This window comes from Bacillus cereus group sp. N12 (genome assembly GCF_016483575.1).
GTDB classification, from domain to species: Bacteria; Bacillota; Bacilli; order Bacillales; family Bacillaceae_G; genus Bacillus_A; species Bacillus_A toyonensis.
In genome coordinates this window covers 1-45,315 of sequence record NZ_JAEHBO010000042.1, presented here as the reverse complement: position 1 = coordinate 45,315, position 45,315 = coordinate 1, and the positions used below count along the sequence as shown (strand labels likewise).

Genomic DNA, 45,315 nt, shown 5'->3' with positions numbered 1-45,315 from the left:
TTTATATTGTTTTCATTTACTAAAATTAAAAAGGATTGCAGAATGTTGGGAACCCTAAAGGGTTTCCCAACACTCTGGAAAGAAGTGGTGCGATAAGCACCACTTCTTTCTTAACGAGGAAAAAATGTATACGGGTATTTGTTAGAATCGGGCTAATAATCGGTGTGGGGTGTACGAAACCCATACGGATTTAAGTTGCACTTTATTGTGAAAAAGTATATTAAAAATTTAGAGAAAATTGACGAAAAATGTCTACCGAAAAATCTTTGCAGGAATGTATGGATTGTCTAAAATGAAAATAAGTTTCTGAATATTTATAAAATTTAACCTTTGTGTATACGAAGGGGAAGTGTATTTCGAGTTGGAGAGGGGAGTAGGGGATGAAACGAGATGATACGTCAGCACGTAAGTTGCAAAATGAAGTGAATTATACAGAGGTTGTTCAGTCAAAAGAATTTCAATTGTTATTAAATACGAAGAAGAAGTTTATCGTTCCAATGAGTATTTTCTTTTTCAGTTTTTTTATTGCGCTACCTATTTTAACATCGTATTCGAAAGTGCTTAATACACCAGCATTCGGTGATGTGACATGGGCATGGGTATTTGCTTTTGCGCAATTTATTATGACATGGTCATTATGTATGATTTATAGTAAGAAAGCTCAATCCTTTGATGAAATTTCGCGGAAAATTCTACAAGATATGCAAAAAGGGAGGAGTTGAATTTGAATACTACTGCGTTTGCACTATTTTTAATTATTGTTCTTGGTACGCTCGTCATAACCTATTTTGCATCGAAAAAAACGAAAAATGCGAGTGAGTTTTATACGGCTGGAGGGGGATTAACGGGTTGGCAAAATGGTCTGGCCATCGCTGGGGATTATATGTCTGCTGCGTCATTCCTCGGTATTGCTGGAGCGATAGCGTTAACTGGATTTGATGGATTTTTTTATAGTATTGGATTTTTAGTTGCGTATTTAGTCGTATTATACCTAGTTGCAGAACCGCTTAGAAATTTAGGGAAGTACACATTGGCGGATATGATTGCAGCGCGTTTTGATGCGAAAAAAGTTCGCGGTATTGCTGCCCTGAATACGATGACAATTTCAATTTTTTATATGATTGCCCAATTAGTCGGTGCGGGTGCACTTATTAAATTATTATTAGGAATAGAATATACGACAGCAGTTTTAATCGTTGGCACATTAATGACAGTGTACGTTATTTTTGGTGGTATGACTGCTACGAGTTGGGTACAGATTGTTAAAGCTGTATTACTAATGGCTGGTACATTTATTATTTCTGTTATCGTTTTTGCAAAATTTAATTTTAGTGTGACTGAAATGTTTGCTCAAATGAAAACAGCTACGCCATTAAAAGATTCGTTTTTAAATCCAGGAGTAAAGTATAAAGATGGTCTTGATACACTTTCTTTAAATTTAGGACTAGTACTTGGTACAGCTGGATTACCACATATTCTTGTGCGCTTTTTTACAGTGCGAGATGCAAAAACGGCACGTCAATCTGTTGTGTATGCGACATGGCTAATTGGCGCATTTTATATTATGACAATTTTCTTAGGGTTTGGAGCAGCAGCGTTTGTAGGAAATGAGGCGATTATTAAAGCAAATCCTGCTGGTAATATGGCAGCACCTTTATTAGCTAAAGCATTAGGGGGGGACTTCTTATTTGCTTTCGTATCAGCCATTGCCTTTGCAACCATTTTAGCTGTAGTAGCAGGACTTGTATTAACAGCAGCATCAGCATTTGCGCATGATTTTTATAACGAGATTATCCGTAAAGGAAAGTCTACGGAAAAAGAGCAAGTGTCAATGGCTCGTTATGCTTCGATTGGAGTAGCTGTAGTATCTATTATACTTGCGTTATTTGCGCAAACCTTAAACGTAGCATTTTTAGTTTCATTAGCATTTGCAGTCGCGGCTAGTGCAAACTTACCAGTTATATTATTTACAATCTATTGGAAGCGTTTTAATACAACGGGTGCCATTTCTGGTATGGTCGTTGGACTCGTATCAGCAATTGTTCTTGTAGCGTTAAGTCCAAACGTCTGGAACCCTGTAGCTGGAAAAGCTATTTTTGTTGGAGAAGCCTTATTCCCATATACGACACCTGGCATTATTTCGATTCCGCTTGGTTTCCTAGCAGCATATTTAGGAACTATTTTCTCTAGTAAGAAAGAAGATGTAGCGAAGTTTGATGAAATTCTTGTGAAATCGAATACTGGTCATGGTATTAGCGACGCATCTTCACATTAAAAAAGAGGAGCTTTTCGTATTAAAAGAAAAGCTCTTTTTCTTTTGTCATTTTCTTATAAAGTGAAACTTTAATCAGTAGGGGGGCATACTCACTGATTATTAGCCCGCACCAATCGGGCTTTTACGGGCAGTTAATCTCCCACCTAACTTCTTTGCTCCAGCTGAATTTTGGGGTGGGAGTTTTACTACCCGTTAATGCGGGATAAATATTACTGTGTTGTAAGTAGGATTTGTCATAATTTTGTGGAATGAAAATAAGCAAGAAGAAATTTAAATCATCATGGCACCAGCGCAGCTTTTGTGAAAAATAAGTTGTTATGGAAGGTGGAAGAAATGATGAAAACGAAACAAACTGACGAATTATTAGCAAAAGATGAGCAATATGTTTGGCACGGCATGCGTCCATTTAGTCCAAGTAGTACAATGGTAGGGGCAAAAGCAGAAGGGTGCTGGGTTGAAGATATACATGGAAAAAGATATTTAGATGGTATGAGTGGTCTTTGGTGTGTGAATAGTGGGTACGGAAGAAAAGAACTCGCAGAAGCGGCTTATGAACAATTACAAACATTATCGTACTTTCCGATGTCGCAGTCACATGAGCCAGCAATAAAGCTTGCTGAAAAGTTAAATGAGTGGCTTGGAGGAGAATATGTTATTTTCTTCTCAAATAGTGGGTCAGAAGCGAATGAAACAGCTTTTAAAATAGTAAGGCAATACTATGCACATAAAGGTGAACCACATCGTTATAAATTTATGTCACGTTACCGAGGATATCATGGAAATACAATGGCGACAATGGCAGCGACGGGACAAGCGCAGCGTAGATATCAATATGAGCCTTTTGCCTCAGGATTTTTACACGTAACACCGCCAGATTGTTATCGTATGCCAGAAATGGAATCACAAAATATTTATGATGTAGAGTGTGTGAAAGAAGTAGATCGTGTTATGACATGGGAATTAAGTGAAACGATAGCCGCATTTATTATGGAGCCGATCATTACAGGCGGAGGTATTTTAATGCCACCACAAGACTATATGAAAGCTGTTCATGAAACATGTCAAAAACACGGTGCGCTACTCATTAGTGATGAAGTGATTTGTGGTTTCGGGCGTACAGGAAAAGCATTTGGATTTATGAACTATGATGTTAAGCCTGATATCATTACGATGGCGAAAGGTATTACGAGTGCATACTTACCATTATCAGCAACAGCTGTGAAAAAAGAAATTTATGAAGCATTTAAAGGAACTGGGGAATATGAATTTTTCCGCCATATTAATACATTTGGTGGAAACCCGGCGGCTTGTGCATTAGCACTTAAAAACTTAGAGATTATGGAAAATGAAGATTTAATTGGACGCTCTGCACAAATGGGCTCACTTTTATTAGAGCAATTAAAAGAAGAAATCGGGGAACATCCGCTAGTTGGAAATATTAGAGGGAAAGGTCTATTAGTAGGAATTGAACTTGTAAATGATAAAGAGACGAAAGAACCGATTGATAACGACAAAATCGCGACTGTTGTAAATGCTTGTAAAGAAAAAGGTTTAATTATAGGACGAAACGGTATGACAACAGCAGGGTATAATAATGTTTTAACATTAGCGCCGCCTCTTGTTATTTCAAATGAAGAAATTGCTTTCGTTGTTGGTACGTTGAAGACAGCGATGGAGCGTATTTAATCAAATAAAAGAACAAAAGTGAGCTGTAATATAAGGCTCGCTTTTGTTTATTACGTGAAATATGGTAGTTTTTTAAAGGGAGGGGATATGAATGGAGAAATATGACCCTAGTCAACATTATCACATCGGATATTATGAAGATGGATATGATTTAGAAGTGACAGCGTACAAAAGAATAAAGGAACCAGTTTGGGATGCTTATATTCCGCACTATGAGGTAGACGATTTTTATAAGAAAGTGGAGGAAATGAAGCTAGGACTATTTTTGAAAAATGGTTAAAGACGAATGAGATTGTTTAAAGGGAAAATGAAAAAGGAGATTACTATTTTATAAAATAGTAATCTCCTTTTATTATAGTAAACTTATTTACTTGCTTTCATTGCTTTATCTTTGGCACCAAAAGTGTATTTTAACATTGGTGGTGTAATCATTGTAGTTAAAATAACGACAATAACGATAGCTGTAAAGTAATCTTGTGCTAATAATCCAGAAGAAAGACCTGTTCCTGCGATGATAAGTGCAACTTCACCACGTGAAACCATTCCAGCACCGATAATTGCAGAAGACTTTGCATCAAATCCAGTCATGCGTGCACCAAATCCACAACCGATTAGTTTTGTGAAGACAGCGATAACTGTTAATGCTAAGATGAACCAAATTTGATTACCAATACCATCAAATGTAATATTCATACCGATACTAACAAAGAATACTGGAACGAACATTGCGTAAGCAATCGGTTCTACTTTCTTTTCTACTTCATGTTTGTAGTTCGTTTGAGAAATTGCGATACCAGCTGCGAAAGCACCGATAATACCAGCAATTCCTAATAATTCGCCGAAATATGCGAATGAGAAACAGATAATAAGAGCCGCGCTCACGATAGACTCAGATACGCGTAGTGGTGATAACCAACGCATAATCGCTGGAACACCTTTCCATCCGATTAAAATAATAGAAGCGAAGAATACGACCTTCTTCAAGATAACCATTGTTAAGTTAACATCGTCTGTACCTAAGAAGCTCATTGCGAATGCTAATAAAATAACAACAAGAATGTCATCAAATACAGCTGCTCCAAGCATCGTTGTACTTTCACGTGTTTTCATCTTACCTAAATCGCGAAGTGTTTGAACGGAAATACTAACACTTGTCGCACATAGAAGTAATCCTAAAAATACAGCGTTCCCTTGTTCCATTCCCATAACAAGACCGGAAACATAACCACCTATGAATGGAAGAATGATACCTCCGAGTGCAACTGCTAAAGAAGAGTTACGATTTGCATTTAATTCTTCTAAGTCTGTTTCAAGTCCAGCCATAAACATTAAAAGAATAACACCAACATTACTTAATTGTGTTAGAAGTTCTGAGTTTTCAATCCAACCTAATACAGCTGGACCGATAACGATACCGACAATTAATTTACCGAGTACAGAAGGTTGACCTAATCTAACACTAAGGTCACCAGCAAGCTTTGTACTTAATAAAATAAGTGCAATTTGAAAGAAAAATTCGAATTCCATTTGATCCTCTCCTTATCACTTTGTATTTTTATTAAACGATTTCTCGGAATTTGCCTAATGAAAATATGTAAAACCCATTAAACAAAGGGTCTGATTACAAGTTCTTTTGAACTTGTAATTTGAACCTGTAATCAATATATAATAAAATTTATAAAAAATCAATGAAAAAATAGCAGATTTTCATGATGAGATTCGATTTAGGTATGGAGGGAATCAATATATAATAAGAAGAAATAAGGAAACATTTTTAATGAATTGGAGAATGGAATATGTTAATAAACAAACGCTTTACAATTGGAGAAATGGCAAAAATGCATAATATCGCAGAATCTACATTAAGGTATTATGATGAAAAAGGAATTTTTCACCCGTCTATTGTCGATCCGCAAACGAATTATCGTTATTACACAATTGATCAGTTTTCACTGTTAGATACGATTAAATTTTTACGACAGTTAAATATTCCGTTAAAGGAAATTAAGAAATATATTGATGAGCGGAACCCATCTTATGCGCTTAATTTACTTGAAAAGCAACAAGAAATGATGTTAAAGAAGCAAAGAGAAATTGAGTATGCTTTAGCAAAAATGGAACATAGAATTTATGTAATTAAGGAAGCGACGAAAGTAAAAGGTGAAAAAATCATAGTTAAAGAAATCCCGCAGCGAAAGATTACAGCGATTGCGGTTGCACCAAATACAACAGATGATATGTTTGAGTATTATATCCATTCGTTGCAGAAAAATATGAAACAAATAGATAATAGCTTATTCTCTGGAGATATCGGTGTAACGGTTGCCAAAAAAGCATTAATTCAAAATGAATTTCAATCATACAATAGTGTTTTTATTCTTTTGGATTATATGCCTTTTCAAGTACATAGTTCGGATGAAATTAAAGCAGGTATATTTGCGTGTGCTTATCATCATGGACCATATGAAGAAACAGATGAAACATACAAGGAGTTAATGAAATACATCTCTCAAGAGGGATATGAAGTGAGCGGAGATTCGATTGAGATTGCATTAATTGATTGGTCTGTAACAGAAAATCCAGAGGAGCAAGTAACGGAAATTCAAATCCCTATAATGAAAAAACAATGAAATAAGGTGTAAGACTCGTACTAATTACAAATCGGCATCAATGACGATAATTAAGTTACCTATTTTTAAATTCTCTCTTGACCTTCAAGTTACTTGAAGGTTTAAACTGTGAACAGAGCGTTGAAAAAAGGAGCATATTAGTATGGAAGCAACAGAAAAATTAAGAGAAAAACCGATAAAAAGTTTATTTATTTCATATTTAATACCGGCAGTTCTCGGAATGGTATTAATGTCAGTTAATATTGTGATTGACGCGGTCATGATTAGTAGGGGAGTTGGAGCGAACGGTTTAGCGGGAGTAAACGTCGCTATTCCAGCATTTTCGATTTTCTTCTCCATTTCATTATGGATTGGAATGGGCGGAGCAACATTATATTCGATTGCACTAGGCGAAAATAAACTTGAAAGAGCAAGGTCTATTTTTACGCAATCTATGACTGTAGCAGTTATTATCGTAGGCGTTTTAGCGGCTATTTGCGTATGGAGAATAGAAGATTTAGCATACTTATTCGGTGCAAATGAAGTGATTTTACCGTATGCGTTAGACTATTTACACGTGTTATTAACATTTGGAATGATATACGTGTTAGAAAATATTTTAAGTACATTTATACGAAATGATGGAAATCCTAATTTAGCAATGGCAGGTCTTGTTGTAACGGCTGTATTAAACATAGTGTTTGACTATATCTTTATTTTCATCTTTGGATGGGGTGTAACAGGTGCTGCTTCAGCTACTATTCTTTCGGCAGCAATTGGTTTCCTTGTATTATTAACTCACTTCTTTAGAAAGAGTAGTATTTTAAAGTGGACGAAATTCCATTTTGAATGGGATACGGTTAAACAAATAATGGTGATTGGTTTCCCAAGTTTTACAGCAGAAAGTACAGTAGCAATCGTAACGATTGGTTTTAACATCGCATTCGTTCAATATGCAGGAGAAGTAGGAGTCGCTTCCTATGCAATGGTGAATAGTATTCATGCGATGGCATTATTATTATTCTTTGGTGTTGGAGCAGCATTACAACCAATCGCAAGTTTCCATTACGGTGCAAATTTATCAGAAAGATTGCGTGAAGGATTACAGTTTGCTGTGAAGATTGCGGTTGTACTCGGAGGCATTGCGATAATTGTCGGATTATTCTTCGGGAAATATATCATTGGTCTATTTGATGTCCAATCGCCAGAACTATTGGAGTTAACGTTAACAGGTATTAGCTTGTTCTTTATCCAATACGTATTTTTAGGCTACAACATTGTGTATGGAGAGTACTTCCAATCAGTGCGACAAACGAAGAAATCAGTACTTATTATAATGAGCCGAGGGTTACTATTTATTATTCCGTTGTTATGGATTATGCCAAATTTATTTGGAATAAACGGAATTTGGCTCGTTATGCCGGTTGCGGAAGTATTGACAGCAATTATCGTATTTACGATGAATCGTATGAAACATCCTGTTCCGTTACATATGGCAGGAAAGAAAGAAGCAATATAATGAAGAAAATCCCCTTGAGCAAGTAAGGGGATTTTTTCATTCTTTTAAACTAATCGCAAAAGACCCATCCGTTTCTTGAACAGACGCAAAAGCCACATTTTTAATATTTGTGATGCCTTTTTCTTTTAACTCTTTATATAACCACTTTTCGTCTTTATGGATCAACTTTAAGTTATCGTATTGAATTTGAGAATCGACAATAAGGGCGATTGGTAATCCGGCATACTTAACATGTATATTCATATCCTTTGGAGTCAATGGTACAAGTTCTCGCTTTGGTAAAATGCTAATGGCTCCATTCGCTTCTAAAATAGCGTATTCAATTTCATGAACACTTGGATATCCGGCGACGCGAAGGTTAGAAAGCAATTCGGGTATGGGATATCTACTTTTTTGTAAGTTCTCAAAAATAATATCACCATGTTTAATTAAAATAATGGGGTGTCCGAGAATGAAACGATTTAGTTTGTTGAGTAAGCTTAATTTTGTAAGAAGTAAGTGCAAACATGTAATAACGACCATACCGAGAAATGCTTGTAAAGCACCAGCGACTGGTATGGCTTGAAAAGCTAAATAAGATAAAAAAATAATAGCCCCAAAATCATGAGGAGTTAGTTGTGCTAATGCGGATTTACCGAGTAACTTAAGCGATAGTAAAAATAAAATAAAAAAGAATGATACGTTACATAAAAAGAGAAGCAATAGGGACACTCCTTCGTGCGAAGTTGTACTTACTATTCCCAAAAATAATAGAAATATTACCTTTTAGAGGATAAATAAGGGTTATTTGGAATTTGTCTGTATACAAACGAATAAATGGATATTATGATGAAAGAAGCAAAGAACATAGGAGTATATGGATATGAGAAAGAAGAAAATAATTAAGTATATTATAGCAATTATAACGGTTTGCGCTGTGTACGCGGTTTTTTTACAATATAACATTTATAAGCATGGGCATATGAAAGCTACCGACGATGCTGATTATATCATTGTATTAGGCTCGAAAGTAAATGGGACGAAACCATCGTACTCATTACAATATCGTATTGATAAAGCAGCTGAATATTTAAAATCACATGAGAAAACAATCGCTATCGTATCTGGCGGACAAGGAAAAGGTGAAGATATTTCAGAAGCATTAGCGATGAAACAAGGATTAATGAAACAAAATATTGCAGAAGACCGTATTATAATGGAGGATAAATCAACGAGTACAGATGAGAATATTACATTCTCAAAACCGTTAATTCCAGCCAATATGAAAAAAGGTATGATCGTAACGAACGATTTCCATATGTTTAGAGCGAAAAAAATAGCAGCAAAACAAGGTTTGCAATTAGAAGGGCTTCCTGCCAAAACACCGAAGCCCATTATCATTTCATCAAATGTCCGAGAATATTTAGCGATTACGCAATATTGGTTTATGAATCGAATATAGTGAAAGTGATCCCGCCCGAAATTCGAGGCGGGATTTATTTTGAGGAAAATCTTACAAAACTGTCATCTTAGTGAAAGGTAAAGCGATAGTTTCTAGAATGGATTCCTGACATAATAAAGATAACAAAAACTATTTAGAGGTGAATCGGATGAACGGAAATAATATTCTATCTTCACTATGTTACTTTAGTATCTTTTTTGCGCCATTTTTACTACCAATTATCGTGTACTTCGTTGCGGAAGATGAAGTGAAATATCACGCGAAAAAAGCATTTTGGTCACATGTTTTTCCGTACGCAATCTTATTTGCTGGATTAGCAGTATCAGGTGTATACGGTTTAGGCTTCGATCAATCTGATGGCGCGGGAATTGGGATGACTATCACATATGCAGTATTCATTCTTGTAGGAATTTACTACTTCATTTGGAATATTGTAAAAGGTATTAAAGTTTTGAAAGCAGCATAATAAGACAAGAAATAAATTGGTGTAATCCTGTCGTTATTTGTCGGTAAATCGATATCTCTTGTCGAATCGTTGATATATTCGAAAAATCGTTGATATAGTGCAAGGAATCGTTGGTATAATTTCATTTACCGTATTGATAGACATTTTAAAAAGAGCAATTCAAAAAGAATTGCTCTTTTTGTGCTTATAAGTTGTGAATATTGAAAAAGATATGTTAATTTTTCATTATGAAGAGAAAAAAGGAGTGTTTTTCATGAATGAGATCATACATAAAATGGAGCAACACGTTTCAGTTCGTAAATATAAAGAAGAATCCATTCCGAAAGATGTAGTAGACAGAATGGTTCAAGCTGCGCAGCATGCCGCTTCCTCGCATTTTGTACAGGCCTATTCTGTTGTATATGTAACCGATCAAGACCTAAAGGCTAAACTAGCAGAACTATCCGGAAATCGTCACGTGAAAGAGTGTGCAGCATTCTTTGTTTGTTGTGCAGACTTAAAGCGACTTGAAATGGCGTGTGAAAAGCATGGTACAGAGATAAAGCATGAAGGAGTGGAAGATTTTATCGTTGCGACGGTAGATGCTTCACTTTTTGCGCAAAACTTAGCACTAGCAGCGGAATCATTAGGATACGGTATTTGTTATATTGGTGGTATTCGTAATAACCCGAAAGAAGTGAGTGAATTGCTTCATTTACCGGATAAAGTATATCCTGTGTTTGGAATGACAGTCGGTGTGCCAAATGAAGAACATGGAGTTAAACCACGTTTACCGGTAGCAGCAATTCTTCATGAAAATGGATATGATGAAAAGAAATATGATGAATTATTAAACAAATATGATGAAACGATGAGCGCATATTACAAAGAAAGATCATCAAATCAAAAAAACATAACATGGACGGAATCAATGAGCTCATTTATGTCCAAAGAGAAAAGAATGCATATGAAAGAGTTTTTAAGTGAGAAAGGGTTAAATAAAAAATGAGTAAAAAGACAAACCTGAGATGCGGGTTTGTCTTTTTTAAAAGGAGAAATGAGATAGTTTTCGAATAGCTATAGAGGGAGGAGATAAAATGAAGAAAGCTTTAATATTTCTATTTGATGGATTTGCAGAATTTGAAGTGAATATAGCGAGCTTGTTTTTGAAAAGTAAGGAATTTGAAATAACAACGGCAACTGTAGACGGAAAAACAGTTACAGGAGAAGGCGGTTTTTTGTGTCAACCACATGCCTCTATTGAGCAAATTAAAATAGAGAACTATGAAGTGTTTATCGTACCAGGCGGACATATTTTTGATCATTTAGAAAATGAACAATTGTTATCTATTGTGAACAAATTACATAAGCAAAATAAATGGATAGCGGGTATTTGTGCCGGAACATCTTTATTACATGCAGCAGGAGTGCTGAATAAGAAGAGATTCTCAACATCATTAACATCAGATGAAAAACAATTAGCACATTTACATGAATGGGAATATAAACAAAACAAAGATGTAACTGTTGATGGAAAAATAATAACAGCGGTAGGATCTGCGTACGTTGAATTTGCTACTGAAATAATGAAGCAACTCAATTTATTTAATGAAGCTGAAGCGAAGGAGAACTTGCAATACTTTAAAAATGTAACAGAGCTTTGTGATGAAACGTTAGTATAAGTGAATAAATTAATTGTTAATACCTAAGTTCAGATTGTAGATACTACTTTCTGAACTTAGGTATTTTATTTGTTATCATATACATAGAAATAAAAAATTGATGAATTTTTACAAAAGTGATAGAAAATGAGAATGAAATGCCAATAGTAAGTAAAAGCAGCTGCTAAAGGGGAACTGAGGAAGGATGATGTTTATGATTTTCGATTCTGAAGAGGATTTAATTATAGCAATGAAAAAACGTGATCAAGATGCTTTGAAAGAAGTGATTGATCAATATGGAAAATTAATTTTGTACATTATTCATAAATCATTAAGTACCCCTATTGAAAAACAATATGTGGATGATTGTTATAATGATGTATTTACTATCATTTGGTTTCAAATCGAACAATTTGATATAGAAAAGGGCAACTTAAAATCTTGGATGATTGGTATTACTAAATTAAAGGCATTGGAATATAAAAAGAAAGTATATAAAGAGAATAAAATTGATAAAGACGTAGAAATAGATGCAGGTATCCATGATAAGTATGAAATAGAACAAGAAGAAGAGATTATGGAAATCGTACAAGATTTAAATACAAAGGATCGATATATCTTTTTAAAGAGGTATATTGATGGATGTTCCATTGACGATATTGCAAAAGAATTAAAAGTAACGGCTGACTATATATACAATCGAATCTCTCGTGGAAAGAAAAAACTTCAAAAACTGTGGAAAGGGAGTGTGTAATATGGATAAAAGATTATTATCGATGTTAAATGAGCTCCAATATTCAGAAGAAGAAATTACACGTTTAGAGAAAGAAGCGAATGAGTCTATAAATATAGATAAGTATTATGTAAGAAATGGAGAACTATTAAAAAAATTAACTGTACAAATGTTAGAAGAATCAATTCGCAACGAATTACAAGCTGATGAAGAAATTCAGAAGGAACTGTTAGTAGACGAAGGATGTATGGTAAATAGTAAAGTCATACCAAATATATTATACGCAGGAGCTACCTTTTATTATTATATCGTTTTAACGAATAAAAGGGTGATAATGAAAGGGTTAGATTGTTATTTTAAAAAGACAAATGAACATAGCGTGCCAATAGAGGATATACAATCTATTTCGCAACATAAAAAATGAAAAACGTTTTTGAGATTAAATATAATAACAATTATATACAGTTTGGAAGTATTGCGTATGCACATGAAGTTGCGATGATTATTATGGAGTTGAAAAAAAGCGGAGTAAAAGTAGAAAAGTATACAGATTTCGAAAAAGGTTTTTTCTTATTCTTTAATATACTCGTGATAGTAAGTTCAGGTCTTTGCTTTATAAAATATTTAATGTAAAAGGCGGCATAATAGCCGCTTTTTATCGGATGATTTTGTAGCTTAAAAATACAACAATAATTTCATTTAAACCAAGCTGTTATTGCGCAATCTAAAGCATTTTCTATAACAAATGCAAACTATCAATAAGAAGATAAATACCTGTACAGCTCAAAAGGATATATGTAAATATTTTAAAAACTTGTTGATTAAGCCATTTGAAAATAATTTGACCTATAAACAAACCTAAAAATACAATTGGAATTGCATAAAAACTTGATTTCCAAATTGTTATGTCCGTTCCAGTAAAGAGTATTTGAGTTAGTAGACTAATGAAATATATAAACAGATAAAAAGCCAAAGTAGTTGCTCTCAACTTCTCTTTTTCAGTATCAGTTCCTGTAAAGTAAAGTAACAAAGGAGGTCCGGGCATACCGATACTCGTCGTTAAAAGTCCTGATAATCCACCAACTACGAAATCTCTAAACGGTGTTGATCTAACTTTAACATTGCATATTAGCAATAATGTTAATAGTAAGAGTAGGATGCTAATTGTTAATTTAAAAGTGTTTATGTTAACGGAAATGAAGATTAAAATTCCAAAAGGTACACCGGCTATACTTCCAAAAATAAACCGTTTCAGTAAAATAAAATCAACGTCCATTCTTATTTTCCAAATGAGTGATATGGAAATAATTAATGATAAAATAATGTTTATTTGTATAGCTTCTTGCGGTAGAAATAACATGAGTAAGAAAGGTGTTGCCATTATAGAAAAGCCAAAACCTGTACTGGCTTGCAAAACAGAAGCCACCAATATTATACATATGAAAATTAATATAATCTCCAAAATAGCCCTCCTATTTAATCAAATTCAATACATATTTTATTACTACGAAAATCGAATGTAGCTGTTTGGAGCCTATAGAATAAGTGCAATCTTTCACAATCTTACTTTTATTTTAACATAAATATTTGATTTCCTCTCAAATGGTGTTCAAGTAAAGGGCCTTTTCATGAAATGACTTGTATTTTATTTAATTTGATTGTTATATAACGATAACAAATGAGAGTAAATAAAAATTAGCAGTGAGCTATATAGTATCGGTAGGATCTTCACTAAGCTTCCCGCGATAAAATAAGAAAAGCCATATAAAACTAACAAAAATACAACATATAGCTAACAGGCAACCAATTACTTGCGGAGAAAGGGTTTCTAAAAGCCAGCCTGTAATAAACATAGATAGCTGAATGAGAGAACCATATATGGAATAATGAAAGGAAAAAACTTTACCAATCATGTTTTCTTCGGTATACATTTGTAATAAGGTTGTGTCTAAAGGGACGATAATGCCCCCTACGATACGCATGCAGAGTAAAGTAATAATACCGATAATAAGCTGGTTGGATAGAACGAATCCGAGAAAGAAAAATCCTTGTAGTAAGTACGCCAAGCCAAATGCTTTTTTCATTGTCTCCTTATTTTTACATACATATAGATTAACGAATAGACTACCAATAATAAGACCTAATCCTTGAACAGTATATAAAATTCCAATATTAGCATGGAAGATCCTTTCGGCATAAATTGTTAAAAGAAGTTGATAAGCACCACCAATAATCCCCCATGAAACTCCGACAAGAATTAATGCTAATATAATTTTTTCTGTAATATGTACGTGTATCCATCTTTTATATCCACAAAAAATGACTTTTTTATGTTAAATTTTTTGTGAGAAGGGATATTCAACTTATAAATGATTAAAGCGGAAACAAAGTATGATAGGCTATTAATGATAAAAGCGATTTCTATACTTAAAGCCTGGGCGATAATCCCACCTAATGAGGCGCCCATAATTGACATAAAGCCATTAACTGTACTAGAAAGTGTATTTGCAGTTACTAAATGTTTTTGCCTAATAATCATTTTTAAAGTTGATTGTTTAGCAGGCTCAAATAAGCAAGAGAGGACCGACAAACATATATTAGCTACGAAAATAATTTCAATCTTATAGGTTGCTAATAAGTAAGTGAGTACAATAACTCCTCTTAAAACATCGGTGGAAATCATAATCTTCTTTGTTGGAAATCGATCCACAAACCCTCCAATAAAAGGACTAAGAAGAAGTTGAGGTAACCCTTTACTCATAAAAGTTAGTGCGATAATAAACGGAGATTCTGTTACGCTATAAACGAATGTTAATAAAGCTACAGTATGAAACCAATCTCCCAGTACACTTAATGTTTGGCCATAAAACAGCTTTCTAAAGTTTGTATTTGTTTTAAGCAGTGTGGAATAAGAAACTGACATAAAAGATTAATCCTTATGTATTAATGATGCTTGAACTTGTCTTTTCCATTCACTTAAATACATGTTCTCTGCTGCAGAAAGTTCAACAGGTAATTGTGCAATCAATTCTAAACTATTTCCATCAGGATCGTTAAAGTATACGGAGGCGTGTGCCAATTCTGGAAAAACGATCGGTTCAATTGGCTCCATTCCAAAGTCTTTTCTTGCTGAAATTCCTTTTTGACTTAGCCAATGTATTGCATTTTCTAAATCAAGCAAGCTTACTTGGAAGGCAATATGTCGCAAAGATGGGTGATAAGTAACTTTGTATTCTGTTCCTTCCCAAAGTCCGAGCCAACTCTCATTTTCTTTAATCCAAAAGAAAGCAATATCGTCACCTCTTGTATATAATTTTAGCCCTAGTGATTCATAAAAAGGTATTGATACTTCTAAGTTACGGACGGGTAAATGTGCCTCATAAAGACCTTTAATCATTGTAATCCCCCTTAGTAAAAATGTTTCTTATTTCATAGTAAACGATATTTTGTTAGATCAAATCAGAAATAAGAGGGATATAAATTCATACGAAAGTATGAAAAAACAGCTCAAATATGAGCTGTTTTCGTATAGTTTTTAGTTCATTTAGTAAGGATAGGATGATTAATATCCGTATCCGCCGCCACCCCAGCAGCTACATCCGATAATGATTAGAAGGATGAATAGTACGATAAGCAAAGCAAATCCACCGCCGAAACCAGCACAACTACCACCATAGCTCATGTGTTTTCCTCCTTTTTGTAAATTAATCTATATAATTCATGGACTACTATATACAATATGTTTTTCATGTGGAAAAGGAGCCAGTCTGTATTTGAATTAGACAAATGTCTGTGTGATTCAGGTTTTTCTATATTACATGTGCGGGAAATCTTACTAAATAAAGCGTTTACGGATTAAGAGTATGTTAAAAACGTAAAAATTGTAAAAAAAACCATTTTTATATTTTTTTATGAGGGAATATGTACTATAATTTTACAAGTAATATTATGGGAAAAGGGAGTTTTAGTTTAGAGATGGAGATGGGACGATTACAAAATAAAATAGAAAACAAAAAGAAAGAGTTAATTCAACTTGTTGCGAGACACGGATTGGATCATGATAAAGTTTTGTTATTTAGCCGAGATTTAGATATACTAATTAATAAGTTTATGAATGTAAAAGATAAGGTCCATAAATGAATAATTTATAGTTTTTTATATTAAGATATTAAACGAAAGAAAGGGGAGAAACGTTATTGGAACATTTACAAGATGAGCTTTATAAGCAAATAAAAGAAGAAAAAGGTACTGTTACAGTTTTCTTAAAGAGTGGTGTGAGAATAGTCGGAGAAGTTGCTGGCGTAGACAAATTTACAGTTTTAATGTTAGTAGATGGAAAGCAACAGCTGATTTACAAGCAGGCAGTATCAACAATAATGAAATAAGACACTCTAGTAGAGTGTCTTATTTCATTATTTCTTACAAGCTTCAACGTCAATGCCAGCAGCTAATAACTTCTTTTCTCCATCTTGTTCAATAAGTTTTTGTAATTTAGATAGGAAAGAGTCAAAGTTTGTATGTTTTGCGACTTGGAATGTCATTTTATGTTCAATTGGTAGCCACGTATTAATGTCAGCCTCGTTATGCTGAATTTTTACTTCCAATTTATCAAGCGCATTAGCAACTTTTGCTTCGTACGTTTCTTTCGCTTCAAACTCCATCCATAAATCATATAATTCCTCACCGAGAGAACCTGTTAATGTTTGTTTAATATTTAAAATTGCTTCAAGTTCATTTTTTTGTTTTTGTAATTGTAATTCGTGACTATTCATTGTATCAAAAGCAGGGATATCGCCAGCTTCAGCTTCGACTAGGTCGTGAATAATAACCATTTTAAGTAATTTTTCAATATTTACTTTTTGATCTAAATAAGGCTCAACTAAAATGGCCATTAGAGACATGCGCCATGTATGTTCGGCAACACTTTCTTGGCGTCCGTTAGAAAGCCAGCTATGTCGCATTTCGTATTTTAGTTTTTCTGCTAATGCAATGACTTGTAAAATGTTATGTTCCATCGTGATCCTCCTCTTATTTCCATACCATAATTCTAATATGGAAATGAAATGTGTCAATTTTATGAGTATATTGCGATAAATAGATGATAAGCGTATAATGAACGTTATATGTGAAAACGCATTATTAAAATAAAAAAATGTTTTATAAAAATGAAAAGGAAAGGGCAGGAATATGGGAGACGAAAAACAAGTATTTGCTAGACCAGAAAGAAAAAAAAGGAAGTTTGATATTTCTAGTCCAATGGGCATTATAGTAGGCTTCGCTATTGTAATAGCGGCGATCGTACTTAGTGGCGGTGGAATAAAAGCTTTTAAAAACTTCTTAGATATTCCATCTATTTTAATTGTCATAGGGGGAACGGCAGCGACAATTGTTGTGGCGTATCGATTTGGAGAAATAAAAAAATATACGAAAAGTATTTTTACTGTTTTACATAGAAGAGAAGAAGATTTAGAACAGTTAACGGATTTGTTCGTTGATTTTTCGAAAAAGTCTAAAAAGAACGGTTTGCTTTCTTTAGAAGTTGATGGAGAACAAGTAGACAACCCTTTTATTCAAAAGGGGATTCGTTTAATGTTAAGTGGCTACGATGAAGATGAATTAAAAGAAGTGTTAATGAAAGATATAGAAACAGAAGTGTATGAGCTAAGAAAAGGGGCAACATTATTAGATAAAATTGGTGATTTCGCTCCAGCTTGGGGTATGATAGGGACTTTAATTGGTCTTATCATTATGCTTCAAAATTTGCAAGATACATCACAAATTGGTACAGGAATGGCAGTGGCGATGCTAACGACATTATATGGATCAGTACTTGCGAATATGATTGCAATACCTCTTGCGGAAAAGGTGTATCGTGGTATTGAGGATTTATATACAGAGAAGAAGTTTGTAATTGAAGCAATTTCAGAATTGTATCGTGGGCAAATTCCTTCTAAATTAAAGTTGAAACTTGATACGTATGTGTACGAAACAAAGATAAAAAAAGAAAAACGAGCAGCCTAATATTTCAAGGAGTGGTATGATGATAAAACGACCGCAAAAGGGATCGCCTCGTTGGATGACGACTTTTACAGATTTAACGATGTTATTATTAACTTTCTTTGTATTACTAGTTGCTACATCAAAGCAGGATGCAGTAAAATTGTCAAAGATGCTTGAAAAGTTTAGCGATGCGGAGCAAGTAGATGCAAAAGTAATGGAAAATACAATACCAGATATAACACATGAAAAAAATGATGAAAAAATGATCTCAAAAAAGAGAATGGATGAATTATATAAAAAGTTAAAAGCATATGTAGATAATAACGGTATTAGTCAAGTGAATGTATATCGAGAAGATACAGGGGTAAGTGTCGTTATCGTAGATAATTTAATATTTGATACGGGTGATGCGAACGTTAAACCAGAAGCAAAAGAGATAATGAGTCAATTAGTCGGATTTTTCCAATCAGTACCAAATCCAATCGTTGTGGAAGGACATACAGATAGTAGACCTATTCATAATGAGAAATTCCCTTCTAACTGGGAATTATCTTCAGCACGAGCAGCTAATATGATTCACCACTTAATCGAAGTGTATAATGTGGACGATAAGAGGTTAGCTGCGGTAGGATATGCAGACACAAAGCCAGTTGTACCAAATGATTCACCGCAAAACTGGGAGAAAAATCGTCGCGTTGTTATTTATATAAAAGAATAGTATATTGTTATTTTAATAATAAAATAATAAAAATACGAAAATTCTTTTAAAAAAATATTAAATTTTATCATTTTATTTTGTATAATGAGTGAGAATGATAAGGTGAAATATTAAGATATATTTATACATAGAAGGAGAGAATCAAAAAGAATGGCACATAAAATTTTAGTTGTAGACGATGCGATGTTCATGCGAACGATGATTAAAAACTTATTAAAAAGTAATTCTGAATTTGAAATTATCGGTGAGGCGGAGAATGGAGTAGAAGCAATTCAAAAGTATAAAGAACTTCAACCTGATATTGTAACATTAGATATTACTATGCCAGAAATGGACGGACTTGAAGCATTAAAAGAAATCATTAAAATTGATTCAAGTGCAAAGGTTGTTATTTGTTCGGCAATGGGACAACAAGGTATGGTATTAGATGCAATTAAGGGTGGGGCGAAAGACTTTATTGTAAAACCATTCCAAGCGGATCGTGTTATCGAAGCTTTAACAAAAGTAGCAAATAGCTAATATAAAAGGGGTGCCACAAGGAATCAAAACAGTGATAGAGGATACACGTGTGGCCCCCTTTTTTCTCGTTTTAAAACACTAAATTGTTATACATAAATGAAATGTTTGTTAGACAGGTAGGGGATTAAAATGCAAACAGATCTATTGAATATATTTTTTGAGGAATCAGAAGAACATTTACAATCGCTAAATGAAAATGTGCTAACTTTAGAACAAAATCCAGCTGATATGGATGTTGTAGGAGAAATATTCCGCTCAGCCCATACATTTAAAGGTATGTCTGCAAGTATGGAATTTGCGGAAATGGCGGATTTAACGCATAAGATGGAAAATGTGTTAGATGAAATCCGTCATGGGAATATCGTGGTCAATGCGGATATTATTGATGTGATTTTTGAGTGCATTGATAATTTAGAGAAGATGGTTGCAGATGTACAACAAGGCGGAATGGGTAATATTGATGTAGTTTCTACTAAACAGAAATTAGAAGCATTATTGCACGGTAATGTAGTAACGCCTACACAACATATAGAGCAAGATCATATAGGTAACGATGGTGGAGTTTCGCATGAAGTACATATAACGGTAGAACAGCAAGCTATTTTAAAAGCAGTACGTGCCATTATGTGTATGGAAGCATTGCAAAATGTAGGTAATATACAAAAAACTGTTCCGAGTATTGAAGAAATTGAAGCGGATGCTTTCGGATTTGAGTTCACAGTATTTATGGATACTGATTATAATGTAGAAGAATTGAAACAAGTAGTGCTTCATATTTCTGAAATTGAGAAAGTAGAAGTGAAGCAAGGACATACATCACAAGAAGCTGTGCAAATAGAGAAAATGATACAATCTTCTGCAGTTGCGCAGGTTGTATCACCTGTAGAAGCACCGAAACAACCAGCTAATACTACACCAGCTAAAAGCACAGTAAAAACGAAAAATGCTAAAGTGGAGAATCGCTCCATTCGTGTTCAATTAGAGAAAATCGAAACATTAATGAATATGTTTGAAGAAAGTGTAATTGAGCGTGGGCGCATTGATGAATTGGCACAAACGATTCAAAACAAGGAATTAATTGAGCATTTAAATCGATTAGGAGATATTTCAAAAGATATTCAAAATGTACTTTTAAACATGCGCATGGTTCCAATTGAAACGGTCTTCAATCGTTTCCCACGTATGGTACGAATGTTAGCGAAAGATTTAGGTAAAAAAATCGATTTACAAATTACAGGAGAAACTACTGAAGTTGATAAAATTGTAATTGATGAAATCGGTGATCCGCTTGTTCATTTAATTCGAAATGCAATTGATCACGGTGTTGAGACTGTTGAAAAACGACGTGATGCAGGTAAAAATGAGACAGGAACGATTAAATTAGAGGCGTTTCATAGTGGAAATCATGTCGTTATTCAAATTACGGATGATGGAAACGGTATTAATAAAGGGAAAGTATTAGAAAAAGCGATTAAAAATGGTGTTGTAACAGAAGCAGATGCGAATAGATTAACAGATCGTGAAGTGTTTGATCTTATATTCCAACCAGGATTTAGTACAGCTGAAGTTGTATCGGATCTTTCTGGGCGTGGTGTTGGATTAGATGTTGTAAAACATACGATTCATAGTTTAGGTGGACATTTAATTATTGATTCTGAGGAAGGAAAGGGAAGTACATTCAGAATTGAACTTCCGTTAACTTTGTCTATTATTCAATCTATGCTTGTTCAAACGAACGATAAGCGTTATGCTTTACCTCTTGGAAATATTGTGGAAGCAATTCGAATTAAGAGAGAAGACATCCAATCCTTACAAGGAAAAGATGTGTTAAATTATCGTAACCAAATTATTGAAGTGAAACATTTAAGTACAGTATTTGGTGAAAAAACAGTAGATGAGGCGTTTGCGTCATATGATGGTCAAATGGTTCCTGTGTTAATTGTTCGTAATACACATCGTAGCTATGGGCTTATTGTAAACACAATTATCGGTCAAAGAGAAATCGTCTTAAAGTCATTAGGTGACTTCTTTGCAGAGAGTTCTAACTATTTCTCTGGTGCGACGATTCTCGGTGATGGACGAGTGGTCCTCATTTTAAACCCAGAAGGTTTATAATAGGAATGAAGGAAAGCTCCCCACTTGTATACAATTGGGGAGCTTTTTGGTTAATTATTATGAATGTATAAAAATAATTATATAACTGGAAATAAATACAGCGTAACGATTTGTATAATCAGTTTGTTAAAATATAATGAGTGTAATAAATTGAGAGTTTATCCTGCTAGTTGCGGGTTAATAATCAGTGAGGAATGGATAGAAGTCCCACTGATTAAAGTGTCACTTTATATCATTAGATAGAAAAACAGAAATGAGGAGGCAGGGAAAATGCCTGAGCAACACACAAACGGGGAAACGAGCACAATTGTGCTAGAAAAAGAAAATGAGCATTTAACACCTCAAGAATGCGATATTCTTGGCGAAATCGCAAATATATCATTTGGTTCAGCTTCGACTGTATTATCAACAATTTTAAATAGGCAAGTAAACATTACTGCTCCTCGTGTAGAATTGGTAGATTTATATGATACAAGTGATGTTGAAGTTCCACATGTTGTGTTAAATATTCATTTTACAAAAGGATTAGATATGGAAAACCTTCTTGTTCTTAAGCAAGATGTTGCATTATCAATTGCTGATTTAATGATGATGGGGACAGGTGAAGTGGAAGAAGGAAAAGAACTTGGTGAATTAGAGCTAAGTGCTGTACAAGAAGCGATGAATCAAATGATGGGATTCGCAGCTACATCTATGTCGGAATTCTTCCAAGATACAGTAGATATGTCTCCGCCGACAATTAAAGTCGTAAAGCTATCAGAAGAGATGGAGAAAATCTCTGAAATAACTGGAAATAACACAATAGTTAAAGTATCGTTCGATCTAAAAATAGATAATCTTGTAAACTCTAAACTTGTACAAATTGTTTCGGTGGAACATGCGAAACGAATGATAAATAAATTACTACAATTATCTGGTGAAGTAGAAGAAAGAGATGAACCGGCGGAACTGGTTGAAACTGAGATTGTAGAGGAACATGTTGAAAAAGAGCATTTAACACAAGAAGAGAAAGATGTACTCGGTGAAATTGCGAACATTTCAATCGGTTCAGCTTCAACGGTATTATCAACGCTTTTAAATCAGCCAGTCACGATTAGTACACCAAATGTAGAGGCGATTAATGTTCGTCATTATGATGGAGTACCAGTGCCATTTGTCATTTTAAATGTCGACTTTGTTGAAGGGCTAAAGAATGAGAACGTATTCGTATTTACGAAAGATGTTGCCTTAACAATGGTAGATTTAATGATGATGGGAACAGGGGAAGTTGATCCGGAAAAAGAGCTTAGTGAATTAGAACTAAGCGGTATTAAAGAGATCATGAACCAAATGATGGGGCATGCTGCAACAGCGATGTCGGAAATGTTTCAAGAAAAAATGGACATGACGCCGCCAAATGTCAAATTTGTAACGTTAAAAGAAGAAATGGAATACTTGGGAGAGTCAATGGAAGTGGACGAACTCGTTCAAATTACGTTCAATCTTGAAATTGGCGATCTTCTTCAATCGAAAATGTATCAAATTTTACCCATTTCCGAAGCGAAAGAAATGGTAAGAAGACTTCTGTATCCAATGGTGGAGGAGCAAGAAGAGATTATCCCGGAAGAAATTGAAGAGGAAGAAATTGCGGCACCAGTTGTACAACCTATTGAATTTAAAGAAGTAAAACAGATTGAACCAGTATATATGGATACATCCATTCTACAAAATGTAGAAATGAACGTAAAATTTGTATTTGGAAGTACTGTGAAAACCATTCAAGATATATTAAGTTTACAAGAAAATGAAGCGGTTGTACTAGATGAAGATATTGATGAACCGATTCGAATTTATGTGAATGATGTATTAGTGGCATATGGTGAACTTGTAAATGTAGATGGTTTTTTCGGAGTAAAAGTGACGAAATCGCTATAAGGCGTTGAAATAGGAGTTTGAACGAGTAGATGAAAAACGTAAAGTTTTTTCTAATGAGTTGGCTATGTATACATGTGTGCTTGTTCTTCCCCCTGCAAAGTCAGGCGGAAGAACAAATTGAGCCAGAGCAAAAAATAAATAAATTGGAAGTAATAGAAGAAAATAAGAAACTTCAAGAACAGCCAGAGCAAGTAGAAATAAATCAAGGTGAAGATGAACAAAAAGAAGTGACGAATGAACAAAAGAGCGAAAGAAAGATAGAAACGGATCAAGGTGTTATTACAGTAAATAAGCCAGAGCTAAAAGTTGGCGAAGAAATGCGGATTACTGTAGAACCAAACGAGAAAGACATTCAAAGTATGAAAGGTATATTGCAGTTACAAAGAAATGGCGAGCAGTATGCACAAGAAAGAATGCTATCTTTTGAGTATGATGAAGAAACGAAGCGATGGATTGCTAACTATAAAGTCGAGAGTTTTGATTTACAAGGTGATTGGAATCTTCATCTCGTTCAAAGTTACAAAGAAAATGAGAAGGAAGAGCTCATAGAAAATGAAGTGAAAGTCCCGCTCGTTCGTATTGGAAATGAAACACCAACTATAGATAAAGAATTGCCGAAGTTACATAAAGTTACTATTGATGAAGCAAAAGAGAACTTAATTGAACGGAAACAGGGAGATTCTATACATATACGAGTGAAAGCTGTCGATGTAGAATCCGCTGTGAAAGAAGTGCGCGTTACATTAAAAGGAAAAGATGATAAAGAAATTCCCTTTTTATTAGACTACAACAAGCGTGACATGGATTGGCAAAAAGTATTTGAAATAACTGATGCCTTGCCAAATGGACAATATAAACTATTTGTAGAAATAGTGGATGCTGCAGGCAATAAACTTGTTGCGGAAAGTGAGTATATCGTTTCTGTTTTGGGACAAAAAATGGAAGATGATAAGAAAACAGAAGAGCAAGAGAATGAAAATAAAGTAGAAGATAAGAAAGAAATTAGTAAGCAAGAAGATTCGAAAGTAGAGATCGTGCTTCCAGAAGAAAAACTTCCAGTTGTTCAAATTCCGAAGCAAGACGAGAAAGTAAATGAGTTTATACAAGAAACATTGAAAGAGAAAGAGGAATTCCCTCACGTTATAAAAGATCCATTGGCAGATAATAAGGAAGTAAGTAATGTAAAGGCTCAAAAAGAGAAAACAGGTAAAAATGACAAGCAAGACGTTTCGAAAAAGAAAGCAGAGCCAGAAGATAAGAAAGAAGAAAGAAGTGAACAAGGAGTACAAGCTTCTAATGTGTTTACTATTATGTCAGGTTTATTTGTACTATTTTTAGTTTTAAAGAGTAATAAAGAATGGGGCTAATTATTTCGTAGTAGTGGAGGCATTTAAATGGAAATTAACCGTACGACAGTTGAAAATAAGACGCTACAACCATTAAAACAGCCTGCAGCTATTTCGGAACATGAAATTCAAAAAGAACGAAAGCATAGTAATTTAGTGTTTAGTGGGCAGTCTAAAATCATTTCGAAAAATAATGAAATAGGCATTTTACTTGCAAGTTTAGGCGACGGGAAAATTATGAAGGAAATACTTTCTAAAGAGATGGATACAGTGTTACAACTCTTTAAAAAGTTACATACGTTATCTGGAGAAGGTAAGCAAACAGAAAAAATATTTGAACAAGTAATTAGAAGTTTACAAGGACTTGCTAAGCAGGCGCATATAAAAGATCTTCCTTTATTAGATGGAACATATGATTTCGCTGAAGTACAACTATCATTTGGTAGAAAGGTACATATTCCGTTATTAGATGTAAGTGCACTTATCTCTAGAGTGGAGAGCGATTCTTCAGAAGGAAATATAAATTTAATGGTAACGGTTATTACTGCTTATATAACGAAGTTGTCTAACGAAACCATTTTAATTAGCGTTACAGACCGCACGGCAAAAGATCGGGATGTCAGTGTATGGAGAGCGCTCGCAGAAATGAATATGACACAATTGTCACAGGCGTTGAAACATACAATGCAAGAACATAAATGGTCTATGACGTTTCTGTTTCTCTTTATATGGATTGTTGGTATCATTTTAATTCGAGTTATATAAAAAGGTCGTCACTTCAATGTGACGACCTTTTTAATCCCGTAAAAGCCCGATTGGTATGGGCTGATTAAAGTTTCACTTTATATTTTTTCATAGAAGAATGTATCGAACCGCTGAAGGTTGTAACGTTCGGGTGTTAAAATTTGTTCTGTACTACCAACAAATAGTACACCGCCTTTTCGTAAAGAACGACTAAACTTTTCATAAAGCTTTACTCTTGCTTCTTCTGTAAAGTAAATCATTACATTACGACATATAATTAAATCATAATTTGTATCGAATGACTGCATTAAGAGGTCATGTTGTTTGAACGAAACGTTTTGCTTAATGTTTTGATGCAATGAATATGTATCATTCTCTTTTGTGAAATGACGCTCTTTCAAATCGATAGGTAATTCTTTTAAAGAACGTTCTGTATATTGACCGCGTTTCGCAGTTTCTAAAATATGAAAATCAAGATCCGTTGCTTGAATTTCATAGCGAAATGGAGATAGATGTTTTGATAAAATTAAAGAGAGTGTATATGGTTCTTCACCGGCAGCGCAAGCAGCACTCCATATTTTTAATTTCCCATTATTTTGTTCAAGTAATTTTGGCAGTGCTTTCGTCTCTAACGTTTGCCAGCGTTCTTTATTTCTGAAAAATTCTGAAACGTTAATTGTAATATAGTCTATAAAACTTAAAAATAAATTTTGATCGGTACGTAAATGATTTAAGAAATTTACGTAGTTGTCAAATCCTTTTCTTGAAATGAAAGCATCGATTCTACGGCGCATTCTATCTTGTTTATACGAAGCGATATCCATATTGAATTGTTGTTTAAAACTCGCGATAAAATGATCATAATCTTGTTCAATTATCATATTTACAATGGGCACAATAATGATATTGTGCCTCCCCCTTTACATCATACGAATTTTTTGTTCAAAGCTTTTTTTCATCTGTTTTTCATGTAAACCTGGTAAATCATAAATAACAGCATCAATACCCGCTTCTTTTGCAACGTCAATGGGAATGACAGATGTATGTTTGTCCCCGTTATAAAAACAGAGAACTAAATCGGTATCTTCAATAATTTGTTTTACAAAAAACATAAAATCTGATCGATAAATGGAGTCGGAAGGATGATCAAAAGCAACATACTCGGCTCCGTGTTTTTTTAAGTAATGAACGACTTCTTGAAATTCATCTGTTAATGCTTGTAACGGTTGTAGCGTGTAAAGGCATAAATTTTGAGCGAGTCTTTCGTTTTCGATGAAAAAACGAAGAACTTCATTTTCGATAGATTTATAACATAATATGTAAATTTTATGTTTGTGAGCATAGTCAGTTAAAAATTTTTTAATTTCATCTTGATCTAATGCCGTTAATTGATTTGAACCACAAAGAAAAATATTCATAGAATTGTGCCACCTCATGCTAAATTGTAACATATCTTTTATAAAAAATAACTGCAAAATATTACTGTTCAGAGTATAATTATAAATAACTGGATTTTACGATTAAGTTTAGGAAGAAATAAAAAAATAAATAGGTGATATATATGCTACGTTCTATCTCGCATAATCCAATTTTATCGCATATACCGCCTGCTACTCAAATGCCGAAAGAAGCAAATGTCAGGACAGGACTTGCATTTTCGGATAATTTGCATGCAGATCCGAAAAAAGATAAATTGCTAGAACAAATGGAAGCGTTTGTCGATAATATTGGAGAAATAAAAGAGAAAATTGAAATGGAATTAACGCTTGATAATGTCATGGAATACAAAAATACAGTGAAATCATTTTTGAATTTTTACGTAGATAATGTATTGCAATATAAAGACGTTATGTCTCGTCATCCGCGTTATGGATATTCACAGAAAATGACGATTGTGAAACAAGCAGAAATGGGATTAAATGAATTAGAAGATGTGATGAACTTAATTAATACAAAAACTGGACATTTAGAAATGTTAAATCAAATTGGAGAAATCCACGGTTTAATTGTAAATTTAGTCTTGTAAAAGGAAGGAAGCTATATGTACATACAATTATATGAGAAGCTCGTTATTATTCAAAAAGCATATGAAAACATTCAAACGCTTGGAGAACAAATATATGAGAATTTAAAACATAAAAATGTAAATGCAGTTCAAAAGTTGCAAGTAGAGCAATTGCAGTACGTTGATGGTTTAAAAGGATTATCGAGCGCATTTGAAGAAATGGTTGTTCAGTTTTGTAAAGAAAAGGGCGTTGAACCATCTCGCGTGAGTGCATTATTTTCGTATTTTTCCCATGAAGAAATTGAAAAAATGGAAAAAACACAAAAAAACGTAGTTGAATTAGAAGAGAATGTAAAAATGATTCTTTTAAAAAATCAATATTACTTAAACGTACTATTAAAAACTACAGAAAGCATTGTGGATTCCGTTTCTGAATATAATTTGGAGCGAAACAATAATTCGCAAATCTTTATGAATGAACTATTGTAAAGGAGAAGTGAAGCTTTATGAGATTATCTGATTATAATACACCGCTGTCGGGTATGTTAGCGGCTCAAATGGGGTTACAAACAACGAAACAAAACTTGTCTAACATTCATACACCGGGTTATGTACGTCAAATGGTGAATTACGGATCTGTTGGAGCAAGCAATGGTCATACGCCAGAACAGAGAATTGGTTACGGTGTACAAACGTTAGGTGTCGATCGTATTACTGATGAAGTGAAGACGAAACAGTTTAATGATCAATTATCGCAACTCTCTTACTATAACTACATGAATTCAACGTTATCACGAGTAGAATCTATGGTTGGGACGACAGGAAAGAATTCGTTATCTAGTTTAATGGACGGCTTCTTTAATGCTTTTCGTGAAGTGGCAAAAAATCCAGAACAACCAAATTACTACGATACATTAATTTCTGAAACTGGGAAGTTCACAAGCCAAGTAAATCGTCTTGCGAAAAATTTAGATACAGTGGAAGCACAGACGACAGAAGATATTGAAGCACATGTTAATGAATTTAATCGTCTTGCTGCTAGTTTAGCAGAAGCGAATAAAAAAATTGGACAAGCAGGCACACAAGTACCGAATCAACTGTTAGACGAACGAGATCGCATCGTTACAGAGATGTCTAAGTATGCCAATATAGAAGTATCTTATGAATCTATGAATCCTAATATTGCAAGCGTTAGAATGAATGGTGTTTTAACAGTAAATGGACAAGATACATATCCACTTCAATTAAATAAAGAAAAAGACCCAATGTCAGTTGAGATTTACGGTTCAGAAATCTCTGTAACTAGCGGAGCAATAAAATCAGCGATTGATACGAAAGCGAAGATTGTTGAATATAAAAAAAACCTTGAAGGTTTAATGAGTTCAGTGAAAAATCAAGTGAATACAGTGATGGGAAAAGATTTCTTCGTTGGCGATTATGCGAAAGATATGAAATTAAATCCAGAGTTTGCAAAAGACATTTCGAAAATGAAAATATCTGCTGAAACAGCAAATAAACTAGCAGCAATTACAGATGGCGATTATAAAGAAGGCCTTTCTAATAAACAAGCATTAGACCAATTCATAGTAGGTGTAGCTTCTGATAAAAGTGCAGTGAATGCTTATCAAAAAATTCATGGAGACTTATTAGAAGGTATTCAGCAAGAGAAGATGAGCGTCGAAGGGGTAAATATGGAAGAGGAAATGGTAAATTTAATGGCCTTCCAAAAATATTTCGTGGCGAACTCTAAAGCGATTACTACGATGAATGAAGTGTTTGATAGTCTATTTTCGATTATTAGATAATGTGAATTAGAAAAGAAATCCCCTCTTTTTTATGGTTAGAAAGAGGACCTACGGATGGTAGAGGCGTTCAATGCCTATCATTGGCCCAATCGATGTGAGACTAGAAATATAAAATAGTTGTAGGTTAAGTGAGTTAAGAGGATAGCGATAGGAAGCTGTGGATTCTTCTTAACGCCAATTCAAATATAGATAAAGGAGAAGAGAGAGATGAGAGTATCTACATTTCAAAATGCAAGCTGGGCAAAGAATCAGTTAATGGATTTGAACGTGCAACAGCAATATCACCGAAATCAAGTAACTTCGGGGAAGAAAAACCTTCTTATGAGTGAAGACCCACTTGCAGCAAGTAAATCATTTGCGATTCAACATTCATTGGCAAATATGGAACAAATGCAAAAAGATATAGCGGATTCGAAAAATGTGTTAACACAAACTGAAAATACTTTACAAGGTGTTTTGAAATCTTTAACAAGAGCAGAGCAATTAACAGTACAAGCATTAAATGGAACAAATAGTGAAAAAGAATTGAAGGCTATTGGTGTAGAAATTGATCAAATTTTAAAACAAGTTGTATATTTAGCGAATACGAAAGAGCAAGGCCGTTATATTTTCGGTGGTGATAGTGCAGAGAAGCCACCGTTTACAGAAGATGGTACATACCAAGGTGGAAAAAATGATGTGAACTGGCAACTAAATGACGGTTATGAATTCAAAGCGTTCCGTAACGGAGAAGCATTATTATCCCCAGTTATAAAAACGTTAAAACAGATGAGTGAAGCGATGCAAAACGGTGACCAAAAAGCGTTAAAACCGTTATTAGAAGGAAATAAGCAAAACTTAGATGGCATCATTAATCGTACAACTGAAGTTGGTTCGACAATGAACACAATGGAGACGTTTAAAACAATTTTAAGCGAGCAAAATGTAGCACTTCAAGAAAACCGTAAAGAAATTGAGGATGTTGATTTAGCTGTCGCAATTTCTGATTTAGCTTATATAAACGCAACGTACGAAGCAACATTAAAAGCTGTTAGTACGATGAGTAAAACGAGTATTTTAGATTACATGTAAATGATAAGGAGTGAAAAATATGGCAGGGACAATATCTAATTATGGTGACAGACAGCAAATATGGAATTTAGGAAATAACATGATAGATACAAAGAAGTTAGTAGATTTAGAGTTACAAGCATTGGAAATGAAAAAATCACCATATACTACACAAAAACAAACGTTAACAAATGAAAACAAAGTGTATGCGAGCATGAAAAAAGAGTTTGCAAATTTTGTGCAAGTATTCAAAGATTTAAACACATTTAAAGGTGATGAAAAGAAAACAACCCTATCCAAAGATGGTTTTATGATAGCACAGGCGGATGCTGCTGCAATTCCTGGAACATACACAATTACAGTAGAGCGAGTAGCAGAAAGGCATCAAATAACTACAGCTCCACTTACTCCCCCAAAAACTCCTGAAGGTACGGAGCAAAAATTCAGTTTAGATTTAAAGCTTGGAGTAGATGATGTATTTCATATAAATGGAAAAGAAGTTAAAATTTCAGAAGATATGACGTATAAAGATCTTGTCAATAAAATTAATAATGGAAATTATGGTGTATCCGTATACACATTAGGGGATCAACTATTTTTCACATCTACTATTGCAGGAAAAGAGGGAGAGCTGAAATTAACGGATGGTGCCAATGGCTTTTTACAAAATATAGGACTGGTTACTTCTGCGAAAAATACGGATGGAACGAATGCTATTGCACATCAAGTGACAGGGGCAGTAAATGCAGAATATACAATAAATGGAATTAAAGGAACTAGTAAAACGAATAAGATTGATACAATTCCAGGATTAACTATTAACTTAGAAAAGGTAACTACAGAGCCAATTAAATTAACTATCGAAGATTCAGATATAAAAAATTCGATAGATTTAATCAAAAAAATGAAAGATGAGTATAATAACGCTGTTAAAAGCTTAGATTTGTTTTCTGGTGAAAATGGAGTAATGCAAGGGAATAATGTTTCATTTGCTATAAGTAATGCAATGACAAGCATTTTTAGATTTTCCCAAGATGATAAGTATTTATTTTCTTTTGGAATTCAAATTGATAAAACAGGAAATATGACTCTTGATGAAGAGAAATTGAAAATAGCTTTTAAAGAGAATCCAGAATCAACAAAACAATTTTTCTTTGGTTTTAATGGCATTGGTCATGATATAGATAAAAAGCTCGAGGGAATCTTTGGAGATGAAGGGATTATTGGAAAACGCTCTAAAAGTATTGAAAAGCAAGTAACTGATTTAGAGAGAAAAATTCAAGATATTGATACAATTAATAAGAAAAAACAAGAATCAATTATTGATAAATATGCAAAGTTGGAAAGCCAGCTAGCATTGCTTGATAGTCAGCTGCAGACAATCAAAGCAATGACAAAAACAAAAAGTGATGATTAATGAAAGCTGAGGAAGTGATTATATGCAAGCATGGCAACGTTATATGCAAAACGATATTATGACGAGTAATCCGATTAAAAATACAATATTTATTTATGAAAGATGTATCGTAGAGTTTCGTAAATTAGAAGAACTTTTAAGTACATTTAAACTTCAAGAAGGAGACGACCTTCTTGAAAAGTTAGAACGTATATTTGAAGAGCTGAAGCTTCAATTAAATCCTGATATTTCGAAAGATTTATATGACAGTCTATTCGGTTTATACGATTGGATTAGCATTCAAATTCAAACGATGAAAGTAACGCGCGAAGCAAAAGACATTGATGCGATTGTACATGTGTTACAAGATTTAATAGACGGTTACCGTGGAGCGCTCGAAAATGAACAATGATATTTATCGAACGTTTGTCAGTTGTTTTAATGGAATCGGTGAATTGCAGGTTTCAGATGAAGAATTTGCTGAGAAAAGTGAGATGTTAAATCGTTGGATGATGACATTGGATGAAGAAACGCGCACGCAAGTTGCAATGGAAGTTACCCCGTGGATTATTAAGGCAGCGCAGCATATTCGAGATAAGCAAAAGATTTTGGAAGAAATGATTATGGAAAATGATGGGCGAATGAAAGCTAATTCATTTTATGGTAAATATTAATGATAAAGTATGGAAACGGATTCCCCTTTTTAAAAGGGAATCCATTCCTTGTTTAAATAAAGAGTTCCGCTGATTGAGTTTTCACTTTATGCCTGTAATGAGAAAGTAATCTAAATAATATAAAAATTGACTTTGATTTGTATTTCATATATCGAAATATTTCATGGATTACTACGTGTATACATTTTTTTGTATTCTTTTTTATATTTTTGTATTTTTCTAAAGACAACAATAGAAAAATGGAATAAAATATGTAAGGGTACATAATAGTTAATATTTTAATAAACACATATAAGAAAATAAATAATGAAGTGAAACTTCCATCAGTGGATCATTAAGGTAGAAAAGGAAGGGTGTGGAATATGCCAGATTTAGTGAGTGATGTAAGCCACTATATGAATTATTTAGTGACGAAACGAAATACTGTTTCTAGTAATATTGCAAATGCGAATACGCCTGGCTATAAAGCACAAGATGTAACATTTGCTGAGCAGATAAGTAAGAGTAGTGCGTTATATAAGAACAATGCGGCTGATTTAAAGAGCAATCCAGATTTATATCAAACGGATGAAATGCACTTACCGACAGTAAATATGAAAAATACATATGCAAAGATTCAAACGAAATCAATGCAAATGAATCAAGATGGAAATAGTGTGGATGTAACGACAGAAATGCTAGATTTAATGAAAGTAAATCAGTTATACGGTATTTCAATTAATGCAATTAATACACAATATGCAATTAACCAAGCGGCACGTGGACGTTAAAGGTAGAAGGAGAGACAACGATGTTTCAGGCAATGAATGCAAGTGGCTCAGGACTAACGACAGCGAGAAAGTGGATGGAAGTTACTTCAAACAATATTGTAAATGCGAATACGACAGCGGCTCCGGGGGCAGATTTATATGATCGTCGTAGTGTGGTGCTAGAATCAAATAATAGTTTTGCAAGTATGTTAGACGGGGCTCCTACTAACGGAGTGAAAATAAAAAGTATTGAAGCGGACAAAACGGAAAACTTAGTGTATGATCCGACGCATCCGCACGCAAATGAAGAAGGATATGTACGTTATCCAAATATTGATGTAACTGCTGAAATGACGAATGTTATGGTTGCTCAAAAAATGTATGAAGCAAATACAAGTGTATTAAATGCGAACAAAAAAATGCTCGATAAAGATTTAGAAATTGGACGAGGATAAGGGGGAAGATAGGGATATGAAAATTCAACCAATGTTACATACACAGCCATTTGGAGCAATTCAGTCAATTGGTGCACCGAAAACTTCGGAAACATCTGTACCTGAGGGAAAAAAGTTTATTGATTTATTGGAAGATATGAATCAAACGCAAAATAATGCGCAAACAGCAGTATATGATTTATTAACAAAAGGGGTAGGAGAAACACATGACGTTTTAATACAGCAAAAAAAAGCTGAATCTCAAATGAAAACGGCTGCTCTCGTACGTGATAATCTTATTGAAAATTATAAGTCACTAATTAATATGCAAATTTAGGAAAGTGGACGGGTGTGTTTAAATGGAAAAGATAAAAAATGTTATCCAATCGTTAAAAACGTGGCATAAGTTAGTAATCGGTGCTGCGCTTTTAGCGGTTGTAACAGGAGCACTTTTATACTTCACCTTGCCAGATAAATATGTTGTTGTATATCAAAATTTAAATGATGCAGATAAGCAAGAGATTACAGCAGAATTATCGAAGTTAGGTGTCGATTACCAATTAGCGGCCGATGGTTCAATTCGTGTGCAAAAGAATGATGCTCCATGGGTTCGAAAAGAAATGAATGGAATGGGCTTACCGTTTAACTCTAAGAGTGGCGAGGAAATTTTATTAGAAAGCTCGCTCGGGTCAAGTGAGCAAGATAAAAAAATGAAGCAAATTGTCGGTACGAAAAAACAATTGGAGCAAGATATTGTACGAAATTTTGCGACGGTTGAAACGGCAAATGTTCAAATTACATTACCTGAAAAAGAAACAATTTTTGATGAAGAAAAAGCAAAAGGAACAGCGGCGATTACTGTTGGTGTGAAGCGTGGACAATTATTAACAGCTGATCAAGTTGCTGGTATACAGCAAATGATTAGTGCGGCAGTTCCTGGTGTGAAAGCAGAAGAAGTAAGTGTTATTGATAGTAAAAAAGGTATCATCTCAAAAGGAGCAGATGAAGCGCATTCTAACAGTTCCTCTTCTTATGAAAAAGAAGTAGAGATGCAGCATCAAATTGAAGGTAAATTAAAACAAGATATTGACGCAACGTTAATGACGATGTTTAAGTCAAATGAATATAAAGTGAATACGAAAGTGTCTGTAAACTACGATGAAGTTACACGTCAGTCCGAAAAATATGGCGATAAAGGTGTACTTCGTAGTAAACAAGAGCAAGAGGAAAGCTCTACTGCGCAAGAAGGAGCAGATACGAAGCAAGGTGCTGGTATTACAGCGAACGGTGAAGTGCCAAACTACGGTACGAACAATAATCAAAACGGTAAAGTTGTCTACGATAATAAAAATGGTAACAAAATTGAAAACTATGAAATAGATAAAACAGTTGAAACAATTAAAAAACATCCAGAATTAACGAAAACAAATGTTGTTGTATGGGTAGATAATGATACGTTAGTAAAACGTAGAATTGATATGACTACTTTCAAAGAAGCGATTGGCACAGCAGCTGGGCTTCAAGCTGATCCGAATGGAAACTTTACAAACGGTCAAGTTAACGTTGTAACTGTTCAGTTCGACCAGCCGAAAGTTGAAAAAGAGAAAGAGCCAGAAAAAAGTGGTATGAATTGGTGGTTATTCGGTGGAATTACAGCTGGCTTGTTAGCACTAATTGGCCTAGTATGGTTCTTCTTAGCAAGACGTAAGAAAAAGAGAGAAGAAGAGGAATATGAAGAATACTTAGCAGAAGAGGAAATTGCTGCAAGTAATGAAAGTATTCTGGAATTTCCTGAAGAAAAAATAGTGCCAGAGCCAACACCGGAACCAGAAGAACCGAAAGAACCAACGTTAGATGATCAAGTGCAGGAAGCTACGAAAGAACATGTAGAAGGTACTGCAAAAGTAATTAAAAAATGGTTAAATGGACAGTAAGGGAGGAACAACGATGTTAGATGAAATCTCCTCCAAAGAAAAAGCTGCCATCCTCATTCGTACATTAGACGAAGGGGTGGCAGCAAAAGTCATTGAATATATGACAGCTGAGGAAAAAGAAGTATTACTTCGTGAAATTGCGAAGTTTCGTGTATATAAACCAGAAACGTTAGAAAATGTGCTAGGGGAGTTCTTGTATGAATTAAATGTAAAAGAATTGAACTTAGTCACTCCAGATAAAGAGTACATTCGTCGCATATTTAAAAACATGCCAGAAGACGAGCTGGAAAAATTATTGGAAGATCTTTGGTATAACAAAGATAATCCGTTTGAGTTCTTAAATTCACTTACAGATTTAGAACCACTTCTTACAGTGCTCAATGATGAATCACCACAGACGATTGCAATAATCGCTTCTTACATTAAACCGCAACTTGCTTCTCAATTAATTGAGAGATTACCAGATCATAAACGAGTAGAGACGGTAATGGGTATTGCAAAACTAGAACAAGTTGATGGTGAATTAATTAATCAAATTGGTGAGTTGTTAAAAACGAAATTAAATAATATGGCATTTAGTGCAATTAATAAAACTGATGGCTTGAAAACGATCGTGAACATTTTAAATAATGTTTCACGAGGTGTTGAAAAAACAGTCTTTCAAAAGCTGGATGAAGTCGATTATGAGTTATCTGAGAAAATTAAAGAAAATATGTTTGTCTTTGAAGATTTACTTGGTCTTGAAGATCTTGCGCTTCGCCGTGTATTGGAAGAAATTACAGATAACGGTGTTCTTGCGAAAGCACTTAAAATTGCAAAAGAAGAAATTAAAGAGAAATTATTTACATGTATGTCTTCAAACCGTAAAGAGATGATTCTAGAAGAATTAGATGGCTTAGGACCGCTTAAGATGACGGATGCTGAAAAAGCGCAGCAAACGATTACAGGTACAGTTAAAAAGCTAGAAAAAGAAGGAAGAATTATCGTTCAAAGAGGTGAAGGGGATGTCCTTATTTAAAAACAGAATTCCGAAGAATTCTGTTTCTTTTTCTGAAGAAACGTATGAATTACAATTTCCAAAACCAGTTTCAGTCCAAATAGAAGAGGAAGAATTACAAGCTGATCATGCAGAGCTTCGCGCTCAGCAAGAATCATTACATATGGAAATGAATCAGTTAAGACAAGGGCAGCAAATGCTAGAACGAGAGCGTCAGCAGCTAGTACAAGATAAAGAACAATTTCAAATGCATATTCATGAACAAATGGAACAGATGAAAGCAGCACGTATGCAGTTTCAAAAAGAACAACAAGAAACAGCATACGAATGGACAGAGTTATTGTGGGATCAATCTTTTCATCTAGCAGAAAAAATTGTAAACCAAGCGGTAGATTCGCGATTACTTGATGTGTTACCAATTTTAACTGGCATCGTTCAAACGTTGCCTACTTCATTTGAAAAATTAATAATAACAGTACATCCAGAAACGTTTGAACGTATTCAAGAAGAGAAGGAAAATACGAAAGAGTATTGGTTACTACAATTAGTAGAATGGAAATATGATTTCTCCCTGCAGTTCGGTGAATTTGTTTTGGAGGAAGAGAAAGAGTTTTTTGAATTTAAATTTGCACCTATATTTGCGAAACTTCGTCAGAAATGGGAAGAAGAGAAGTTGTTTGAGGAGCAAAATGTATGAACAACAAGCTCATAAATGAACAGAATAAGTGGAATACGTTTATCGAAACACCGTTTTATACGAAAATTGGTAAAGTTCATAGTGTACAAGAACAGTTTTTCGTAGCGAAAGGACCGAAAGCAAAAATTGGCGATGTTTGTTTCGTTGGAGAACATAATGTTTTATGTGAAGTAATTGCGATTGAAAAAGAGAATAATATGTTACTCCCATTTGGACAGACAGAAAAAGTATGTTATGGGGATTCAGTTACATTAATTGCGGAAGATGTTGTCGTACCTCGTGGTGATCATTTACTTGGAAAGGTGTTAAGTGCGAATGGTGAAGTGTTAAATGAGAACGCTGAAAACATTCCACTACAGAAAATAAAATTAGATGCCCCCCCTATTCATGCATTTGAGCGTGAAGAGATTACTGATGTATTTGAAACGGGAATAAAATCAATTGATTCTATGTTAACAATTGGTATCGGTCAAAAGATTGGTATTTTTGCTGGATCAGGTGTTGGTAAATCTACTTTACTTGGAATGATTGCGAAAAATGCAAAAGCTGATATTAACGTTATTAGTTTAGTAGGAGAACGTGGCCGAGAAGTAAAAGACTTTATTCGAAAAGAATTAGGCGAGGAAGGTATGAGGAAAAGCGTTGTTGTTGTAGCGACGTCAGATGAAAGCCATCTGATGCAACTTCGCGCGGCAAAGCTTGCAACATCTGTTGCTGAATACTTCCGTGATCAAGGCAACAACGTACTACTCATGATGGATTCAGTTACTCGTTTTGCTGATGCGCGCAGAAGTGTTGATATTGCAGTGAAAGAGTTACCGATTGGTGGCAAAACACTGTTAATGGAAAGTTATATGAAGAAGCTGTTAGAGCGATCTGGGAAAACACAAAAAGGATCTATAACAGGAATTTATACCGTACTCGTTGATGGTGACGATTTAAACGGTCCTGTACCAGATTTAGCACGTGGTATTTTAGATGGACATATTGTATTAAAGCGTGAGCTTGCTACGCTTAGTCATTATCCTGCCATTTCAGTGTTAGATTCAGTAAGTAGGATTATGGAAGAAATTGTGTCGCCTAACCATTGGCAACTTGCAAATGAAATGAGAAAAATCTTATCTATTTATAAAGAAAATGAATTGTACTTTAAATTAGGGACGATTCAAGAAAATGAAGAAAATGCTTATATTTTTGAATGTAAAAATAAAGTAGAAGATATAAATACGTTTTTAAAGCAAGGTCGATCGGATAGTTACCAATTTGATGATATCGTTCAAGCGATACACCATATAGTATAAGGCCTCGTACGCGGAGGCCTTATTTTTTTGTTTTTTAATATTTCACAGATTTTTTTGGAAAAAAACTATATAATAGAAAAAGAGAGCGTTATAATAGGAAGGGGCTATGAAAACAGGTGGATAAACAGCAGTACGACACGATAAAATTGCAAATAAATCAAGAAAAAGAACATATTTTAAAAGAAGTGTATGAATTAACAGCTGAAAAAAGAAAAATAGAACAAAAAAAAGAATATGATTTATATGTTGTGAAGTCACGTAGCAAAGTCGTACAAACTGGTCAACGTATTATGGCTGGCATGCTTTCGTCACATACGTTTTCACCTGAAAGAATAGAAGAATGGAATCGAAAAATTAAAAAAACAGAAGGTTTTATTCAAAAAAATGAAAGCCTTTTAGAACAAGTAAAAGAAAAAGAACGTGTCATTGATGAAATGTATCAAGAAGATTGTAAGAAGCTTGCAAAAGTGCAAGAAAAGCTAGAAGAAAAAATGCTTCTTGATTTAAAAATGTGTATGAATGGATGAGGTGAATGTAGTGATACAGTCTGTATTACCGGTGCAACAAAGTTTACCTCCGCAAAAAGAAAAAGGGCTAGAAATACAATCGAAAAATGAAAATTCTTCATTCGATCGTACGTTGAGAATGGAAAATAAACAGCAGCCGAAAACGGAGAAAACGAAACGAGAAGAAGCACCAAAAGAAGAGGAAAAAGAATATAATCTTTCTAAACCATCGGTAACGAAAGAAGAACCAATTGTAAAGAAAGAAGAAAAAAAAGAGACAGAACAGTTGTTATTAGCTGTATCTGAGCAAATGGTTGCAATTGAGCAATTACGTGTGCAGCCAGAATTGTTATATCAATACATACAAAAAATACAAGAGCTGTATAAAGAATATGGAAATATAAAACTTAACGAATTACCCGCAGGTGAATTACAACAATTACAAGAGCTCCTTTCAAATATGAATATTAAAAATGCTATATGTTTAGAAGATACAATGCAAATGGTGTTAGACAAAGTGAAGATGCCAGAACAAACGATGCAGGCTTTGAAAGTTGTAGAGACAGAAACTTGTAATATTGCAAAGAAACAAGAAGAGTCTAAAGATGTAGACCTTATGAAATCAGAGAGCGATGATGTGAAGATAGAGTTGCCAGAAGGCGATTCGTTAAGCGATTCAATTTCAACGGGTGCGGAGGTATTAAATAAGGCGACGAGTACTGATCAAATCGGAAAATCAAATAGTGGCGCTGAGAAGGTTACATTACCTGACTTAGGAAAGAAAATGGAAGCGCAAGTAGAAGCATTGCAAAAATTTGTAGTGAAACAAGAACGTGTTTTATTCCAGCTAAATCCAGAAAAATTTGGTACGTTAACTGTGTTTATGAAAAAGCATGGCGACCAAATTGATGTGCATGTAGAAATGGAAAAACACGATGCAAAAAAACGTGTTGAAATCATTTTTGATGAATTGAGGCTAAAGTTAAAAGAAAAAGAAATAAATATTCAAATTAGCTATTCGGATAAAGATGAAAACCGTAAAGAACAGCGAGAACAAGAACAAAGGCAAAAGCAGAAATTAGCAAGTACGCAACATGAGAAACAACAATCAAAAGAATTTGCGGGATTATTGGAGGAATAAAGCGTGCCAACAGTTGGGTTAAATACAACGAGTACAAATCATATTCCGTTACAAGCAGGAGCGCAAGCAAAAAACGCATCTGTTAATGGTGTACAATCGCCAGTTCAACAAACAAACGGAGTTTCAGCAGGAGCGCAAAAGAGTCCTGGGGTAATGGGGAAAGATGATTTCCTAAAATTGTTTTTATCAAGTTTCCAACATCAAGATCCATTTAATGCAATGGATATGAATCAAATGATGAACCAGACAGCGCAGTTATCTCTTATGGAACAAGTGCAAAATATGACAAAAGCAGTTGACTCTTTAAGAACGACGATGTATTCGACAGCGCTTGATGGCGGTATGAAGTTTTTAGGGAAGTACGTAAGAGGTGTTGACGGCGACGGAAACAAAGTAACTGGTCAAGTAGAGACGGTTCGCCTTGCAGAGAATAACGATGTACAGCTCGTTATTAATAATAAAGTCGTATCTCTTCGTTTCGTTGAGAGAGTGTCTGATAAACCGATTGGAGAAACGAATCCAGAGGATGTCAAGAAAGAAGATCAAAAAACAACTGAAGAAGTAAAAACTACAAATTCATAAGGAGTGTCCATACGTTATGATTAAAGCGTTATATACAAGTATTACAGGAATGAATGCAACACAAAATGCATTAAGTGTAACTTCAAATAATATTGCCAATGCGCAAACAGTAGGTTATAAAAAACAAAAAGCAATGTTCGATGATTTACTATATAACAACTCAATTGGTTCAAAAGGTGACGGTAATTACGCAGGAACGAATCCGAAAAGTATTGGTAACGGTGTGAAAATGAGTGGTACGGTTACGGATTATAGTGATGGTACAATTACGTTAACTGGTGGCAAAACACAAGCAGCAATGGAAGGTAATGGTTTCTTCGTTGTAGGTGATTCAAAAGGCGGAAATATGGAATTTACTCGTAAAGGTACGTTTGGGATATCTTCTGATTACTATATTACGAATACTGAAGGTCAATACGTATTTGCATACCCTGCAAATGAGGCAACTGGTGAAGTTGATTTATCTGGAATCCCAGGACCGTTGCAAATTCCAATGGGAACAGCAATTGGTGGTATTCGAACATCGAAAGGGACAATTAAAGGGAACATTCCAACTGGTGAAAAACAAATTACACAAGATTTACCTGTATATGATAATGCGGGGAATACATGGACAATGCGTGTAGAGTTTAAACAAACGAGCGAACATAATTATACATATAAAGTACAGATGCGTAATGACTCGAAAAAAGAAACAGAGTTTAAGGATGTTCAAGGTGCAGGTGGTAATATGACATTTGATGCTGTTGGAAATCCTAATCCGAAAGAGCAAAGAGCCAATATTCCATTTGATGGCGGCTCTATAAATTTAGACTTAAGTCATTTAACAAACCATCCAACAGATAAAACATTATCAGTAACAGACGTAGATGGTAGAGCAGCGGCGACGGTTAAAGATTGCTTCATTGCTGACGGTGGATATGTGATGGTAAAATATTCTGATGGAAGTATGAAATCTGCTGGTCAATTAGCTGTTGCGATGTTCCCGAACGAAGGCGGTCTAATGAAAACAGGTAATGGTAACTATACAGCGACGAATACAACAGGTATTTTAGCACTTGGAGCATCTGGTCAAAACGGTGCAGGTAAAATACGTGGTGGCGCACAAGAAGGTGCGAACGTAGATTTATCTGTAGAGTTCGTTGACTTAATGCTTTACCAACGTGGATTCCAAGGAAATGCGAAAGTAATTAAAGTATCAGATGAAGTATTAAATGAAGTTGTAAACTTAATTCGATAATATAATATAAAGAAAACTTGTAATGTAGTAGAAAGGGTTTTTTATTCGTATGACAAGACAAGAGCGAATTTTACAATTGCCTTTTTTCGAAAATAAACGTGAACTTGCCGAGCAAGTGTTAAAAATGGAACGAGAAGAGCATGTATATTTACCGGATCAATTTGAAGTTAAGCAAGTGCCTCCGTATTCATTTGGTGAAAAGGAAGCAATCATTGGCCGTATTCATGAGTTTTATTTCGTAAGTGTTGGTAGTGATGGAGTTTTGAAGTATCAACTGTTTAAGGATGAGATGAAGTGCCGTGAGTTTTTTGTTACGTTATCAGGAATAACGGATCAGCAAATTGCGTTTTGGTTCAATAATATCGAGTTACTTAAAAGCTCTTAAAAGCCCTTAAAAGCCCTTTTAATGGTTTGAGAGATGTGGTAGGGTTATAAGTTGCTTATAAGGGTGCTCGAACGTTGTGGAAACAGCGGTATGAAGTGTTAGCAAGGTAGTTTAATAAGAGATAAGCAAAGTGTAGTATAGATAACAGCTATGGTTCTGAGGGGCTTGTAGTTGTAAGAATAGTGCTATGAAGAGGTACTGGGATGGTTGGAGATAAGATAATCATTTCATAGCGAACCAGTGCCTTTTGAATAGTTTGTGCTGATACATTTTTATAAAAGGAGAGGTGAGGAGGATGGCGCAGAATAAGTATCGCGTTACATTCATTTCGCCGAGTGAGGTTGAGCAGCGGACTGTAATGGCGGCCAGTAGTTTGCCAGATCTAATTCGTAAAGTGGAGAGTATTATCGCAGATTCGAACGGTTATTTTGTGAATGATAAAAAAAATAATTGCTATTTTAAAGTGATTAAAGAAAATGTTACGTTTATTCAATATGAGCTACTATTTTCGGATAAGGAAATTCATATTGAAAAATTAAAACATATAGCGCCGGCTATATTAAAACAATTATTTAAAAAAATAAACGACCCAGAACTATATGCACTCGCGTTACTTGATGTTGATATAGCGACGAAACAATATGTACTCGAAGAAATGAATCAAGAGTTAAGAATGAGAGTAGAAACGGAACTTTCAAAAAAATGGGAAGCAATGCCGACAGAAATTGTAGGAGCACAAGAAGTGTTATTAGAGGCACTTGCTTCATTTATACAAGATTAAGCGTCAATAAATCGTTCGACTATCTATATTTTTCATATAGGTAGTTGACTTTTTCGGTTTTATAAAGCTTAATAATTAGATATACGGAATTAATGGAAGGGGAGCGACACCTTTATGTCACAAGCTCAAAGTATTTTATTAGAAAGTGGAACAAATGAATTAGAGATTGTCACATATACTGTTGGTGAAAACCTATTTAGTATTAATGTAATGAAAGTACGTGAAATCATTAATCCATTTCCTGTTACAACTGTGCCAGAATCTCATCATGCAGTTGAAGGTGTTGTTCAAGTACGTGGTGAAATTTTACCTGTTATTAACTTAGCAACGGCTCTTAATTTAAAATCAACAAAGCCACTTGATCAAACGAAATTTATCATCTCAGAATTAAACCAAATGAAAGTTATTTTCCGCGTCGATGAAGTGCATCGTATTCAACGTATTTCGTGGGAACAAATTGATGAACCAGCTTCATTATCTATGGGATTAGAAGAAACGACATCTGGTATTGTAAAGCTGGATGGCAAAATCATTTTACTATTAGATTATGAAAAAATTGTATGTGAAATTAGTGGTACTGGTTATGACAATAAATCACTTTCAGGCTTAGAACAAAAAACAGATCGTGCTGAAAAAGTTATTTATATTGCAGAAGATTCAGCAATGCTTCGCCAAATACTAGAAGAAACTTTATCATCAGCTGGATATACGAAAATGAACTTCTTCAGCAATGGTGCGGAAGCATTAGCACAAATTGAAAAATTAGCGAAAGAGCAAGGGGAAAAAATGTTTGAACACATTCACTTGCTAATTACTGATATTGAAATGCCAAAAATGGATGGACATCATTTAACGAAAGTGGTTAAGGATGGTGAAATAATGAATCGTTTACCGGTCATTATTTTCTCTTCATTAATTACAAATGAATTATTCCATAAAGGTGAAGCTGTAGGAGCAAATGCTCAAGTAAGTAAGCCGGATATTCAAGAATTAATTGGTCTTGTTGATAAGTTAGTTTTATAAGAAAATATGTAATCATTTGGATTTTTTAAAATGTAAGGTAGTCAATTCATATATATGATTGATTACCTTATTTGATTGGCTTATATATTTAAAATTAAGTGTTACAGTTTTAATATATATTTTTATGATGAGAAAGTACTTAAAAATAAAAAAATCTACTAGCATATTTTTTAAAAAAGTAAGATAATATAACCTGTTAATATCCAATTATCTAATTATCTAATTATCGTTTTATTAAAACAGGAGGAATTATAATGAAAAAAAATAAAAATTCTAAATTTTTAACGAGTATTTGTGTGAGTTCAGCTTTGATGATTTCTGCTACAGCCCCATCTATTACAGCTTTAGCAGCAGGTAATCCATCCATAGCTCCAGCGACTTCAGCTATTAAGGTTGAAAATAAAAAAACAGGAGATACAGATACGATTTCAGTTGGTAATTTAGAGCCTGGAGATATTGTAAAAATATACAATGCGATTAAAGAAGAGAAGACATTGGCTACAGCAACAGTTGGGGAGAATAGTAAAGAAGGAACAATTACCAAAACAGATTTATTAACAGCAACAGGTGGTACAGTATACGTAACAGTTACTAAGGCAGGAAAAGAAGAAAGTACACGTGTGGCTGTAAAGTATGCAGCTGAGCCAGTAACAAAAGCGCCAGTGGCGGGAGCAATCACAGTAGTGAATAATAAAACTGGTGTGAAAGATGTAGTGACAGTGACAGGAGTTAAAACAGGCGACGTAGTCAAAGTATACGACGCAGCAACAAAAGGAACGGAACTAGGAAAAGCAACAGTGGGAGAAAATGCGGTAGAAGCAAAAGTAGAAATTGGTCAAATCGCAAAAGATGCAAAAACAAAAGGAAATGTATACGTAAGTGTACAAGGT

Annotated in this window: 48 protein-coding genes and 4 pseudogenes; 43 read left to right on the top strand and 9 right to left on the bottom strand. The window is 34.3% G+C overall.

Features of this window, described 5'->3' with window-relative positions:
• Nucleotides 1–380 precede the first annotated feature (380 nt).
• From JDS92_RS18610 to JDS92_RS18595, 4 genes and pseudogenes are all read left to right on the top strand, one after another.
• Nucleotides 381–722 (top strand): DUF485 domain-containing protein, encoded by a 342-nt coding sequence (locus tag JDS92_RS18610; protein ID WP_199632310.1) that lies wholly within the window; start codon nucleotides 381–383, stop codon nucleotides 720–722.
• Nucleotides 723–724: 2 nt separating this feature from the next.
• The gene (locus JDS92_RS18605) at nucleotides 725–2,275 is read left to right on the top strand and encodes a solute symporter family protein (protein WP_001098226.1); all 1,551 of its coding nucleotides are present in this window, start codon (nucleotides 725–727) and stop codon (nucleotides 2,273–2,275) included.
• A gap of 336 nt (nucleotides 2,276–2,611) precedes the next feature.
• Nucleotides 2,612–3,961, top strand: coding sequence for an aspartate aminotransferase family protein (locus tag JDS92_RS18600; protein WP_199632309.1), 1,350 nt, complete (start codon nucleotides 2,612–2,614; stop codon nucleotides 3,959–3,961).
• 91 nt (nucleotides 3,962–4,052) lie between these two features.
• Nucleotides 4,053–4,229: pseudogene (locus JDS92_RS18595) on the top strand (DUF3986 family protein); the annotation flags it as partial.
• Between the two features lie 95 nt (nucleotides 4,230–4,324).
• On the opposite strand, the gene JDS92_RS18590 reads toward JDS92_RS18595, so the two are convergent.
• The gene (locus JDS92_RS18590; protein WP_199632308.1) at nucleotides 4,325–5,488 is read right to left on the bottom strand and encodes a cation:proton antiporter; all 1,164 of its coding nucleotides are present in this window, start codon (nucleotides 5,486–5,488) and stop codon (nucleotides 4,325–4,327) included.
• 269 nt (nucleotides 5,489–5,757) lie between these two features.
• Here JDS92_RS18590 and JDS92_RS18585 point away from each other — a divergent pair, with 269 nt between their 5' ends.
• A complete protein-coding gene (locus JDS92_RS18585; RefSeq protein ID WP_199632307.1) occupies nucleotides 5,758–6,591 on the top strand; it encodes a MerR family transcriptional regulator in 834 nt (277 codons plus the stop codon).
• A gap of 142 nt (nucleotides 6,592–6,733) precedes the next feature.
• The gene (locus JDS92_RS18580; protein ID WP_199632306.1) at nucleotides 6,734–8,089 is read left to right on the top strand and encodes an MATE family efflux transporter; all 1,356 of its coding nucleotides are present in this window, start codon (nucleotides 6,734–6,736) and stop codon (nucleotides 8,087–8,089) included.
• A gap of 36 nt (nucleotides 8,090–8,125) precedes the next feature.
• On the opposite strand, the gene JDS92_RS18575 is transcribed toward JDS92_RS18580, so the two are convergent.
• Nucleotides 8,126–8,791 (bottom strand): DUF421 domain-containing protein, encoded by a 666-nt coding sequence (locus JDS92_RS18575; protein WP_000923918.1) that lies wholly within the window; start codon nucleotides 8,789–8,791, stop codon nucleotides 8,126–8,128.
• Nucleotides 8,792–8,951: 160 nt separating this feature from the next.
• Between JDS92_RS18575 and JDS92_RS18570 the strand changes: the two genes are divergently transcribed.
• The 6 genes and pseudogenes from JDS92_RS18570 to JDS92_RS18545 all read left to right on the top strand — a co-directional run bounded on the left by JDS92_RS18570 (nucleotide 8,952) and on the right by JDS92_RS18545 (nucleotide 13,002).
• A complete protein-coding gene (locus JDS92_RS18570; RefSeq protein WP_001227662.1) occupies nucleotides 8,952–9,530 on the top strand; it encodes a YdcF family protein in 579 nt (192 codons plus the stop codon).
• Between the two features lie 148 nt (nucleotides 9,531–9,678).
• Complete coding sequence (locus tag JDS92_RS18565; RefSeq protein ID WP_199632305.1) at nucleotides 9,679–9,996, top strand: magnetosome magnetite crystal formation protein family; 318 nt, start codon at nucleotides 9,679–9,681, stop codon at nucleotides 9,994–9,996.
• A gap of 253 nt (nucleotides 9,997–10,249) precedes the next feature.
• A complete protein-coding gene (gene nfsA / locus JDS92_RS18560) occupies nucleotides 10,250–10,984 on the top strand; it encodes an oxygen-insensitive NADPH nitroreductase (protein ID WP_199632304.1) in 735 nt (244 codons plus the stop codon).
• An 88-nt stretch (nucleotides 10,985–11,072) separates the two neighbouring features.
• The gene (locus JDS92_RS18555; RefSeq protein WP_000709455.1) at nucleotides 11,073–11,657 is read left to right on the top strand and encodes a type 1 glutamine amidotransferase family protein; all 585 of its coding nucleotides are present in this window, start codon (nucleotides 11,073–11,075) and stop codon (nucleotides 11,655–11,657) included.
• A gap of 187 nt (nucleotides 11,658–11,844) precedes the next feature.
• The gene (locus tag JDS92_RS18550) at nucleotides 11,845–12,390 is read left to right on the top strand and encodes a sigma-70 family RNA polymerase sigma factor (RefSeq protein ID WP_199632311.1); all 546 of its coding nucleotides are present in this window, start codon (nucleotides 11,845–11,847) and stop codon (nucleotides 12,388–12,390) included.
• 1 nt (nucleotide 12,391) lies between these two features.
• Nucleotides 12,392–13,002: pseudogene (locus tag JDS92_RS18545) on the top strand (PH domain-containing protein).
• A 103-nt stretch (nucleotides 13,003–13,105) separates the two neighbouring features.
• Here the strand turns inward: JDS92_RS18545 and JDS92_RS18540 are convergent.
• From JDS92_RS18540 to JDS92_RS18525, 4 genes and pseudogenes are all read right to left on the bottom strand, one after another.
• Nucleotides 13,106–13,831, bottom strand: a complete 726-nt coding sequence (locus tag JDS92_RS18540) for a sulfite exporter TauE/SafE family protein (protein ID WP_199632303.1) — start codon at nucleotides 13,829–13,831, stop codon at nucleotides 13,106–13,108.
• 244 nt (nucleotides 13,832–14,075) lie between these two features.
• Nucleotides 14,076–15,292 (bottom strand): annotated as a pseudogene (locus tag JDS92_RS18535) (MFS transporter).
• Between the two features lie 6 nt (nucleotides 15,293–15,298).
• Complete coding sequence (locus JDS92_RS18530; RefSeq protein WP_199632302.1) at nucleotides 15,299–15,766, bottom strand: VOC family protein; 468 nt, start codon at nucleotides 15,764–15,766, stop codon at nucleotides 15,299–15,301.
• Nucleotides 15,767–15,931: 165 nt separating this feature from the next.
• The gene (locus tag JDS92_RS18525; protein ID WP_000120179.1) at nucleotides 15,932–16,051 is read right to left on the bottom strand and encodes a YjcZ family sporulation protein; all 120 of its coding nucleotides are present in this window, start codon (nucleotides 16,049–16,051) and stop codon (nucleotides 15,932–15,934) included.
• A 239-nt stretch (nucleotides 16,052–16,290) separates the two neighbouring features.
• On the opposite strand from JDS92_RS18525, the gene JDS92_RS18520 reads away from it, so the two are divergent.
• Complete coding sequence (locus JDS92_RS18520; RefSeq protein WP_000291696.1) at nucleotides 16,291–16,509, top strand: aspartyl-phosphate phosphatase Spo0E family protein; 219 nt, start codon at nucleotides 16,291–16,293, stop codon at nucleotides 16,507–16,509.
• A gap of 56 nt (nucleotides 16,510–16,565) precedes the next feature.
• Complete coding sequence (hfq, locus tag JDS92_RS18515) at nucleotides 16,566–16,754, top strand: RNA chaperone Hfq (RefSeq protein WP_000400654.1); 189 nt, start codon at nucleotides 16,566–16,568, stop codon at nucleotides 16,752–16,754.
• A gap of 27 nt (nucleotides 16,755–16,781) precedes the next feature.
• On the opposite strand, the gene JDS92_RS18510 is transcribed toward hfq, so the two are convergent.
• Nucleotides 16,782–17,384 carry an HD domain-containing protein gene (locus JDS92_RS18510; RefSeq protein WP_097957098.1) on the bottom strand — a complete coding sequence of 201 codons (603 nt, stop codon included), beginning with the start codon at nucleotides 17,382–17,384 and terminating at the stop codon, nucleotides 16,782–16,784.
• Between the two features lie 172 nt (nucleotides 17,385–17,556).
• Between JDS92_RS18510 and JDS92_RS18505 the strand changes: the two genes are divergently transcribed.
• The 7 genes from JDS92_RS18505 to JDS92_RS18475 all read left to right on the top strand — a co-directional run bounded on the left by JDS92_RS18505 (nucleotide 17,557) and on the right by JDS92_RS18475 (nucleotide 25,746).
• A complete protein-coding gene (locus JDS92_RS18505) occupies nucleotides 17,557–18,390 on the top strand; it encodes a flagellar motor protein MotP (RefSeq protein WP_000502107.1) in 834 nt (277 codons plus the stop codon).
• A gap of 19 nt (nucleotides 18,391–18,409) precedes the next feature.
• Nucleotides 18,410–19,087, top strand: a complete 678-nt coding sequence (locus tag JDS92_RS18500) for an OmpA family protein (RefSeq protein ID WP_000596044.1) — start codon at nucleotides 18,410–18,412, stop codon at nucleotides 19,085–19,087.
• 150 nt (nucleotides 19,088–19,237) lie between these two features.
• Nucleotides 19,238–19,606 (top strand): response regulator, encoded by a 369-nt coding sequence (locus JDS92_RS18495; protein WP_000940571.1) that lies wholly within the window; start codon nucleotides 19,238–19,240, stop codon nucleotides 19,604–19,606.
• A gap of 129 nt (nucleotides 19,607–19,735) precedes the next feature.
• Complete coding sequence (locus JDS92_RS18490) at nucleotides 19,736–21,721, top strand: chemotaxis protein CheA (protein WP_199632301.1); 1,986 nt, start codon at nucleotides 19,736–19,738, stop codon at nucleotides 21,719–21,721.
• Nucleotides 21,722–21,991: 270 nt separating this feature from the next.
• Entirely contained in the window at nucleotides 21,992–23,635 is a 1,644-nt protein-coding gene (locus JDS92_RS18485; protein ID WP_098710914.1) for a flagellar motor switch protein, read from the top strand.
• Between the two features lie 29 nt (nucleotides 23,636–23,664).
• Nucleotides 23,665–25,002, top strand: coding sequence for an Ig-like domain-containing protein (locus tag JDS92_RS18480; RefSeq protein WP_098710913.1), 1,338 nt, complete (start codon nucleotides 23,665–23,667; stop codon nucleotides 25,000–25,002).
• A 27-nt stretch (nucleotides 25,003–25,029) separates the two neighbouring features.
• The gene (locus JDS92_RS18475; RefSeq protein ID WP_098710912.1) at nucleotides 25,030–25,746 is read left to right on the top strand and encodes a hypothetical protein; all 717 of its coding nucleotides are present in this window, start codon (nucleotides 25,030–25,032) and stop codon (nucleotides 25,744–25,746) included.
• 77 nt (nucleotides 25,747–25,823) lie between these two features.
• On the opposite strand, the gene cheR is transcribed toward JDS92_RS18475, so the two are convergent.
• Both cheR and JDS92_RS18465 read right to left on the bottom strand, forming a co-directional pair.
• A complete protein-coding gene (gene cheR, locus JDS92_RS18470) occupies nucleotides 25,824–26,606 on the bottom strand; it encodes a protein-glutamate O-methyltransferase CheR (RefSeq protein ID WP_000582868.1) in 783 nt (260 codons plus the stop codon).
• Nucleotides 26,607–26,645: 39 nt separating this feature from the next.
• Nucleotides 26,646–27,143, bottom strand: a complete 498-nt coding sequence (locus JDS92_RS18465) for a hypothetical protein (RefSeq protein WP_001020087.1) — start codon at nucleotides 27,141–27,143, stop codon at nucleotides 26,646–26,648.
• A 143-nt stretch (nucleotides 27,144–27,286) separates the two neighbouring features.
• Here JDS92_RS18465 and JDS92_RS18460 point away from each other — a divergent pair, with 143 nt between their 5' ends.
• From JDS92_RS18460 to JDS92_RS18355, 22 genes and pseudogenes are all read left to right on the top strand, one after another.
• Nucleotides 27,287–27,751, top strand: a complete 465-nt coding sequence (locus tag JDS92_RS18460; protein ID WP_000946323.1) for a YaaR family protein — start codon at nucleotides 27,287–27,289, stop codon at nucleotides 27,749–27,751.
• A 15-nt stretch (nucleotides 27,752–27,766) separates the two neighbouring features.
• A complete protein-coding gene (locus tag JDS92_RS18455) occupies nucleotides 27,767–28,219 on the top strand; it encodes a hypothetical protein (RefSeq protein ID WP_199632300.1) in 453 nt (150 codons plus the stop codon).
• Nucleotides 28,220–28,236: 17 nt separating this feature from the next.
• Nucleotides 28,237–29,535, top strand: a complete 1,299-nt coding sequence (gene flgK, locus JDS92_RS18450) for a flagellar hook-associated protein FlgK (protein WP_061530134.1) — start codon at nucleotides 28,237–28,239, stop codon at nucleotides 29,533–29,535.
• A 207-nt stretch (nucleotides 29,536–29,742) separates the two neighbouring features.
• Complete coding sequence (locus tag JDS92_RS18445) at nucleotides 29,743–30,606, top strand: flagellar hook-associated protein 3 (protein WP_199632299.1); 864 nt, start codon at nucleotides 29,743–29,745, stop codon at nucleotides 30,604–30,606.
• A 19-nt stretch (nucleotides 30,607–30,625) separates the two neighbouring features.
• On the top strand, nucleotides 30,626–32,002 hold the full coding sequence (locus tag JDS92_RS18440; protein ID WP_199632298.1) for a flagellar hook-associated protein 2: 1,377 nt from the start codon (nucleotides 30,626–30,628) through the stop codon (nucleotides 32,000–32,002).
• 22 nt (nucleotides 32,003–32,024) lie between these two features.
• Entirely contained in the window at nucleotides 32,025–32,393 is a 369-nt protein-coding gene (locus tag JDS92_RS18435; protein WP_199632297.1) for a flagellar export chaperone FliS, read from the top strand.
• The gene (locus tag JDS92_RS18430; RefSeq protein ID WP_097881648.1) at nucleotides 32,383–32,655 is read left to right on the top strand and encodes a flagellar biosynthesis protein FlgG; all 273 of its coding nucleotides are present in this window, start codon (nucleotides 32,383–32,385) and stop codon (nucleotides 32,653–32,655) included. The genes JDS92_RS18435 and JDS92_RS18430 overlap by 11 nt, the downstream gene beginning before the upstream one ends.
• 362 nt (nucleotides 32,656–33,017) lie before the next feature.
• Complete coding sequence (flgB, locus tag JDS92_RS18425) at nucleotides 33,018–33,425, top strand: flagellar basal body rod protein FlgB (RefSeq protein ID WP_199632296.1); 408 nt, start codon at nucleotides 33,018–33,020, stop codon at nucleotides 33,423–33,425.
• A 20-nt stretch (nucleotides 33,426–33,445) separates the two neighbouring features.
• Nucleotides 33,446–33,859, top strand: a complete 414-nt coding sequence (gene flgC, locus JDS92_RS18420; protein ID WP_199632295.1) for a flagellar basal body rod protein FlgC — start codon at nucleotides 33,446–33,448, stop codon at nucleotides 33,857–33,859.
• A 16-nt stretch (nucleotides 33,860–33,875) separates the two neighbouring features.
• Nucleotides 33,876–34,175 (top strand): flagellar hook-basal body complex protein FliE, encoded by a 300-nt coding sequence (gene fliE, locus JDS92_RS18415; protein ID WP_079519207.1) that lies wholly within the window; start codon nucleotides 33,876–33,878, stop codon nucleotides 34,173–34,175.
• A gap of 22 nt (nucleotides 34,176–34,197) precedes the next feature.
• Nucleotides 34,198–35,772: a flagellar basal-body MS-ring/collar protein FliF gene (fliF, locus tag JDS92_RS18410; RefSeq protein ID WP_199632294.1), complete on the top strand. Its 1,575-nt coding sequence runs from the start codon at nucleotides 34,198–34,200 to the stop codon at nucleotides 35,770–35,772.
• A gap of 13 nt (nucleotides 35,773–35,785) precedes the next feature.
• Nucleotides 35,786–36,790: a flagellar motor switch protein FliG gene (fliG, locus tag JDS92_RS18405; RefSeq protein ID WP_000883357.1), complete on the top strand. Its 1,005-nt coding sequence runs from the start codon at nucleotides 35,786–35,788 to the stop codon at nucleotides 36,788–36,790.
• Nucleotides 36,777–37,466 (top strand): FliH/SctL family protein, encoded by a 690-nt coding sequence (locus JDS92_RS18400; protein WP_199632293.1) that lies wholly within the window; start codon nucleotides 36,777–36,779, stop codon nucleotides 37,464–37,466. The genes fliG and JDS92_RS18400 overlap by 14 nt, the downstream gene beginning before the upstream one ends.
• Nucleotides 37,463–38,767 (top strand): flagellar protein export ATPase FliI, encoded by a 1,305-nt coding sequence (gene fliI, locus JDS92_RS18395; RefSeq protein WP_199632292.1) that lies wholly within the window; start codon nucleotides 37,463–37,465, stop codon nucleotides 38,765–38,767. Before JDS92_RS18400 ends, fliI begins: the two co-directional genes overlap by 4 nt.
• Before the next feature lie 116 nt (nucleotides 38,768–38,883).
• The gene (locus tag JDS92_RS18390; RefSeq protein ID WP_000360857.1) at nucleotides 38,884–39,294 is read left to right on the top strand and encodes a hypothetical protein; all 411 of its coding nucleotides are present in this window, start codon (nucleotides 38,884–38,886) and stop codon (nucleotides 39,292–39,294) included.
• A 10-nt stretch (nucleotides 39,295–39,304) separates the two neighbouring features.
• Entirely contained in the window at nucleotides 39,305–40,414 is a 1,110-nt protein-coding gene (locus tag JDS92_RS18385; RefSeq protein WP_199632291.1) for a flagellar hook-length control protein FliK, read from the top strand.
• Between the two features lie 3 nt (nucleotides 40,415–40,417).
• Nucleotides 40,418–40,996, top strand: coding sequence for a flagellar hook assembly protein FlgD (locus JDS92_RS18380; RefSeq protein ID WP_199632290.1), 579 nt, complete (start codon nucleotides 40,418–40,420; stop codon nucleotides 40,994–40,996).
• A gap of 16 nt (nucleotides 40,997–41,012) precedes the next feature.
• Nucleotides 41,013–42,236: a flagellar hook protein FlgE gene (locus JDS92_RS18375; RefSeq protein ID WP_199632289.1), complete on the top strand. Its 1,224-nt coding sequence runs from the start codon at nucleotides 41,013–41,015 to the stop codon at nucleotides 42,234–42,236.
• Between the two features lie 49 nt (nucleotides 42,237–42,285).
• Nucleotides 42,286–42,621, top strand: coding sequence for a DUF3964 family protein (locus JDS92_RS18370; protein WP_199632288.1), 336 nt, complete (start codon nucleotides 42,286–42,288; stop codon nucleotides 42,619–42,621).
• Between the two features lie 295 nt (nucleotides 42,622–42,916).
• Nucleotides 42,917–43,402: a hypothetical protein gene (locus JDS92_RS18365; protein WP_000068323.1), complete on the top strand. Its 486-nt coding sequence runs from the start codon at nucleotides 42,917–42,919 to the stop codon at nucleotides 43,400–43,402.
• A gap of 114 nt (nucleotides 43,403–43,516) precedes the next feature.
• Nucleotides 43,517–44,425 carry a chemotaxis protein gene (locus JDS92_RS18360; RefSeq protein ID WP_000075949.1) on the top strand — a complete coding sequence of 303 codons (909 nt, stop codon included), beginning with the start codon at nucleotides 43,517–43,519 and terminating at the stop codon, nucleotides 44,423–44,425.
• 254 nt (nucleotides 44,426–44,679) lie between these two features.
• Nucleotides 44,680–45,315: pseudogene (locus tag JDS92_RS18355) on the top strand (hypothetical protein); the annotation flags it as partial.

Coding starts and splice junctions, on each gene's coding strand:
- JDS92_RS18565 (WP_199632305.1), top strand. CDS start 9,679: ATGAACGGAAATAATATTCTATCTTCACTATGTTACTTTAGTATCTTT.
- nfsA (WP_199632304.1), top strand. CDS start 10,250: ATGAATGAGATCATACATAAAATGGAGCAACACGTTTCAGTTCGTAAA.
- JDS92_RS18555 (WP_000709455.1), top strand. CDS start 11,073: ATGAAGAAAGCTTTAATATTTCTATTTGATGGATTTGCAGAATTTGAA.
- JDS92_RS18365 (WP_000068323.1), top strand. CDS start 42,917: ATGGCGCAGAATAAGTATCGCGTTACATTCATTTCGCCGAGTGAGGTT.
- flgK (WP_061530134.1), top strand. CDS start 28,237: ATGAGATTATCTGATTATAATACACCGCTGTCGGGTATGTTAGCGGCT.
- JDS92_RS18525 (WP_000120179.1), bottom strand. CDS start 16,051: ATGAGCTATGGTGGTAGTTGTGCTGGTTTCGGCGGTGGATTTGCTTTG.
- JDS92_RS18475 (WP_098710912.1), top strand. CDS start 25,030: ATGGAAATTAACCGTACGACAGTTGAAAATAAGACGCTACAACCATTA.
- JDS92_RS18520 (WP_000291696.1), top strand. CDS start 16,291: ATGTACTATAATTTTACAAGTAATATTATGGGAAAAGGGAGTTTTAGT.
- JDS92_RS18465 (WP_001020087.1), bottom strand. CDS start 27,143: ATGAATATTTTTCTTTGTGGTTCAAATCAATTAACGGCATTAGATCAA.
- JDS92_RS18370 (WP_199632288.1), top strand. CDS start 42,286: ATGACAAGACAAGAGCGAATTTTACAATTGCCTTTTTTCGAAAATAAA.
- JDS92_RS18435 (WP_199632297.1), top strand. CDS start 32,025: ATGCAAGCATGGCAACGTTATATGCAAAACGATATTATGACGAGTAAT.
- JDS92_RS18440 (WP_199632298.1), top strand. CDS start 30,626: ATGGCAGGGACAATATCTAATTATGGTGACAGACAGCAAATATGGAAT.
- JDS92_RS18550 (WP_199632311.1), top strand. CDS start 11,845: ATGTTTATGATTTTCGATTCTGAAGAGGATTTAATTATAGCAATGAAA.
- JDS92_RS18400 (WP_199632293.1), top strand. CDS start 36,777: ATGTCCTTATTTAAAAACAGAATTCCGAAGAATTCTGTTTCTTTTTCT.
- JDS92_RS18600 (WP_199632309.1), top strand. CDS start 2,612: ATGAAAACGAAACAAACTGACGAATTATTAGCAAAAGATGAGCAATAT.
- JDS92_RS18455 (WP_199632300.1), top strand. CDS start 27,767: ATGTACATACAATTATATGAGAAGCTCGTTATTATTCAAAAAGCATAT.
- JDS92_RS18485 (WP_098710914.1), top strand. CDS start 21,992: ATGCCTGAGCAACACACAAACGGGGAAACGAGCACAATTGTGCTAGAA.
- JDS92_RS18500 (WP_000596044.1), top strand. CDS start 18,410: ATGATAAAACGACCGCAAAAGGGATCGCCTCGTTGGATGACGACTTTT.
- JDS92_RS18530 (WP_199632302.1), bottom strand. CDS start 15,766: ATGATTAAAGGTCTTTATGAGGCACATTTACCCGTCCGTAACTTAGAA.
- JDS92_RS18430 (WP_097881648.1), top strand. CDS start 32,383: ATGAACAATGATATTTATCGAACGTTTGTCAGTTGTTTTAATGGAATC.
- fliE (WP_079519207.1), top strand. CDS start 33,876: ATGAAAATTCAACCAATGTTACATACACAGCCATTTGGAGCAATTCAG.
- JDS92_RS18510 (WP_097957098.1), bottom strand. CDS start 17,384: ATGGAACATAACATTTTACAAGTCATTGCATTAGCAGAAAAACTAAAA.
- flgB (WP_199632296.1), top strand. CDS start 33,018: ATGCCAGATTTAGTGAGTGATGTAAGCCACTATATGAATTATTTAGTG.
- JDS92_RS18375 (WP_199632289.1), top strand. CDS start 41,013: ATGATTAAAGCGTTATATACAAGTATTACAGGAATGAATGCAACACAA.
- JDS92_RS18445 (WP_199632299.1), top strand. CDS start 29,743: ATGAGAGTATCTACATTTCAAAATGCAAGCTGGGCAAAGAATCAGTTA.
- fliF (WP_199632294.1), top strand. CDS start 34,198: ATGGAAAAGATAAAAAATGTTATCCAATCGTTAAAAACGTGGCATAAG.
- JDS92_RS18360 (WP_000075949.1), top strand. CDS start 43,517: ATGTCACAAGCTCAAAGTATTTTATTAGAAAGTGGAACAAATGAATTA.
- JDS92_RS18480 (WP_098710913.1), top strand. CDS start 23,665: ATGAAAAACGTAAAGTTTTTTCTAATGAGTTGGCTATGTATACATGTG.
- cheR (WP_000582868.1), bottom strand. CDS start 26,606: ATGATAATTGAACAAGATTATGATCATTTTATCGCGAGTTTTAAACAA.
- fliI (WP_199632292.1), top strand. CDS start 37,463: ATGAACAACAAGCTCATAAATGAACAGAATAAGTGGAATACGTTTATC.
- JDS92_RS18580 (WP_199632306.1), top strand. CDS start 6,734: ATGGAAGCAACAGAAAAATTAAGAGAAAAACCGATAAAAAGTTTATTT.
- JDS92_RS18590 (WP_199632308.1), bottom strand. CDS start 5,488: ATGGAATTCGAATTTTTCTTTCAAATTGCACTTATTTTATTAAGTACA.
- JDS92_RS18490 (WP_199632301.1), top strand. CDS start 19,736: ATGCAAACAGATCTATTGAATATATTTTTTGAGGAATCAGAAGAACAT.
- JDS92_RS18460 (WP_000946323.1), top strand. CDS start 27,287: ATGCTACGTTCTATCTCGCATAATCCAATTTTATCGCATATACCGCCT.
- JDS92_RS18505 (WP_000502107.1), top strand. CDS start 17,557: ATGGGAGACGAAAAACAAGTATTTGCTAGACCAGAAAGAAAAAAAAGG.
- JDS92_RS18610 (WP_199632310.1), top strand. CDS start 381: ATGAAACGAGATGATACGTCAGCACGTAAGTTGCAAAATGAAGTGAAT.
- JDS92_RS18570 (WP_001227662.1), top strand. CDS start 8,952: ATGAGAAAGAAGAAAATAATTAAGTATATTATAGCAATTATAACGGTT.
- JDS92_RS18585 (WP_199632307.1), top strand. CDS start 5,758: ATGTTAATAAACAAACGCTTTACAATTGGAGAAATGGCAAAAATGCAT.
- flgC (WP_199632295.1), top strand. CDS start 33,446: ATGTTTCAGGCAATGAATGCAAGTGGCTCAGGACTAACGACAGCGAGA.
- JDS92_RS18495 (WP_000940571.1), top strand. CDS start 19,238: ATGGCACATAAAATTTTAGTTGTAGACGATGCGATGTTCATGCGAACG.
- fliG (WP_000883357.1), top strand. CDS start 35,786: ATGTTAGATGAAATCTCCTCCAAAGAAAAAGCTGCCATCCTCATTCGT.